General features: G+C 65.3%; 51 protein-coding genes and 1 pseudogene (1 of these 52 cut by a window edge). 22 read left to right on the top strand and 30 right to left on the bottom strand.

The features are described from left to right. Nucleotides 1-87: 87 nt before the first annotated feature. From BGO82_RS00690 to BGO82_RS00655, 8 genes are all read left to right on the top strand, one after another. Nucleotides 88-453 (top strand): VOC family protein, encoded by a 366-nt coding sequence (locus BGO82_RS00690; RefSeq protein WP_291303610.1) that lies wholly within the window; start codon nucleotides 88-90, stop codon nucleotides 451-453. Beyond that, nucleotides 440-916 (top strand): GFA family protein, encoded by a 477-nt coding sequence (locus tag BGO82_RS00685; RefSeq protein ID WP_291303609.1) that lies wholly within the window; start codon nucleotides 440-442, stop codon nucleotides 914-916. Before BGO82_RS00690 ends, BGO82_RS00685 begins: the two co-directional genes overlap by 14 nt. After that, nucleotides 913-1392 carry a GFA family protein gene (locus BGO82_RS00680; RefSeq protein WP_291303608.1) on the top strand — a complete coding sequence of 160 codons (480 nt, stop codon included), beginning with the start codon at nucleotides 913-915 and terminating at the stop codon, nucleotides 1390-1392. Before BGO82_RS00685 ends, BGO82_RS00680 begins: the two co-directional genes overlap by 4 nt. Then, a complete protein-coding gene (locus tag BGO82_RS00675) occupies nucleotides 1389-1904 on the top strand; it encodes a GFA family protein (RefSeq protein ID WP_291303607.1) in 516 nt (171 codons plus the stop codon). Before BGO82_RS00680 ends, BGO82_RS00675 begins: the two co-directional genes overlap by 4 nt. An 11-nt stretch (nucleotides 1905-1915) precedes the next feature. Next, nucleotides 1916-3508: a citramalate synthase gene (cimA, locus tag BGO82_RS00670; RefSeq protein ID WP_291303606.1), complete on the top strand. Its 1593-nt coding sequence runs from the start codon at nucleotides 1916-1918 to the stop codon at nucleotides 3506-3508. A gap of 524 nt (nucleotides 3509-4032) precedes the next feature. Beyond that, a complete protein-coding gene (locus tag BGO82_RS00665) occupies nucleotides 4033-5067 on the top strand; it encodes a hypothetical protein (protein ID WP_291303605.1) in 1035 nt (344 codons plus the stop codon). Nucleotides 5068-5111: 44 nt separating this feature from the next. Beyond that, nucleotides 5112-5456 (top strand): metalloregulator ArsR/SmtB family transcription factor, encoded by a 345-nt coding sequence (locus tag BGO82_RS00660; protein WP_291303604.1) that lies wholly within the window; start codon nucleotides 5112-5114, stop codon nucleotides 5454-5456. Next, on the top strand, nucleotides 5456-7354 hold the full coding sequence (locus BGO82_RS00655; RefSeq protein ID WP_291303603.1) for an ABC transporter ATP-binding protein/permease: 1899 nt from the start codon (nucleotides 5456-5458) through the stop codon (nucleotides 7352-7354). Before BGO82_RS00660 ends, BGO82_RS00655 begins: the two co-directional genes overlap by 1 nt. Here BGO82_RS00655 and BGO82_RS00650 read toward each other — a convergent pair whose 3' ends face one another. The 6 genes from BGO82_RS00650 to cysQ form a co-directional block, all read right to left on the bottom strand. Continuing rightward, nucleotides 7355-7738 carry a type II toxin-antitoxin system death-on-curing family toxin gene (locus BGO82_RS00650; protein ID WP_291303602.1) on the bottom strand — a complete coding sequence of 128 codons (384 nt, stop codon included), beginning with the start codon at nucleotides 7736-7738 and terminating at the stop codon, nucleotides 7355-7357. Continuing rightward, complete coding sequence (locus BGO82_RS00645; RefSeq protein ID WP_291303601.1) at nucleotides 7739-7972, bottom strand: type II toxin-antitoxin system Phd/YefM family antitoxin; 234 nt, start codon at nucleotides 7970-7972, stop codon at nucleotides 7739-7741. It lies immediately after the preceding gene. 110 nt (nucleotides 7973-8082) lie between these two features. Further along, nucleotides 8083-11394 (bottom strand): efflux RND transporter permease subunit, encoded by a 3312-nt coding sequence (locus BGO82_RS00640; RefSeq protein ID WP_291303600.1) that lies wholly within the window; start codon nucleotides 11392-11394, stop codon nucleotides 8083-8085. Next, nucleotides 11391-12650: an efflux RND transporter periplasmic adaptor subunit gene (locus BGO82_RS00635; protein ID WP_291303599.1), complete on the bottom strand. Its 1260-nt coding sequence runs from the start codon at nucleotides 12648-12650 to the stop codon at nucleotides 11391-11393. The genes BGO82_RS00640 and BGO82_RS00635 overlap by 4 nt, the downstream gene beginning before the upstream one ends. A 14-nt stretch (nucleotides 12651-12664) precedes the next feature. Next, entirely contained in the window at nucleotides 12665-13207 is a 543-nt protein-coding gene (locus tag BGO82_RS00630; RefSeq protein ID WP_291303598.1) for a PadR family transcriptional regulator, read from the bottom strand. A gap of 169 nt (nucleotides 13208-13376) precedes the next feature. Then, complete coding sequence (cysQ, locus tag BGO82_RS00625; RefSeq protein ID WP_291303597.1) at nucleotides 13377-14174, bottom strand: 3'(2'),5'-bisphosphate nucleotidase CysQ; 798 nt, start codon at nucleotides 14172-14174, stop codon at nucleotides 13377-13379. A 68-nt stretch (nucleotides 14175-14242) separates the two neighbouring features. On the opposite strand from cysQ, the gene kynU reads away from it, so the two are divergent. Beyond that, nucleotides 14243-15451, top strand: coding sequence for a kynureninase (kynU, locus tag BGO82_RS00620; RefSeq protein WP_291303596.1), 1209 nt, complete (start codon nucleotides 14243-14245; stop codon nucleotides 15449-15451). On the opposite strand, the gene BGO82_RS00615 is transcribed toward kynU, so the two are convergent. From BGO82_RS00615 to BGO82_RS00590, 6 genes are all read right to left on the bottom strand, one after another. Further along, nucleotides 15448-16050: an NAD(P)H-dependent oxidoreductase gene (locus tag BGO82_RS00615; RefSeq protein ID WP_291303595.1), complete on the bottom strand. Its 603-nt coding sequence runs from the start codon at nucleotides 16048-16050 to the stop codon at nucleotides 15448-15450. The genes kynU and BGO82_RS00615 overlap by 4 nt on opposite strands. Beyond that, entirely contained in the window at nucleotides 16050-17465 is a 1416-nt protein-coding gene (locus BGO82_RS00610) for an FAD-binding oxidoreductase (protein WP_291303594.1), read from the bottom strand. Before BGO82_RS00610 ends, BGO82_RS00615 begins: the two co-directional genes overlap by 1 nt. Nucleotide 17466: 1 nt before the next feature. Further along, on the bottom strand, nucleotides 17467-18735 hold the full coding sequence (locus tag BGO82_RS00605; RefSeq protein WP_291303593.1) for a cytosine deaminase: 1269 nt from the start codon (nucleotides 18733-18735) through the stop codon (nucleotides 17467-17469). After that, the gene (locus BGO82_RS00600; protein WP_291303592.1) at nucleotides 18735-19589 is read right to left on the bottom strand and encodes an ABC transporter permease; all 855 of its coding nucleotides are present in this window, start codon (nucleotides 19587-19589) and stop codon (nucleotides 18735-18737) included. The genes BGO82_RS00605 and BGO82_RS00600 overlap by 1 nt, the downstream gene beginning before the upstream one ends. After that, on the bottom strand, nucleotides 19589-20398 hold the full coding sequence (locus tag BGO82_RS00595) for an ABC transporter ATP-binding protein (protein ID WP_291303591.1): 810 nt from the start codon (nucleotides 20396-20398) through the stop codon (nucleotides 19589-19591). The genes BGO82_RS00600 and BGO82_RS00595 overlap by 1 nt, the downstream gene beginning before the upstream one ends. Before the next feature lie 106 nt (nucleotides 20399-20504). Further along, the gene (locus BGO82_RS00590; protein ID WP_291303590.1) at nucleotides 20505-21512 is read right to left on the bottom strand and encodes an ABC transporter substrate-binding protein; all 1008 of its coding nucleotides are present in this window, start codon (nucleotides 21510-21512) and stop codon (nucleotides 20505-20507) included. A 241-nt stretch (nucleotides 21513-21753) separates the two neighbouring features. On the opposite strand from BGO82_RS00590, the gene BGO82_RS00585 reads away from it, so the two are divergent. From BGO82_RS00585 to BGO82_RS00575, 3 genes are all read left to right on the top strand, one after another. Continuing rightward, complete coding sequence (locus BGO82_RS00585) at nucleotides 21754-22152, top strand: RidA family protein (protein ID WP_291303617.1); 399 nt, start codon at nucleotides 21754-21756, stop codon at nucleotides 22150-22152. 1 nt (nucleotide 22153) lies between these two features. Beyond that, nucleotides 22154-22966: a creatininase family protein gene (locus BGO82_RS00580; protein WP_291303589.1), complete on the top strand. Its 813-nt coding sequence runs from the start codon at nucleotides 22154-22156 to the stop codon at nucleotides 22964-22966. 67 nt (nucleotides 22967-23033) lie between these two features. Further along, nucleotides 23034-23264: a DUF2934 domain-containing protein gene (locus BGO82_RS00575; protein ID WP_291303588.1), complete on the top strand. Its 231-nt coding sequence runs from the start codon at nucleotides 23034-23036 to the stop codon at nucleotides 23262-23264. Here the strand turns inward: BGO82_RS00575 and BGO82_RS00570 are convergent. Then, entirely contained in the window at nucleotides 23261-24229 is a 969-nt protein-coding gene (locus tag BGO82_RS00570; protein ID WP_291303587.1) for an NAD-dependent epimerase/dehydratase family protein, read from the bottom strand. The two genes, BGO82_RS00575 and BGO82_RS00570, sit on opposite strands and share 4 nt — an antisense overlap. Before the next feature lie 139 nt (nucleotides 24230-24368). Here BGO82_RS00570 and BGO82_RS00565 point away from each other — a divergent pair, with 139 nt between their 5' ends. After that, a complete protein-coding gene (locus BGO82_RS00565) occupies nucleotides 24369-26240 on the top strand; it encodes a nucleoside-diphosphate sugar epimerase/dehydratase (protein WP_291303586.1) in 1872 nt (623 codons plus the stop codon). Here BGO82_RS00565 and BGO82_RS00560 read toward each other — a convergent pair. From BGO82_RS00560 to BGO82_RS00515, 10 genes and pseudogenes are all read right to left on the bottom strand, one after another. Continuing rightward, nucleotides 26237-27262, bottom strand: a complete 1026-nt coding sequence (locus BGO82_RS00560) for a hypothetical protein (RefSeq protein ID WP_291303585.1) — start codon at nucleotides 27260-27262, stop codon at nucleotides 26237-26239. The genes BGO82_RS00565 and BGO82_RS00560 overlap by 4 nt on opposite strands. Before the next feature lie 42 nt (nucleotides 27263-27304). Further along, nucleotides 27305-29143 carry an extracellular solute-binding protein gene (locus BGO82_RS00555; protein ID WP_291303584.1) on the bottom strand — a complete coding sequence of 613 codons (1839 nt, stop codon included), beginning with the start codon at nucleotides 29141-29143 and terminating at the stop codon, nucleotides 27305-27307. Next, entirely contained in the window at nucleotides 29140-30777 is a 1638-nt protein-coding gene (locus BGO82_RS00550) for an ABC transporter ATP-binding protein (protein ID WP_291303583.1), read from the bottom strand. The genes BGO82_RS00555 and BGO82_RS00550 overlap by 4 nt, the downstream gene beginning before the upstream one ends. After that, entirely contained in the window at nucleotides 30774-31892 is a 1119-nt protein-coding gene (locus tag BGO82_RS00545) for an ABC transporter permease (protein WP_291303616.1), read from the bottom strand. The genes BGO82_RS00550 and BGO82_RS00545 overlap by 4 nt, the downstream gene beginning before the upstream one ends. A gap of 53 nt (nucleotides 31893-31945) precedes the next feature. Beyond that, entirely contained in the window at nucleotides 31946-33085 is a 1140-nt protein-coding gene (locus BGO82_RS00540) for a microcin C ABC transporter permease YejB (RefSeq protein ID WP_291303582.1), read from the bottom strand. Between the two features lie 170 nt (nucleotides 33086-33255). Continuing rightward, nucleotides 33256-34746, bottom strand: a complete 1491-nt coding sequence (locus BGO82_RS00535; RefSeq protein WP_291303581.1) for a DUF6600 domain-containing protein — start codon at nucleotides 34744-34746, stop codon at nucleotides 33256-33258. A gap of 266 nt (nucleotides 34747-35012) precedes the next feature. Further along, on the bottom strand, nucleotides 35013-36197 hold the full coding sequence (locus BGO82_RS00530; protein ID WP_291303580.1) for a hypothetical protein: 1185 nt from the start codon (nucleotides 36195-36197) through the stop codon (nucleotides 35013-35015). 228 nt (nucleotides 36198-36425) lie between these two features. Further along, nucleotides 36426-36530 (bottom strand): annotated as a pseudogene (locus tag BGO82_RS21030) (hypothetical protein); the annotation flags it as partial. 86 nt (nucleotides 36531-36616) lie between these two features. Further along, a complete protein-coding gene (locus BGO82_RS00520) occupies nucleotides 36617-38008 on the bottom strand; it encodes a hypothetical protein (protein ID WP_291303578.1) in 1392 nt (463 codons plus the stop codon). Nucleotides 38009-38058: 50 nt separating this feature from the next. Beyond that, nucleotides 38059-39552, bottom strand: coding sequence for a hypothetical protein (locus tag BGO82_RS00515; protein ID WP_291303577.1), 1494 nt, complete (start codon nucleotides 39550-39552; stop codon nucleotides 38059-38061). Between the two features lie 732 nt (nucleotides 39553-40284). Between BGO82_RS00515 and BGO82_RS00510 the strand changes: the two genes are divergently transcribed. The 5 genes from BGO82_RS00510 to BGO82_RS00490 all read left to right on the top strand — a co-directional run bounded on the left by BGO82_RS00510 (nucleotide 40285) and on the right by BGO82_RS00490 (nucleotide 43899). Beyond that, nucleotides 40285-40731: a curli assembly protein CsgF gene (locus tag BGO82_RS00510; RefSeq protein ID WP_291303576.1), complete on the top strand. Its 447-nt coding sequence runs from the start codon at nucleotides 40285-40287 to the stop codon at nucleotides 40729-40731. Nucleotides 40732-40739: 8 nt separating this feature from the next. After that, nucleotides 40740-41813: a CsgG/HfaB family protein gene (locus BGO82_RS00505; RefSeq protein ID WP_291303575.1), complete on the top strand. Its 1074-nt coding sequence runs from the start codon at nucleotides 40740-40742 to the stop codon at nucleotides 41811-41813. A gap of 115 nt (nucleotides 41814-41928) precedes the next feature. After that, on the top strand, nucleotides 41929-42429 hold the full coding sequence (locus BGO82_RS00500) for a hypothetical protein (protein WP_291303574.1): 501 nt from the start codon (nucleotides 41929-41931) through the stop codon (nucleotides 42427-42429). 25 nt (nucleotides 42430-42454) lie between these two features. Then, entirely contained in the window at nucleotides 42455-43159 is a 705-nt protein-coding gene (locus BGO82_RS00495) for a hypothetical protein (protein WP_291303573.1), read from the top strand. Nucleotides 43160-43173: 14 nt separating this feature from the next. Next, the gene (locus BGO82_RS00490) at nucleotides 43174-43899 is read left to right on the top strand and encodes an AprI/Inh family metalloprotease inhibitor (RefSeq protein WP_291303572.1); all 726 of its coding nucleotides are present in this window, start codon (nucleotides 43174-43176) and stop codon (nucleotides 43897-43899) included. 18 nt (nucleotides 43900-43917) lie between these two features. Here BGO82_RS00490 and rfbD read toward each other — a convergent pair whose 3' ends face one another. The 3 genes from rfbD to BGO82_RS00475 all read right to left on the bottom strand — a co-directional run bounded on the left by rfbD (nucleotide 43918) and on the right by BGO82_RS00475 (nucleotide 46638). Further along, the gene (gene rfbD / locus BGO82_RS00485; RefSeq protein ID WP_291303571.1) at nucleotides 43918-44811 is read right to left on the bottom strand and encodes a dTDP-4-dehydrorhamnose reductase; all 894 of its coding nucleotides are present in this window, start codon (nucleotides 44809-44811) and stop codon (nucleotides 43918-43920) included. After that, entirely contained in the window at nucleotides 44808-46277 is a 1470-nt protein-coding gene (locus tag BGO82_RS00480) for a hypothetical protein (RefSeq protein ID WP_291303570.1), read from the bottom strand. Before BGO82_RS00480 ends, rfbD begins: the two co-directional genes overlap by 4 nt. A gap of 100 nt (nucleotides 46278-46377) precedes the next feature. After that, nucleotides 46378-46638, bottom strand: coding sequence for a hypothetical protein (locus BGO82_RS00475; RefSeq protein ID WP_291303569.1), 261 nt, complete (start codon nucleotides 46636-46638; stop codon nucleotides 46378-46380). A gap of 369 nt (nucleotides 46639-47007) precedes the next feature. Between BGO82_RS00475 and BGO82_RS00470 the strand changes: the two genes are divergently transcribed. From BGO82_RS00470 to BGO82_RS00455, 4 genes are read left to right on the top strand one after another with little or no spacing between them, the layout of a single operon-like run. Continuing rightward, nucleotides 47008-47886, top strand: a complete 879-nt coding sequence (locus tag BGO82_RS00470) for an ABC transporter permease (RefSeq protein ID WP_291303568.1) — start codon at nucleotides 47008-47010, stop codon at nucleotides 47884-47886. Between the two features lie 5 nt (nucleotides 47887-47891). Next, nucleotides 47892-48638, top strand: coding sequence for an ABC transporter ATP-binding protein (locus BGO82_RS00465; protein WP_291303567.1), 747 nt, complete (start codon nucleotides 47892-47894; stop codon nucleotides 48636-48638). Further along, nucleotides 48635-49501, top strand: a complete 867-nt coding sequence (locus BGO82_RS00460; RefSeq protein ID WP_291303566.1) for a glycosyltransferase family A protein — start codon at nucleotides 48635-48637, stop codon at nucleotides 49499-49501. Before BGO82_RS00465 ends, BGO82_RS00460 begins: the two co-directional genes overlap by 4 nt. A 28-nt stretch (nucleotides 49502-49529) precedes the next feature. Beyond that, entirely contained in the window at nucleotides 49530-50426 is an 897-nt protein-coding gene (locus BGO82_RS00455; protein WP_366246919.1) for a glycosyltransferase family A protein, read from the top strand. Here the strand turns inward: BGO82_RS00455 and BGO82_RS00450 are convergent. The 4 genes in view from BGO82_RS00450 to BGO82_RS00435 are tightly spaced (at most 57 nt apart) and all read right to left on the bottom strand, a layout consistent with a single transcriptional unit that may run on beyond the window. Beyond that, nucleotides 50369-52762 carry a glycosyltransferase gene (locus tag BGO82_RS00450; protein WP_291303564.1) on the bottom strand — a complete coding sequence of 798 codons (2394 nt, stop codon included), beginning with the start codon at nucleotides 52760-52762 and terminating at the stop codon, nucleotides 50369-50371. The genes BGO82_RS00455 and BGO82_RS00450 overlap by 58 nt on opposite strands. Further along, complete coding sequence (gene rfbA, locus BGO82_RS00445) at nucleotides 52750-53676, bottom strand: glucose-1-phosphate thymidylyltransferase RfbA (RefSeq protein ID WP_291303563.1); 927 nt, start codon at nucleotides 53674-53676, stop codon at nucleotides 52750-52752. The genes BGO82_RS00450 and rfbA overlap by 13 nt, the downstream gene beginning before the upstream one ends. Beyond that, nucleotides 53673-54755, bottom strand: coding sequence for a dTDP-glucose 4,6-dehydratase (rfbB, locus tag BGO82_RS00440; RefSeq protein WP_291303562.1), 1083 nt, complete (start codon nucleotides 54753-54755; stop codon nucleotides 53673-53675). The genes rfbA and rfbB overlap by 4 nt, the downstream gene beginning before the upstream one ends. 57 nt (nucleotides 54756-54812) lie before the next feature. After that, nucleotides 54813-55790, bottom strand: the 3' portion of a protein-coding gene (locus BGO82_RS00435) for a glycosyltransferase (protein ID WP_291303561.1). 57 nt of this gene lie beyond the right edge of the window; only the last 978 of its 1035 coding nucleotides appear in the window; its start codon lies beyond the right edge, outside the window — the gene reads right to left on this strand; the stop codon is at nucleotides 54813-54815.

Genomic DNA, 55790 nt, shown 5'->3' with positions numbered 1-55790 from the left:
TGAGTCCAGTGTAAACACTGCCCCCTTGCGGGGAGGGGCCGGGGGTGGGGGCCGCATCCACCGCCGTCTAGCCAAGGAGATCAAGCCATGACCACCACCGTCGACCACATCGGCCTCAACGCCGGCGATTTCGCCAAATCGAAAGCCTTCTACGCCGCCGCGCTCGCGCCGCTCGGCCTGAAAATCCTCAACGATTTCGGCGACGTCGTCGGCATGGGCGCCGACTTCCCGTTCCTGTGGATTTCGGCCGGCAACCCGGGCCACGTGCACCTGGCGTTCCGCGCCGACAGCCGCAAGCTGGTGGATGAGTTCTACGCCGCCGCCATCGCCGCCGGCGGCAAGGACAACGGCAAGCCCGGCCTGCGCCCGGAATACCACCAGAACTACTACGGCGCCTTCGTCCTCGATCCGGATGGCCACAACATCGAAGCGGTCTGCCATGCCCCAGCCTGAGTTGACCGGCGGCTGCCAGTGCGGCGCGGTGCGCTTTCGCGCCGGGCGGCTCGGCCGCTCCGCCATCTGCCATTGCCGCATGTGCCAGAAGGCGTTCGGCTCGTTCTTCGGCCCGCTGGTGACGGCCTACGAGGTCGAGTGGACGCGTGGCGCGCCGAAATATTTCCGCTCGTCCAACAAATGGCGGCGCGGCTTCTGCGGCGCGTGTGGAACGCCGCTCGGCGGCGTCGACGACGATGGCGGGATCGAGCTCGCGGTCGGCGCCTTCGACGATCCGATGCTGGCGGCGCCGGTCGTCCAGTTCAACCGGCGCGACCGGCTGCCGCTGTTCGACACCCTCGCCGCGCTGCCGCCGCAGCCCGATGCCGACAAGGAGCTCGCGCACAACGCCACGATCGTCAGCCACCAGCATCCCGACCACGACACCGACACCTGGCCGCCCCGGGAGGGCTTTGCCGCGTGAGCGATTTCTACACCGGCGGCTGCCAGTGCGGCGCGGTGCGCTACCGCGTCGCCGGCCCGTTGCGCCACGCCTCCATCTGCAATTGCCGCATGTGCCAGAAGGCGCTGGGCAACGTCTTCGGCGCCTGGGCGGAGTTCGACGCCCCGGTGCAATGGACGCGCGGCCGGCCGAGCCTGTTCCGCTCGTCGCTGAAGGTGCAGCGCGGCTTCTGCAACCAGTGCGGCACGCCGCTGACCTACCAATGGGGCGACAACACCCCCGCCATCACCATCGGCTCGTTCGACCGGCCGAACCGGATCGTGCCCACCGGCGAGCTGGCGCGCGACAACCGCCACCCCGTCGTCGGCCACGCCGACGAGCTGACCGCGGAGCCGCTGGGCACCACCGACGAGGAACGCGACATCCTCGCCATCCTGCGCTCCTTCCAGCATCCCGACCAGGATACCGAAACCTGGCCCCCCGGAGGTGAAAGATGACCGAACGCCAGATGCCCGCGGGCCCGTTCAGTGGCGGCTGCCAGTGCGGCGCCATCCGCTTCCACGCGCTGGCGCTGCGCGACAACCCGCACGTGTGCTATTGTCGCATGTGCCAGAAGGCGACCGGCAACCTCTTCGCCGCCCTCGTCGGCGTCCGCCACGAACACCTCACCTGGACCCGCGGCAAGCCCGCCGAGTTCAACAGCTCCGACCAGGCGGCACGCGGCTTCTGCGCCAATTGCGGAACCTCGCTCTACTACCGCGCGCTCGGCGGCCCGCACGTCTCCATGTCGATCGGCGCCTTCGACGAGCCGCACCGCATCGCGCTGTGGTACCAGATGGGCAATGAGGGCAAGCACCCCTCGCTGTTCCACCTCGGCGAAGTCGAGCAGACCGGCACCACCGAGGAAGCGATGACCGACGAGGCCGTCGCCATCCGCGCCGGCAACCACCAGCACCCCGACCACGACACCGACCGCTGGACGCCCCGCCCGGGCGGCCAGCGCCCATAGAGTATCGCGTGATGCGCAAGGACCGCCTGTATCTGTTCGACACCACCCTCAGGGACGGCGCGCAGACCGCCGGCATCGAGTTCTCGCTCGAGGACAAGATCCGCATCGCCGGCCTGCTCGAGGAGATCGGGGTCGACTACATCGAGGGCGGCTATCCCGGCGCCAACGTCGTCGACGACGCGTTCTTCGCCGAGCCGCGCACCCGCCGCGCCACCTTCACCGCCTTCGGCATGACCAGGCGGTCCGGCCGCTCGGTCGGCAACGACCCCGGCGTTCAGGCGACCATCCACTCCGCCGCGTCCGCCGTCTGCTTCGTCGGCAAATCGTCCGAATATCAGGTGAAGCTGACGCTGGGCGGCACCACGCCCGAGGAAAACCTCCGGAACCTGCGCGAGACCGTGCAGGCCGCCGTCGCCGCCGGCAAGGAAACGCTGGTCGATTGCGAGCATTTCTTCGACGGCTACAAGGCCAACCCGGCCTACACGCTGAGCTTCGTTGAGACGGCGCTCGCCGCCGGGGCGCGCTGGGTGGTGCTGTGCGACACCAATGGCGGCACCATGCCGTCCGAGGTCGAGGCCATCGTCGCCGCCCTGCCGGTCGACAAATCCCGCCTCGGCATCCACGCCCATGACGACACCGGCCAGGCCGTCGCCAATTCGCTGGCCGCGGTGCGCGCCGGCGTGCGCCAGATCCAGGGCACGCTCAACGGCATCGGCGAGCGCTGCGGCAACGCCAATCTCGTGACCCTCATCCCCACGCTGCTCCTGAAGCCGGTGTTCGCCGACACGCTCGAAACCGGCGTGACGCCCGAGCAATTGCGCGAGCTCACCCGCGTCAGCCGCGCCTTCGACGACCTGCTCAACCGCGCTTCCGACCGGCAGGCGCCCTATGTCGGCGCCTCGGCCTTCGCCACCAAGGCCGGCATCCACGCTTCCGCCATCGCCAAGGACCCCGCGACCTACGAGCACGTGCCGCCCGAAAGCGTCGGCAACGAGCGCAATGTCATGGTCAGCCAGCAGGCCGGCAAGTCCAACCTGCTGACGGCGCTGAGGCGCAACGGCATCGTGCTGGAGAAGGACGATCCGCAGCTCGAAAAGCTGCTGCGCACCGTCAAGGAGCGCGAGGCGAGGGGCTATTCCTACGACGGCGCCGAGGCCTCCTTCGTCATCCTGGCACGCGACGTGCTGGGCACGCTGCCGACCTTCTTCGACGTCGAGAGCTACCGCGCCTCGGTAGAACGCCGTCACAATGCCCGCGGCCAGCAGGTCAACGTCACCGAGGCGGTGGTCAAGATCGTCGTCGACGGCGAGCGGCTGATGTCGGTGGCCGAAGGCAACGGCCCGGTCAACGCCCTCGATCTGGCGCTGCGCAAGGACCTCGGCAAGTTCTCGGCCGAGATCGCCGATCTCGAGTTGGTCGACTTCAAGGTGCGTATCCTCGACGGCGGCACGGGCGCGGTCACCCGTGTGCTGGTCGAAAGCCGCGACAGCACCGGCGAGCGCTGGAGCACCATCGGGGTCAGCGCCAACATCATCGACGCCTCCTTCGCCGCCCTCTACGAATCCATCACCTACAAGCTGCTCAAGGCCGGCGTGCCGGCATAGAGCGGGGCAGGGGACCGCCCGCTCTCCCACATGCATCGCGGCGAAAGCTGGGACCCAACTCTCCCATCGCGCCTGCGTCGGGGAGGCGAGCCCGACTGCATCGCTTGCGCCAACGGCTCCATCGCCCCCCTCCCCCTTGCGGGGAGGGGCCGGGGGTGGGGGCCTCAGCCACCAGCCCCGGCCTCACCTCTCCCCCTCGGGGGAGAGGTCGCGCGCCTGGCAAGCGGGCGGGGGGCTAGCGGCTCCATCGCCCCCCTCCCCCTTGCGGGGAGGGGCCGGGGGTGGGGGCCGCATCCATCAGCCCGGCCTCACCTCTCCCCCTCGGGGGAGAGGTCGCGCGCCTGGCAAGCGGGCGGGGCGCTAGCGGCTCCATCGCCCCCCTCCCCCTTGCGGGGAGGGGCCGGGGGTGGGGGCCGCAGTCACCGCCGGTCCGTGTCACCCCGCCTCACCCCCCGGCCCTCAAAACGCCGCTGTTTGCATAAAACTCCAGATATTCTACGCTGGCCCGCAGGGGGAAACAGGCTTTGGCCGGATCGCGCGCTGCCGCATCGGTATCGCTGACCATCGGGGTTGCGTGCGCGACCCTGCTGGTCGCCGGCGGGATTCTGGCGGGGCCGTCGATCCTCGATTGCAGCCGCCAGGCCGACGGCTTCGGCGCCTGCCTCAGGGCGAAATTCGAGCAGAGCGGGCTACGCCAGCGCGTGCCCGCGCCGCCGCCGGCGCCCGTCGCCGCCCCGGAACTGCCCGCCCCCGCCGCGCCGCCGACGCTGGCCGACGCCCGCCCGCAGGGCTGGCTCGAGGCCAATGCCACCGAATACGAGCCGCCGGCCTCGATGGGTGCGGCCGCGCTCGTCGCGCCCATGGGCACCGTCGGCGCCACCGGCGGGCTCGGCGCGCCACCGACGGTGCAGGGGGATGTTGCCGTCGCCCGCCCCGGCGGCAGCCTCACGGCCAATGGCCGCACTTCGTCCGCCGCCGCCGACCCGGCGGCCGAAATTGCGCTGGTCGAACCGGCCGGGCGGCTTGCCGCGACCGGCGCCGTCACCGCTCGCGCCGACACTGGCCTTGCGAGCCTCAGCGCCGCGCCGCGCGGCGTCGAGGCGGGCGGCCGGGCAGGCCCCGGCCTCGCCGACAGCTCCGCCGCCGTGGCCCTTGCCGCGCCGCAGGGCGCCATCGCCCTCGGCGGTCTCGGCACGCCCGGCACCGGCGCCGGCGCGGCCGCCGCGCCTGTCGTCGTCCCCGGCGTCGCGCTGCTCACCGGCAGCATCGGCGGCGCGCCCGCCCGCCACGGCGCCGCCGCCCTCGAGGCGGCGCTCGAGCCTCCGGCAGCCGTGCCGCCGCCGCCCGTGCCGGCGCCATCGGCGCTGCCCGCATCCCCCTCGCCGATCGTCCCGAGGCCGGTGGCGAAGCCGCGTCCGCCGCATGCCGCCGCCGCCGCGCCGCCGCGCGTCGGGCCCCGGCGCGTGCTCAGGGCCGATCCGCGCTATCCCAACGTCATCGTGCTGCCGCCGCCCAACACCGGCGAGAATTCGTCATTCGCCACGCTTGAGGTGCGTTGATCAGCCTTGCGCGCGGCGCGAGCTTCTTCTATCGGTAAATGGCGATGAACAACATGCAGGACGAGGAATTCGCCGATGTGATGCGCGCGCTGGGCCACCCGGTGCGCCTGTCGATCCTGCGCATCCTCGCCGAAAAGGCGCAGCACGATTGCTGCTGCACCGACGTCACCGAGTGCCTGCCGCTGGCGCAGTCGACCGTCAGCCAGCACATCAAGGTGTTGCTCGACGCCGGGCTGGTCGAGCGCAGCCCCAAGGGCACGCGCAACTGCTATTCGCTGAATGCGGCGCGGCTGGAGGCGCTGAACGGCGCCTTCTCCGGCCTGTTCTCCGGCCTTTCGGGCGAGCGTCCCCCCGCTGTGCCGCGCAGCACGGAAGTCGAGCCGGCCTGATGGCCTCTCCCGCTCCTGAGAAAAAGGCCGCGGCGCTTTCCGCGGAGGGCTCGCTGCTCTCCACGGCGATGCATCTGTGGACCTATATGTGGCCGCCCGGCCGCCCCGATCTGAAGCTGCGCGTCATCCTCGCCATCGCCGCGCTGCTGGTCAGCAAGGTTGCGACCACCCTCATCCCCTTCGCCTACAAGGGCATCATCGACGGCCTCGGCAAGGCGGCGCAGGGCAACGAGGCGCTGGTGATGGGCATCGCCGTGCCGGTGGTGCTCGTGGTGGCCTATGGCGTCGGCAACGTCGTCGACGCCGGCTTCCAGCAGGTGCGCGACATCATGTTCGCCAGCGTCGGCCAGCACGCCGTGCGCCGGCTGGCCTTCCAGACCTTCGAGCATCTGCACCGGCTGTCGCTGCGCTTCCATCTGGCGCGCCGCACCGGCGGGCTGAGCCGCATCATCGAGCGCGGCACCAAGGGCATCGAGACCATCGTGCGCTTCATGGTGCTCAACATCGCCCCGACGCTGGTCGAGTTCGCCGTCACCTCGGTGATCTTCGTGGTGATGTTCGGTGTCAGCTATCTCGGCGTGATGATCGTCACCATCTGGCTCTATCTGTGGTTCACCATCAGGGCGAGCAACTGGCGCATCTCCATCCGCCGCGACATGAACGAGAGCGACACCGACGCCAATTCCAAGGCCGTCGACAGCCTGCTCAATTTCGAGACGGTGAAGTATTTCGCCAACGAGAAGATGGAAGCCGAGCGCTTCGACCGCTCGATGGAAAAGTACGAGCGCTCCGCCATCCGCATCTGGACCTCGCTGGGCTTCCTCAATTTCGGCCAGGCGGTGATCTTCTACGCCGGCGTCATCGTCATCGGCGTGCTGGCGGTGCTGGGCGTGCTCAACAAGACGCTGACCATCGGCGATTTCGTGCTGCTCAACACCTTCCTGATGCAGATCTACCGGCCGCTCAACTTCATCGGCTTCGTCTATCGCGAGATCCGCCAGGGGCTGACCGACATCGAGGAGATGTTCAAGCTGTTGGGCCAGGACCCCGAGATCACCGACCGGCCCGGCGCGCCCGACCTTACGATCAGCGGCCCGGTGATCCGCTTCGAGGACGTGCATTTCCACTACGACCCCGACCGCGAGATCCTCAAGGGCATCAGCTTCGAGGTGCCGGCCGGCAAGACCACCGCCATCGTCGGCCCCACCGGCGCCGGCAAGTCCACCATCTCGCGGCTGCTCTACCGCTTCTACGACGTCACCGCCGGTCGCATCACCATCGACGGCCAGGACATCCGCGACGTGACGCAGGCGAGTCTGCGCGCCCAGATCGGCATGGTGCCGCAGGACACCGTGCTGTTCAACGACACCATCGCCTACAACATCCAGTACGGCCGCCCCGCCGCCTCGATGGACGAGGTGAAGGCCGCCGCCGACGCCGCCCAGATCGGCCACTTCGTCGCCTCGCTCCCCAAGGGCTACGACACCCCGGTGGGCGAGCGCGGCCTGAAACTCTCGGGCGGCGAGAAGCAGCGCGTCGCCATCGCCCGCACCATCCTCAAGGGCCCGCCCATCCTCATCCTCGACGAGGCGACCTCGGCGCTCGACACCAAGACCGAGCAGGACATCAAGCAGGCGCTCGACGTCGTCAGCCGCGACCGCACCACGCTGGTGATCGCCCACCGCCTCTCCACCGTCATCAACGCCGACGAGATCATCGTCCTGCGCGACGGCCTCATCGCCGAGCGCGGCACGCACCAGATGCTGCTGCTGCGCGACGGCCTCTACGCCCAGATGTGGGCCCGCCAGCGCGAAGCCACCGAAGCCGAAGAGCGCGCCCGCACCGCCGCCAACGACCCCGAAGGCTTCGTCAAACGCGGCCTGCCGGCAGCGGAGTAGTCAACGTGCCGGCGAAACGTGCTGATTCAGCCAGTGCTCGAGGACCGGCTTGCGGAAGGTGCCGCCTTCGAGATTGGAGTAGATGAACTCGATCCATTCGTCCTCGCTGCCCACTGGCGTGACACCGTTGGCCTCGAGAAACAGGATCGTGCTGGCAAACGCGACGCGCTTGTTGCCGTCGACGAAGCCGTGGTTCATCGCGAGACTTTCCCACAGCGCCGCCGCCTCCTCGATCAGGTCGGCGTAGTACCCCGTCTGGGGGCGAAGCAAGGCGGAGAGGATCAGGCCCTGGTCGCGCACGCCGGCCGCGCCGCCGTAGAGGCTGAGTTGCTGATCATGGATCCAGACCACATCCTCGAGGGTCAAATAGACGCGGCCGGCCATCTACTTGGCCAGGGCTTCATAAACCTTGCCCCAGCGTTTCACGCTCTCGGCATGAAGCTTGACGATGAGCGGATTGACGCCGGACGCGCCTTCGGTCAGGCGCCGGTAGTCTTCCGCCGAGACCATCACGGCCACGTCACGCCCGTTCTTCTGGATGCGCACCGGCTCTTTGCGAGCCATCTCCAGCACTTCCCCAAACTTGTTCTTGGCGTCCGTTGCGGAAATCTCGGCCATCATCTGACTCCATAGCTAAGTTAGCTAATGTAGCTACTTCGCCCGACTGTCACAACCACAAACGAAAAGGCCCGGATCGCTCCGGGCCTTCCTCATTCCATATCCACCGTTCACTCGGCGGCGTGGCGCTGCGCGTCCTCGTCGTTGGCGGGGCTGGGGAGCTCCGCGGCGGCGGGCGCCTCGGGCACGTCCACCACCTCGCCCTCGGGCGTCGTCGCCTTGGCCGGCCGGCGGAACAGGCCGACGAGCAGGCCCAGCAGCCGGCCGGGCAGGTGCCACAGCCCGACGAAGAAGCCGCCGACCTGCTGCTTGGCCACCTTCGGCGCCACGATCATCACCGGCACCAGCACCAGCGTCAGGCTGGTCGACACGAACAGGCCCGACACCAGCGCCTCGCTGAGCGCCACGAACCACGTGCCGGCGAGCCCGCCCACCGTGATCTCGCGTCCGATGAAATCGAACTCGACGTTCAGCGCCATGGGGATCACACCCAGCGCCGTCACCGTGGCGGTCAGCAGCACCGGCCGCACGCGCTGGCTGATGGTCAGCAGCATCGCCTTGATCGGCTCCACGCCGTCGTCGCGATTGTAGTGGTTGTAGGTGTCGGTCAGCACGATGCCGTTCTTCACCACGATGCCGGCGAGGGCGACGATGCCCAGGCCCGTCATGATCATCGAGAACGGCGTGTGCGTGATCGACAGCCCCAGCATCACGCCGGCCAGCGACATGCCCACCGTCGAGATGGTCACGAACACCTGCCAGAAGCTGTTGTACTCGAGCAGCAGGATCAGCGCGATCAGCGCCAGGGCGATGACGAACGCCTTGGAGATGAAGGCGAAGGTCTCCGCCTGCTGCTCGTCGGCGCCGCCATAGACGATGTGCGTGCCGGCCGGGATCACCCCGTCCTTCACCTGCTGCTGCTCCCACGCCTTGATCGCCTCGATCTTCTTGTTGGAGTCGACACCGGCGTCGACGTTGGCCGCCACCGTCATCGAATAGAGCCCGTCATAGCGGCTGATGGTCGCCACCTTCTGCACCGGCGTGCGCTTGATGAAATTGCTCACCGGCACCTGGCCCTGCGCCGTCGCGATCTTCAGCGAGTCGAGCGCATCGAACGTCCGCTGGTCCTGCGGCAGGCGCACCCGGATATCGAGTTCGTCGGACGTATCCTCCGGCCGGTACGAGCCGATCTTCACGCCCGAGGTGACGAGCTGCACATAGGGGCTGAGCTCGCGCACGCCGATGCCGTATTTGGCCGCGGCGACCCGGTCGATGGTGATCTCCCAGTCGATGCCGGGGGAGGGCCGTCCGTCCTCGACGTCCTTGGTGTCGCCGAGGTCGTTCTCGATGAAGCTGCGCAGCTTGCCCACCACCGGCGCGAGGTCGGCGTAGTTGGTGCTCTCGACGCGCAGATTGATGGCCTTGCCCGCCGGCGGGCCGTTCTCCTGCGCCGCGATGTCGATCTGCAGGCCGGGGATGTCCTTCACCTTGTCGCGGATCTGCTGGAAGATCTGCTCGGCCGGCACGCGCTCGGCCCACGGCTGCAGCTGCAGCTGGAACGAGCCGATGGTGTCCGGCGGCGAGCCGCCGCCGAAGCCGTTGCCGCCGCCGAACGACATCACCGAATCCTGGATGCCCTGCACCGTCAGGATGCGGGTCTCCACCTCGGCCAGCAGGTCGCGGACCTCGATCGGCGAATAATTGCCGCGCGCGATCACGTTCACCGTGCCCTGCTCGGGCTCCGACACCGGGAAGGCGACGAACCCCGAGGGATGCGCGAACATGAAGATCGCCACGATGATGGCGAAGCCGACCGGCAGCGTCACCAGCGGGTAGTGCAGCAGCCGGCTCATCATCCGCACATAGACGCCGGTCAGCCCGCCCACCTTCTTGGTGTCGAACTTGTCCGGATACATCACGATGTCGGCCTTGGCCTTTTCCTCGGGGTCGACATGCGAGCTGGCGATCAGCGAGCCGATGATCGGCATGAACACCAGCGCCGACAGCAGCGAGGCGCACATCACCACGATCACGATGATCGGCAGATAGCTCATGAACTTGCCGATGATGCCAGGCCAGAACAGCAGCACCACGAAGGCGCTGAGCGTGGTGAAGGTGGCCGACACCACCGGCACGAACATCTTCTTGGCCGCAAGGATGAAGGCTTCGCGCTTGGGCACGCCCTCCTGCAGCTTTCGTTCGGCGTACTCCACCACCACGATCGGGTCGTCGACGAGCACGCCCACCGCCAGCACCAGGCCGAACATGATCATCATGTTGAGCGTCATGCCCAGGATGCCGGTCACCAGGAACGCGATCATGAACGAGATCGGGATCGAGGCGCCGATCATCAGGGCAGGGCGCACGCCCAGCGTCGCCACGCAGGTGATCAGCACCAGCGCCACCGCGGTCAGCACCGCGGCCTGCAGCGAGTTGAACAGGCTCTTGGCCGATTCCGACTGGTCGAGCAGGAACGAATGCTGGATGCCGGCCGGCCAGTCCTTGGTCACCTCGGCGGTGGTCGCCTTCACCTTGTCGACGACGCCGATGACGTTGGTGCCGAGCTTCTTGACCACGCTGAGCGTGATCGCCGGCTTGCCGTTCACATGCGCGTAGCTGGTCGCGTCCTTGAAGGTGCGCGTGATCTGCGCCACGTCGCCGAACGTCACCACGGTGTCGCCCGAGGTCTTGAGCGGCAGCGAATAGACGTCGGCGGCGCTGGTGATCAGGCCCGGCACCTGCACGTTGAACGAGCCGTTGCCGGTATCGAGCGTGCCGCCCGGCACCACCAGATTGTTCTTGGCGAGCGCGTCGAGCAGTTGCGAGGCCGTGAGGTTGTAGGCCTCGAGCTTGTCCATGTCGATGGTGACGGCCAGCATCTCGTCGCGCGAGCCGGCGAGGTCGGCCGACTGCACTTCCGGCAGCTTCTTCAGCGCCTCCTGCAGGTCCTTGGCCTTCTGCACCAGCGCCCGCTCCGGCACGTCGCCATAGACGGCCACCGAGATCGAGGGGAAGCTCGCCGTCGACACCGTGTTCACCGTCGGCGTGGTGGCGTCGCTTGGCAGTTCGGAGGTCACGCCGTCGAGCTTGGCGCGCACGTCCGACAGCGCCTTGTCCTTGTTGGCGTTGACGTCGAATTCGAGCAGCACCGAGGCATGCCCCTGCGACGCCGTCGTGGTGTAGTGGCTGAGCCCGTCGACGTCTTTGATGCGGTCTTCGATGGGCTTGGCCAGCAGCCGCTCGGCGTCGCTCGGCGACACGCCGGTCTGGCTCACCGAGATGTAGAAATACGGAATGTCGATGGCCGGGAAGCTTTCCCGCGGCAGCGACATGTAGCTGAAGAATCCGGCCGTGAGCAGCGCGACCATGATGGTCATCACCACTCGCGGCATGCGCAGGATGCGCTCGAGGAAGTTCATCATGAATGCTGCTCCGAGCTGGCGCTGGCGGCACTGTCCGCGGTGGCCCCGATCGGCGTGTCGTCGGTCTGGGCGTCTACGACCTGGCCGGGCTCGACATATTCCTGTCCGACCGTAATCACCTTGATGGTCTCGGGCAGGCCCACGACCCACACCCCCTCGCGCGTGTCCTTGACGATGGTCACCGCGTGGAACGCCACTTTATTGCCGTCCTCGACCGTACGGATGCCGAGCACGCCATTGTCGTCCAGCGTCAGCACCGATTGCGGCAGCACCTGCGCCGGGGCGGTGCCCACGTTCACCGTGGCGCTGGCGGTCACCCCGTCCTGGATCTTGTCGTCCGGGTTGGGGATCGAGATTTCGATCGGGAACGAGCGCGTCGCATCGTCCGCCGTCGGCGCGATGTAGGTCACCTTGCCGCTGGCCTTGGCGCCGGTCACCGTGGTCACGTCGGCGGGGAGGCCGAGCCGCGCATAGCCGATCTTGGCCTCGGGCACCGTGGCGACGAACAGCATCGGGTCGAGCTGCACCACCGTGGCGCAGGGCGTGCCCACCGTCAGCATCGAGCCCACCGTGGCGAGCGGCGTGCTGACGGTGCCGGCCACGTCGGTCTTGATGGTGGCGCGGTCGAGCTCGAGCTGCGCCTGCTCCAGCGCCGTCTTGGCGCCGGCCAGCGCCGACTGCGCCGCGAGCGCGGTGTTCTGCGCCGCGAGGCCCTTCTTCACCAGCGCCTGGTTGGAATCGTAGGCGGTCTGCGCCTGGTCCACCGCCGCCTTGGCCTGGTCCACCGCCAGCTGGCGGGCGCCCTTGTCGAGCGTGCACAGCGTGTCGCCGGCCTTCACCACCTGGCCCTTCTGCACATTGACCTCGGTGACGATGCCGGCGGTCTGCGCCACCACGCTCACCTGCGCGCTGGCCTTGGTGCGGCCGCGCAGATCGACGTCGATCGGCATGGGCTGGGCATGCACGATGGCGATCCGCACCGAACGCGGCTTGGCGTTGGCGCCGTTGCCGCCGGCGTCGTTGCGCTCGGCGATGGTCTGCGCCGGATCGATGCCCTCGGACGACACGCCCTTGTTGATGCCGGACTTGTCGACGGCGTCGGTCAGCGGCCCGCCGTTCTTTTCGATCAGCGAGACAACCGGCTTTTCGCCGTTGCCGGGGCCGTGGCCGCCATCCACCAGGGTGCCGGTGGCCATCCACACGGCCAGCACGAGCACGATGACCAGCGCGACGCCGTAAGAGTAAATCGCACGCATTGAGAAAAAGCCCTCTATTCAGCGGCTTGGGCGGCATCGGGCCGCGCCAGCGCAATCAGTTCGCCCATGTGGGCGTCGATGTAGTCACGCGCAAAGGCCATACAAGTGCGGCCGTAGTCGATAATCCAGCGATCCGCCGGTTGCGAATGGTTGGATTTGAGACGGTCGAGCTCGGCGATGGCGGCGTCGAGGGAGGCGAGTCGCTCCCTCAGCCGGACCTGGACGAGAGACTGCGGAAGTTCGGATGCAAACCGCGCGAACAGCAGGAATTCGCTGCGGTATTCGTCTTCCCCGAGCTGCTCGAACAGCGAGTTGATGAACTCGCGCCGCCCCAGCGGGGTGATCGAATAGATCTTCTTGGCCGGCTTGCCGTCCTGCTGTTCGACCTTGGAGGTCACCAGCCTGTCGGCTTCCAGCTTCTGCAGCGCCGGATAGATGGCGCCGTAGCTGGCGTCGACGAAATAGCAATACTCGCCCTCCGTCGACAGCTTGCGGATTTCGTATCCGGTCGCGTCGGCGTCGTAGAGGATGGCGAGACAGATGGTACGGACGTTCATGCACTATACTCGTCGGGCATATGCTGGGCCAGAATATGACGGCCCTATATACGCACACGCGAGTGCCTGCAATCCGCTCCCCATGCATGTAAGCCATGCGCAGTTAACGGAGGTTTGCGCCGCTACCAGCGATAACCGGACAGACTGTCAGGCTGGCTTCAACAGACTGTCAGGTCGGTTTCAGCAGCCGGCGCATCTCCGCCGCGCCGCGTTGCGCCAGATCCGGGGACGCGGCGGCGATGAAGAAGGGGTTCAGGTTGTCGCCGCCCTTGCCGTAAGCGAGGGGGGTTCCGTCGAGGCAAAGCACTGATCCGCCAGCAGCTTCCAGGATCGCCTGGCCGGCCGCCGTGTCCCATTCCGAGGTCGGCGTGAAGCGGGGATAGAGCTGCGCCTCGCCCTTCGCCACGAGGCAGAACTTCAGCGACGATCCGACCGAGACATCCTCGACCACCTGGAACGTCTGGCAGAAGCCCTCCAGCGCCCCGTGTCCGTGCGAGCGCGACGCCACCACCTTCATCGGTCCGTCGGTGCTGGTGCGCAGCTTTTCGCGCTCGTCGCGCCCGGTGATTTCGTAGGCGCCATCGGGACTTGCGACGAATGTCGCGCCGGTCGCCGGGGCCACCACCACCCCATGTGTCGGCCGCCCGCCTTCGCACAGCGCGATGTTGACCGTGAACTCGCCGTTGCGCTTCAGGAACTCCTTGGTGCCGTCGAGCGGATCGACCACGAAGAAGCGGTTTCCCAGTCTCGGCACGATGCCCGCCGCGACGCTCTCTTCGGCCAGTATCGGCAGGTCCGTGGACATCAGGTGCTCGAGGATGATGTTTTCGGCGCGCTGGTCGGCGACTGTCACCGGCGATCCATCGGCCTTCGAAACATGTTCGAAATCAGATAGATAGACCTCCATGATGGCGGTCGAGGCGGCGCGCGCGGCGGTGAGCATCAGCTCGAGCATGGGCGTGGACATGCGTGCCGTTTAGGAGCCCGCCGCGGTCGTGTCTATGGACATTCGCGCGCCGGCCGTATTGATGTCCCATGACCCTCGCCGACGCCGCCCTCCTCGATCGCAACGACCCGCTGGCGCCCTGCCGTGAGCGCTTTTCCCTGCCGGAAAACGCCCTTTATCTCGACGGCAATTCCCTCGGGGCGCTGCCCAGGGCGGTGCCGGCGCGGATGGCGCAGATGGTCGCCGAGGAGTGGGGCCGCGACCTCATCACCAGCTGGAACGTCCACGACTGGATCGACCTGCCGCGGCGGACCGGGGACAAGCTGGCGCCGCTGATCGGCGCCGAGCCCGGCAGCGTGATCGTCGCCGATTCCACGTCCGTCAATCTTTTCAAGCTGTTGGCCGTCGCTCTTGAGAAGCGGCCGGAACGGCGCGTGATCCTCACCGAGCGGGGAAATTTCCCCACCGACCTCTATATCGCCGAGGGTGTCGCCCGTTTCACCAGCTGCGACGTGGTGGCGGGCGATCCGAACCAGGTCGACGAGCGCACCGCGGTCGTCCTCGTCACCGAGGTCAACTACCGCACCGGCGCCCGCCACGACATGGCGGCCCTGACCCGCCGCGCCCACGCCGCCGGCGCCCTAACCCTCTGGGATCTCTGCCATTCCGCCGGCGCCGTGCCGGTCGATCTGGCGGCCGCCGGCGCCGATTTCGCCGTCGGCTGCGGCTACAAATTCCTCAATGGCGGCCCCGGCGCCCCCGCCTTCGCCTACGTCGCCCCCCGCCACCAGGACGGCCTGCGGCAGCCGCTACAAGGCTGGCTCGGCCACGCCGCGCCGTTCGAGTTTTCCCCGGACTACCGGCCGGGCAAGGGCGTCGACGCGCTGCGCGCCGGCACGCCGCCAATCCTGTCGATGGCGGCCCTCGATGCGGCGCTCGACGCCTTTGCCGGCGTCGACATGGCCGCCGTCAAACGCAAGGCCGACGCACTGTTCGACCTGTTCGCCGACGAGATCGGCCGCCGCGCCCCGGAGCTCGAGATCCTCACCCCGCGCGACGCCGCGCAACGCGGCTCGCAGATCAGCCTCCGCCACCCGGAGGCCTATGCGGTGATGCAGGCGCTGATCGCCCGCGGCGTCATCGGCGATTTCCGCCAGCCCGACATCATCCGCCTCGGCCTGACGCCGCTCTACCTGCGCTACCAGGACGTTTATCGCGCCGCCGAAGTGCTGGGCGATGTGATCGCCACGCGGGCCTGGGACCGGCCGGAGTTCAAGCGCAGGGCGAAGGTCGTCTAGAACCGCCCGATCACCCGCTTCACCTTGTCGATAAAGGCCTTGAGGCCGTCCGGGCTGACATTGTTCATGTCGTAGAGCGCGAGGTAGGTCGGGGGAAGCCAGCCGCCGAACGTGACCCAGCCCCAGCGTTTCGCCATGCGGCGCGGCGGATCGCCCATGATCCAGGTGCGGAAGCGGTCGCCGCCATAGGAGGTGACGAACGCCACTTTCCTGATGTGCTTGAGGTTGGGCTTCAGCCGGCCCTTGTCCGGCCCGTCGCCGCCTTCGAGCACGAACGACACGCCCGGCATGAACACACGGTCGAAATAACCCTTGAGGATCGCCGGAAAGCCGTAGTTCCACACCGGATGAACGATGACCAGGCCCTCGGCCGCCATCAGCCGGTCGACATAGGGCTTGAGCTCGGGCGTCACATTGTCCGGCACATCATGATAGTTGAGGCGCCCTTCGCGGCTCATCACGGGGTCGAAACCCTCGGCGTACAGGTCGACCGGATCGACCTCGTGACCCTTGGCCCGCAGCGTTTCGAGAACGGCGTCATAGAGCGCGTGGTTGAAGCTCTCCTCGACCGGATGGGCGTGCAGCACCATGACCCGCATCAGGCGGCTCCGAGCGTCTTCAGGCCCTCGAACAGCCAGGCGCGGCCGGAGTCGAAATCGAAATTCGGATCGTCCCAGGCGATCATCTTGCCGGGGTTGAGGATGCCCTTGGGGTCGGCCTGCTTCTTGAACTCGAGCTGGTTACGGTCGGTCTTTTTCATGCCGCCTTCCTCGAGGGTGTAGCGGTGCGGGTTGAACACGAGGCAGCCATTGGCCTCGTGCAGCCGGATGATCTCCTCCAGCCGCGCCTCGGTGGTGTAGCGCACGATCGGCAGCCCGGCGAAGACGATGTTGCCGTCGAAGCGGTTCATCTCGAGATGCATCGGCATCTCGTCGCCGAACAGCTCGACCGCCCAGCGCACATGCTCGAGGTCGGGGTATTGCGTCTGCAGATAGGTGATGCCGGGGTCGAGCTTCAGCCCGCGCAGCGTGGTGTGGTTCCAGGCAAGCTCATAGATCGGCGGCAGCTTCTTTTTTTCGTCCTCGGGCAGGGTATCGGTGCGCACCAGCAGGTCGCCCTTGTGGAAGGCGATGAGGTCCATCAGCGCCGGCACCGAAGCGGGCGCCACCATCAGCAGCACCACCGACTGGTCGCGGTGCTTGATGTAGGGGCGGTGGCGGTTGAACCAGTCGTAGGGGACCGGTGCCGCGACCGGCGAGATTTCCTTGAGCAGCAGCCCGTCCTGGCGGGCGCATTGCTCGCCGAAGGCGCAGGCCGCCATGATCGAGTCGAAGCCGACCATGACGTCGACCCAGTCATAGGCGGCCGCCAGCGGGATCTCGGCTTCGACGATGATGCCGTTGGTGCCGTAGGCGTGCGCCACCTTGAGGATGTCAGGACCGACGAGGTCGAGCACGCGCGGCTCGGCCTCGCAGGTGATGACCTTGAGCCCGAGGATATTGCCGAAATTCCTGAGCCCGCCCCAGCGGATGGAGCCGACGCCGCCCGAACCGCCGGCGATGAAGCCGCCCAGCGTCGCCATGCGATAGGTCGAGGGGTGGAAGCGCATCTCGCCGCCGACCGCGGCGCGCGTTTCGTCGTCGAGCTTTTCGAGGATGATGCCGGCCTCGGCGCGCACCCGGTCGCGGTCGATGCGGACGATGCGGGTGAGGCCCGACAGGTCGAGGATCACCCCGCCCGACAGCGGCATGGCCTGGCCGTAATTGCCGGTGCCGGCGCCGCGCGGTGTCACCGGCACGCCGGTGCGGAACGCTGCCGCGAGGACGGTCTTCACCTCGTCCTGCGTGCGTGGCGCCACCACGAGCTGCGCGGTGACATGTTCGAGCTCGGCCTTGAGGCGCGGCGAATACCAGTAATGGTCGCGGCTCTTCTGCAGCACGATCTTGGGATGGTCCTGCACGGGGATGTCGCCGAGCGCGGCGCGGAAGGCGGTCAGGTCCGAAGCGCTAGACAAATCAGGCCTCCATCAAATCGTCGAGTTCGCGATAGTCGGGCAGGGTGGTGTCGATCAGCTCGCCGCGACGCATCACCTGCCGGTCGGCCTGCGGCCGCGACAGCAGCTCGGTCCAGGTGCGGGCGCGGAACATCACGAGGTCGGCCGAGGCACCGGCTGCGAGTTGCGCCGTATAGTCGAAGCCGGCAATTGCCGCCGCATCGTACGCCACCGTGCCGGCCCAGCTCCAGGCTGCGTCCCGCGGGTGGTCGAAATGCAGGATGCGGGCGCCTTCGCGCAGCACCTCCAGCGCATCGAGGTCGCCATAGGCATAGAACGGATCGCGCGTATTGTCGGAGGCGATGGCGACCCTGACGCCGGCGGCGCGTAACTCCTTGAGCAGCGTCACGCCACGGCGCACCGGGGTCGTGCGGCCGTCGGCGTCGCGATCCTGCAGGTACATGTTGCACATCGGCAGCGACACGATGGCGATGCCGGCGCGCGCGACCTTGTCGATGGTGCGCTGCTGCGTCGCCTCGTCCTGCGCGGTCAGCGCGCAGCAATGGCCGGCGGTGACGCGGCCGGTGTAGCCGGTTTCGAGCACCGCCTCGGCGAGGCGTTCGAGCGTGTCGGAGCCTGGATCGCCCGTCTCGTCGGCATGCACGTCGATGTCGAGGCCGGACTCTCCGGCCTTTTCCACCAGCTTCAGCATCGCCTGCTTCGCGCGCGGATCGGACATCACGGCGCCGCCGAGCAGGCCGCCGAACTCCTTCGCCTTGCGCGCCACGGCGTCGAGCTGGGCGGGATCGAGGATGCAGTCGGCATGGATCAGCGCCACTGCCTGCAGCTCGATGCGGCCGCGCCAGGCATCGCGCACCTCGGCGAACAGGTCCCACGAGATCAGTTGCTGTGGCGGGATGGAGTCGAGATGCGTGCGGATCGCCGCGGTGCCGTGGGCGTAGGCGGTGCGCAGCGCGAAATCCATGCGGCGGCCGACATCGGCCTTCGACCACAGGCCGTCGCGGTCGGTCTGCACCGCCAGCAACGCGCCGATCCAGGTGCCGTCGGGATTGGGCTTGCGCGGCCAGATCTGGCCCTTGTCGAGATGCGTGTGCATATCGACGAAGGCGGGCAGCACGAGGCCGCCCTCGAGGTCGCGGCCCGGACCGGGCTGGTGGGGAGTGATGGCGTTGATCAGGCCGTCGGCAACGGCGATGTCGACCCGCTCGAGGCCGCTGCCGGGGCGGCCCAGCATCGCCGATGGTACCGAGGCATTGCGCAGGATTGGCATCAGTTCTCGCGGCGCACGGCGCTCTCGTGCCAGCGATGCAGCACCAGCCAGGAGATGAAGGAGGTGACGCCGAAGATGGCGACGCCCGTGAGCGTCATCAGGATCAGCGCGGCGTAGAGGCGCGGCATGTTGAGCCGGTAGCCCGATTCGAGCAGGCGGAAGGCGAGGCCCGAGCCGGCACCGGCGCTGCCGGCCGCGAATTCGGCGACCACGGCGGCGATCAGCGACAGCCCGCCGCCGATCCTGAGGCCGGTCATGAAATACGGCATCGAGGCGGGAATCTTGAGATAGACGAGCTGTTGCCAGCGGCCGGCGCCGTAGAGGTCGAACAGGTTGAGCAAATTGTGGTCGACGCTCTTCAACCCCTGCACCATGTTGCTGAGGATCGGGAAGAAGGCCACGAGGAAGGCGACGATCAGCAGCGCCGTCTGCGTGTTCGGCGCGTAGATCAGCAGCAGCGGGGCGATGGCGACGATCGGCGTCACCTGCAGGATCACCGCGAACGGAAACAGCGCCAGCTCGATCCATTTCGACTGCACCAGCACGATGGCGAGGCCGACGCCGCCGATCAGGGCCAGGATCAGCGCCTCGAAGGTGATCGACAGAGTGACCCAGAGCGAGGGCAGCAGCGTCGGCCAGTCGGTCAGCAGTGCTCCGCCGACGTCGACCGGGCTGGGCAGGATGTATTTCGGCGTGCCGCTCAGCACCACATAGAGCTGCCAGATCGCGATCGCGATCAGCAGCATGCCGACGGGGACGAGCACGCGGGCGACCTGTTCACCCACCGGCGTCGAGGGCGGCGCGATCACCGTATTGGCGTCGGTGCCCAGATTGGTGTCGACGGCTTCGGCCATCAGTGGCTCCCTCCGCCGGCGTGGATGGCGTCCTGCAACGCCTTGCTGACCAGCGCGGTGGTGGCGCGGTACTCCTCGGAGGTGCGGTACGCCTCGCTGCGCGCCGTGGAGGTAGCAAGCGGCAGATCGGCATAGACCTGACCGGGCCGCGAGCGCATCACCACGATGCGGCTGCTGAGATAGGCGCTCTCGAACACCGAATGGGTGACGAAGATCACCGTGACGCCCGACTGGCGCCAGAGTTTCAGCACGTCGTCGTTGAGCTTCTGCCGGGTGATCTCGTCGAGCGCGGCAAACGGCTCGTCCATCAGCAGCAGCTTCGGCTTGGTGACAAGGGCGCGGGCGATGGAGACGCGCATCTTCATGCCGCCCGACAATTCGCGCGGATAGGCCTCGGCGAAATCGGCGAGGCCGACGGTCGCCAGCGTCTCCATGATGCGCGGGCGCGCCACGTCCTTGCCGACGCCCTGCAGCTTGAGCGGCAGGTAGACATTGCCGAACACCGTGGCCCACGGCATCAGCGTCGGATCCTGGAAGACGAAGCCGATGTCGCCCTGCGGCAGCCCCTTGGCATTGATGGTCGAGGACGGCCAGTCGATGCGGCCGGAGGAGGGAGCGCCCAGCCCCGCGATGATCCGGAGCGCCGTCGACTTGCCGCAGCCCGACGGGCCGAGCAGGCTGAGGAACTCGCCACGCTCGACGGTCAGCGACATGTCGGACAGCGCCAGCGTGCCGTTGGAGAACACCTTCGATACGCCATGCATGGCGACGACAGGACGGTTGGGTGCCGCTGCCGTCCGGGCTGCCATGGAAGGGGAGCTGTCGGTCAGGGTCAAGTCGCTGTTTCCGGAACAAGGGGAAGCGCGCCATACGCGCGCCTCCCGGGTCAAACGCAGGTCTGCCTTAGCGGCAGCCTTACTTCTTGACGAGGTCCATGCCCACGCCTTTGCACACGAACTGCGTGGTGTAGGCCTTCTTGTAGTCGATCGAGCCGTCGACCAGCTTGAGCCCGACCAGCATGTCGAAGAACGATTTCTGCCGGTCGTCGGTCATGCAGCCGATGCCCTTGGTCTCGGCGTCGCCGGAGACGAGGATGCCGTGGTCCTTCATCTGCTTGAGCGTGAAGGCGAGCTGCTCGTCCGTCATCTCGGGATTGTCTTTCTTGATCAGGTCGTTGGCGGCCTTGTTGTCGCCGTAGAGGTAATTGTACCAGCCGATGATCGAGGCATCGACGAAGCGCTGCACCAGATCGGCCTTCTCGGCGACGTTCTTGGTGGTGGTCTCGATGGTGGTCGAGTAGGGCGCATAGCCGTTGTCGGCGAACAGGAAGACGTTGGGCGCCTCGCCCATCGCCTTTTCCACCGCCAGCGGCTCGGAGGTGACGTAGCCCTGCTGCGCCGACATCTTGTCGGCGATGAACGGCGCCGGGTTGAAGGTGTAGGGCTTGTACTGCTCGTCCTTGAAGCCGGGGAAGTTTGCTTTCATCCACACGAAGTCGGTGACGAAGATGTCCTTGCCCATGAAGATGGTGTCGGCCTTGGCGATGTCGGCGAAGGTATCCATGCCGACGCCCTTGTGCGTCATCAGGATCTGCGGGTCCTTCTGGAACATGGCGGCGACGTTGATCACCGGGATGCCCTGCTTGATGTCGTCGTAGAGGCTGAACTGGCCGCCCATGTAGAAGTCGATCTTGCCCGAGATCAGCAGCGCCTCGTTGGCCGCCTGCGGGCCGCCCTGGACGATCGTCACGTCGAGGCCGTACTTCTGGTAGGTGCCGTCGGCCACCGCCTGGTAGAAGCCGCCATGCTCGCCTTCGGCCAGCCAGTTGGTACCGAAGCTGACCTTGTCGAGCGCCAGCGCCGGCGCGGCTCCGGCGAGCGCGAGCAGCGCGCTGGCCACGAGCAGTCTGGATGTGAGTTGCATTCGGTGGTCTCCCTGTTTCCCCTGAGATTCCCGGTATCCGGCCGCATCATCGCTGACGCTCGAGGCCCCGGAGGATGCTGTGGACGGCATCTTGGGATCGATTAAGATCGCGCGCCTGCCAAAAAGAAAAGCCCAAAATGGCGTCACTTCGCCGGTTGCTCAGAAACTGGGCGGGCTGGTTCGCTTTGGGGCTGGCAAACGCCCGGCTTTGCCGGTTAGCTGGGCATCACTGAGGTTCGATATGCACACCCCGCTTTCTCCCACCACCATCCATCCGCCCTTCTCGGCCTACAGCAACGGCGTCGAGGTGCCCGCCGGCCAGAGGCTGGTGTTGTGTTCGGGCCAGCTCGGCATCGCCAAGGACGGCAGCGTTCCCGCGGGCACCGCCGAACAGACTGAGCTCTGCTTCGACAACATCGCCGCGATCCTCGCCGAATCGGGGCTCGGGCTCGAGCACGTGGTGCGCATCAACGCGTTCGTCACCGCCCGCGAGCATCTGCGGCCCTATATGGACGTGCGCAACAGGCGCTTCAGCCCGCCCTTTCCGGCCTCGACGCTGATGATCGTCTCCGGCTTCGCCCGGCCCGAATTCGCGGTGGAAGTCGAAGTCGTGGCCGCCGGCCCCGCGGGAGCAGCCTGACATGGCGCGCAGGATCTGGTGGACCGACTACGCGGCGCGCGAATACGCCGACATCGACCCCCAAAAGACCATCGCCGTCCTGCCCATCGCCGCGGTGGAGCAGCACGGCCCGCATCTGCCGGTGGGCGTCGATTCCATCCTCAATCGCGGCTGCCTCGACCTGCTGATCGAGCGCGCCCCCGCCGACCTCGACCTCCGCATCCTGCCGGTGCAGCAGGTGGGCAAATCCAACGAGCACATCTGGGCCACCGGCACCGCGACCCATACGGCGCACACGCTGATCGACGCCTGGTACGAGCTCGGCGCCGCGGTGGCACGCGCCGGCGTCCGCAAGCTCGTCTTCATCAATTCGCACGGCGGCAACGAGGAGATCATGGGCATCGTCGCCCGCGAATTGCGGGTGCGCGAGGCCATGCTGGTGGTCAAGACCGGCTGGACCCGCTTCCAGCCGCCCGACGGCATGCTGACCGATGTGGAGAAACGCCACGGCATCCATGCCGGCGATCTCGAAACCTCGCTGATGCTGCATTTCCGGCCCGACCTCGTGCATATGGACCGGCTCGAGGATTTCCGCTCGATCGCCGCCCGCGACGAGCAGCAGTTCAAATATCTGCGGCCGACCGGCACGCACGCTTATGCCTGGATTGCCTCCGACCTCAACCCGGCGGGAGCGGTGGGCAACGCCGCCAACGCCACCGCCGAGCGCGGCCGGATTTTCGCCGACGCCGAGGTGGCGGGGATGCTCGAATTGCTGCGCGAGGTGGAGGCGTTCCCGCTGCCCGCGCCGTTCCGGCCGCCCAACCCCGCGCCGTAAGGTCGCGGAACCAACGCTCGGGGCGCAAGTTTCCCGGAGGCGTCCAGCAGGACTCCCGGAAAGCAAAGTGAAGCGAAACCCAGAACTGGCCCAGGCGGTGCGGGCCACGGCGTATTTCCTGTGGGAACAGGACGGCCGGCCCGAAGGCCGTAGTTTCGACTATTGGCTGCGCGCCAAGGAAATCCACCTGCGCCAGCTCGCCTATGACCGCTGGCTGGCCGAGGGCAGCCCGCAGGGACGCGATTTCGACATCTGGGTCGAAGCATCGAAGGAAATCGACGAGGAGAACGGCGGCTAGCGCTTGAGGCCGCTGGCCTCGACCATGCGCGCGATCTCGCTCTCGATCGGCACGCTCGGTCGCCAGCCGGTGGCCTCGGTGAAGGCGCTGCTGTCGATGCGCAGCGATCCCGCCAGCCGCTCGACCTCGGCGCTGCGCCCGGTGATCCTGCCGGCGGCAAACAGCAGCGATGGCGGGAACGGCCAGAGATTGGGCACCCGGCCCAGCGCCCGCGCGATCAGCCGGATCAGCTCGGGCGTCGACAGATCGTGCTGGTCGGAGACGAGGAAGGTGCGGCCCCTGGCGCGCGGATGTTCCGCCGCGGTGACGATGGCCGACACCAGATTGCCCAGTCCGATCATGCTGCGCTGGTTGTCGACCGAGGCGAGCGGCAGCGGAATGCCACGGGCGATGATTCGCATCAGCCGCGCGACATTGCCCTTGACGTAAGGGCCATAGACCAGCGGCGGCCTGAGGATCACCAGCTCCAGGTCGCTGCTGCGGGCAAAGCCCTGCAGCTTCTGCTCGGCCTCCCATTTGGTGCGGCCGTAATCGTCGACCGGCGCCGGCTCGTCCGCTTCGGTGAAGCGCTGCTCGAAATTGCGCTTGCCGTTGACCCCGATCGACGAGATGTAGACGAAGCGCCGGACGCCGGCGGCGATGGCCGCACGCGCGATGCGCTCGGTGCCCGCGACATTGATGTGCCGATAGGCCTCGAGCGGGTTGGTCTCGGCGTCGTTGAGCACGTGCGCCCGCGCCGCCGCATGCACCAGCACGTCGACGCCGCGCAGGGCCTCCTTGAGGTCGGTGGCGATGGCGAGGTCGCCCACCACCCGCGCGTCGACCAGCGGGCTGATCGAGGCCGGTTGCAGCCTAAACAGCGCCCGGCACACATGGCTGGCGCTGCCGGCAAGCTCGTCCACCAGGGCGCTGCCGACGAAGCCGCTGGCGCCGCTTACCGCAATCAGGTTTGGATTGCTGGCCAAGGCCGTTCCTCCGGCGGCCGAACTTCGCATGGCCGCAAACTGCTATATTCCCTTGTCAATCCGGTATGGAATAGGGTGCGCCGCGCTGGCGCAACCCGCGCGCTATACAAGTGATGTCCTGGGGCGGTCGGCACCTTCAATGCTTGAGCAGTTTCGAGATCGCCTCAACCGCGTGCCGCGGCGCTGGAAAAGCCTGATCCTCGTGGCCTTCGACGCGGTGGCGCTGATTGCCGTGCTGTGGCTCAGCTACCAGTTGCGCCTCGGCGGCACCTTCCAGCCGACGCCAGCGCAATGGGTGCTGATCCTGCTGGCGCCGGCGGTGGCGCTGCCGATCTTCCTGCGGCTTGGCCTGTATCGCGCCGTGATCCGCTACCTGCCCGAGCGGGCGATCTGGACCATGGTCGGCGCCATGCTGCTCGCCACCATCGCCTGGGTGTTCGTGCTGTTCATCGCCGAGGTGACGCGCATGGCAGTACTGCCGCGCACCGTGCCGATCTTCTATTTCCTGCTCGGCACCATCGTCGTTTCCGGCTCGCGCTTTGCCGCCAAATACATCCTCTATCCGGCGCGCGGCGGCCCGGCCGGCCGCCCGATCGTGGTCTATGGCGCCGGCGATGCCGGCCGGCAATTGGCGGCGACGCTCAGCGGGCAGGGCGACGCCTATGTCGTCGCCTTCCTCGACGACGACCGCAATCTGCAGGGCCGCGACGTCTCGGGCATCCGCGTGCACGCGCCGGCCAGCCTGCCGACGCTGATCACCGATTTCGGCGTCAAGGAGATCGTGCTTTCGATGGCCTCGCTCGAGCCGGCGCGGCGGCAGGCCATCTACACCGAGCTGAGCCGCTTCCCGGTGAAGGTGCGCACGCTGCCCTCGCTGCGCGAGATCGCCTCGGGCAAATACCAGGTCAACCAGCTTCGCGAGATCGACATCGACGACCTGCTCGGCCGCTCTTCGGTGCCGGCCGATCCCGAGCTGTTGCAGCAGATGATCGCCGGCCGCACCATCCTGGTCTCGGGCGGCGGCGGCTCGATCGGCTCCGAGCTCTGCCGCATCATCGCCCGGCTCGAGCCCAAGGCGCTGGTGATCCTCGAAGCCAACGAGTTCGCGCTGTACCAGATCGAGCGGGCGTTGAGCCGCGACCCGGCGCTCAGGGTGGTGCCGGTCCTGGGCTCGGTGACCGACGAGGCGCTGGTGCGGCGCACCCTGCGCGAGCAGGGCGTCGAGGTGGTGTTTCATGCCGCCGCGCACAAGCATGTGCCGCTGCTCGAGGCCAACGTGCTCGAGGGGGTGCGCAACAATGTGTTCGGCACGCGCACTTTGGTGCGCTGCGCCTTCGAGGCCGGCGTGCGCGATTTCGTGCTGATCTCGAGCGACAAGGCGGTGCGGCCGACCAACGTGATGGGCGCCACCAAGCGCTGGGCCGAGCTCGTCACCCGGCAGTTCGGCGACCGCGCCGCGGCCGAGCGCGACGGGCAGCGCTTTTCCGCGGTGCGCTTCGGCAACGTGCTCGGCTCCAACGGTTCGGTGGTTCCGCTGTTCCGCGAGCAGATCGCCAATGGCGGGCCGGTGACGCTGACCGACGAGCGCATGACGCGCTATTTCATGTCCATCCACGAGGCGGCCGAACTGATCGTGCAGGCCGGCGCGCTGTCGGAGGGCGGCGACATCTTCCTGCTGGAGATGGGCCAGCCGGTGAAGATCCGCGACCTCGCCGAGAATATGATCCGGCTGGCGGGGCTGTCGCTGCGCACGCCGCAGGAGCCGGCCGGCGACGTCGAGATCAGCGTCACCGGCATCCGGCCGGGCGAGAAGCTTTATGAAGAGCTGTTCTACGACGAGACGCAGGCGACGCGTACCAAACAGCCGAAAATCCTGCGCGCCAAGATGGCGCGGCGCAGCAATTTCGATCTCGACGCCGCGCTGGCCCAGTTGCAGGCCGCGATGGACGCCGCGGATGAAGCCGAGGTCCGCCGCATCCTGTTCGACGTGATCGAGCAGAGCGCCAGCTAGGCCTGCCGTTCGGGCGCCCCGGCGCCGGCGGCAAGAGCGATGGCGCCGAGCGGCAGGTAGGCCAGAGCGACAGCCGGCCACATCCAGCCGGGCTGCGCGCTGAGCCAGGCGAGGGGCAGCAGCCAGACGACATTGACGCCGATGAAGGCCAGGGTGACGCGGCGATGCGATTGCCAGCGCCGCGACAGCGCCTGATAGGCGTGACGCCGATGCGCCTCGAACACCCGCTCGCGCCGCAGCAGCCGGCGGAACAGCGTGACCGTCGCATCGGTGACGAAGGCGGCGGCAAGGATCGACCATTGCGCCAGCGACAGCGTGCCTTCGGCGATGCTGACGAGCCCGCAAAGCACCAGCATGAAGCCGAGCCAGGTGCTGCCGGCGTCGCCCATGAAGATCTTCGCCGGCGGCCAGTTGAGGACGAGGAAGCCGGCGGTGGCGGCGGCGACGGCCAGCAGCATCCAGAACGGAGCAGCGACCGCCGCGTCCGGATCGGCGAGCAGCATCAGCAGCGCCGCGGCGCAACTCATGAAGATCGCCTCGGACCCAGCGATGCCGTCGATGCCGTCCATGAAGTTGAAGAGATTGATCCAGTACACGGCGACCACCAGCGCCATCGCGCCGACGAGCAGCGCCGGGAGCGGCAGTCCCGTCGCGCGGGCGAGGCCATCGAGCGGCACCGCCAGCACCAGGGTGAGCGCGACGAGCAGCAGTTGCGCGGTGAGGCGGAGACGCGCCGGCAGCGGCGTGCGGTCGTCGAGAAAGCCGATGGCGGCAACGGCGAGGGCGCAGGCGACGCCAAGCCCCAGCGGCCAGCGATCCGGCAGCACCAGCACCAGGGTGGCGAGTGTGCCGCCGGCCACGATGCCGACGCCGCCGCCGCTGGGGGTCGGCACCGTGTGCGACGACCGCTCGTTCGGCGCCTGGATGGTGCCGAGACGGCGCGCATTGGCGCGGATCAGCGCCGTCACCGCAAAGGCGGTGACGGCAGCGAGCAGCAGGAGCGCAAGGCGCAGGAGGAGCATGTCCCGCCTTTTACGGGCGGCGCCCCGCCTTCACAACTGAGGCTATCGCGCCTTGCCCGTCTTTTCCGCCCGGGCCTCGTCGTACCACCAGATATCGGGGAAGCCGATCGAGTATTTCGGCAGATTGTCCGGGTGGCCGAAGCGGTCCCAATGGGCGATGCGGTCGTCGCGGTTGGTGTAGGAGGGCACGATGTAGGCGTTGGCGAGCAGCACCCGGTCGAGCGCATGCGTCGCGGCCAGCAGCGCGTCGCGGTCCTTGGCGAACACCACGTCGTTGATCAGCGCGTCGATGCCGGGATCGGCGATGCCGGCATAGTTGGACGATCCCGGATCGGTCGCCGCCTTCGAGCCGAAGAAGAAATTCTGCTCGTTGCCGGGGCTGAGGCTCTGCGTCCAGCCATTGTAGGTGACCTCGAAGTCGCGGCTGCGCATGCGGTTGATGTATTCGGCGGAATCCACCAAGCGGATGGTCGTGGCGATGCCGATCGAGGTGAGGTTGGTCTGCCAGGCAGTGGCCACCGGCTCGATGGTCGGGCCGTTGAGCAGGATCTCGAAGCTGAGCTGGGTGCCCTTGGCATCGACCAGCCGATTGCCGTCGAGGTGGTAGCCGGCCTGGGTGAGCAGGTCGAGCGCCTGCCGCAGATTGGCGCGCAGCTTCTGCGGATCGCCGGCGACAGGGTTGGTGTAGGGCGCGGTGAATACCTCGGGCGGTACCTTGTCCTTGACCGCTTCGAGATCGGCGAGCTCGGCCCCCTGCGGCAGTCCGGAGGAGGCCAGGGGCGTGCCGTAGAAATACGAATCGATGCGCTGGTACTGCCCGTAGAACAGCGTTTTGTTGAGGCTCTCGAAGTCGAAGGCGTAGTTGAGCGCCTTGCGCACCCGCACATCCTTGAACTTGTCGAGCCTGAGATTGGGGATGAAGCCCACCATCACACCGGCATCGGCATAGGTCTGCGGATAGAGCTCCTTGACCACCTTGCCCTGCTGCACGGCGGGAAAATCGTAGGCGGTGGCCCAGCGCTTGGCGCGGTTCTCGCTCCACCAGTCGAACTGGTCGCCCTTGAAGCCCTCGAAGGCGACGTCGGGGTCGCGGAAATACTCGTAGCGGATGGTGTCGAAATTGTTCATTCCGACCTGCGTCGGCTCGCTGGCGCCCCAATAGCCCGGATCGCGCTGATAGGTGATCGACGAGCCGGCGCTGAACGAGGCCATCTTGTAGGGCCCCGAGCCCATCGGCGGCTCCAGCGTCGAGGCGCCGATGTCGCGCTGCTTGCCGTTGGCGTCCTTGCCTTCCCACCAATGCTGCGGCAGCACCATGACCTGGCCAAGGATGATCGGCAGCTCGCGGTTGTTCTTGGTCGAAAAGAAGAAGGTGACTTGGTCCGGCGCGGTGACGTCGACCTTGCTCACGTCCTGCCAGTATTGCTGCAAATTCGGGTTGAGCTTGACCTCCTGCTCGAACGACCATTTGACGTCGGCGGGGGTCACCGGCGTGCCGTCCTGCCACTTCGCCTTGGGGTTGATACGGAAGGTCGCCGACGAGATGTCGGGCGGGAAGGCGAAGGCGTCGGCGATCAGCGGATAGGACGAATTGGAGTCGCTCATCGACCCCGTCATCAGCGTTTCGTAGACGAGGCCGAGGCCGTAGGCGGACTCCCCTTCCGGCAGGATCGGGTTGAAGGTGTCGAAGCCGCCCAGCGCGCTCAGCCGCACCAATCCACCCTTTGGCGCGTTGGGGTTCACGTAGTCCCAGTGCTCGGCCAGCGGTTTGGCGTCGCCGCTGAGCGACAGCGCGGTGAGCCACGGCCCGTTCTGCGCCGGGTCGGCGATAGCGGGGAACGCGGCCAGCGACAGGGCGGCGGCGAGCAGCACAGCTTTCATGGCGGGGCCTCCAGAGTCTCGGTAAAGTCTAGCACGCCCGGCCGCTGCGTATGCAACGCCGCGGCCAGCAGCGTGCGCGTGTAGTCGGTCTGCGGCGCCTCGAAGATGGCGTCGGCCGGTCCGCGCTCGACGATCCTGCCCTCCTTCATCACCAGCACCTCGTTCGCCAGCGCCCGGATGACGCGCAGATCGTGCGAAATGAACAGATAGGTGAGCGTGTGCCGCCGCTGCAGCTCGCGCAGCAGGTCGATCACCTGCGCCTGCACGCTCATGTCGAGCGCCGAGGTGGGCTCGTCGAGCACCAGCAGTTTCGGCTCGAGCACCAGCGCGCGGGCGATGGCGATGCGCTGGCGCTGGCCGCCCGAAAACTCGTGCGGGTAGCGGTCGGCGAGGGCCGGGTCGAGACCGACCTCCGCGAGCGCGCGCTCGACCCGAACCTGCCGCTCGCGATCGCTGAGGTCCGGCATGTGCACGGCGAGGCCTTCGGCGACGATGGCGGCGATGGTCAGCCGTGGCGACAGCGACCCGTACGGGTCCTGGAAGACGATCTGCAGGTCGCGCCGCAACGCCCGCATCTGCGCCCAGGAGCGCGACTGCAGGTCGGTGCCGAGGAACACGATCCGCCCCTCCGACGACACGAGGCGGAGCAGGGCGCGCCCGAGCGTGGTCTTGCCCGAGCCGGACTCGCCCACGATGCCGAGCGTCTGCCCTTCGCGCAGCGCGATGTCGACGCCATCCACCGCCTTGATGTGCCCGACGGTGCGGCGGAACAGGCCGCGCTTGATGGGGAACCACACGCGCAACCCGTCGGCCGCGAGCACGATCGGCGCGTCGGGATTGCGCGCCGGCGGCGATCCCCTGGGCTCGGCCTCGAGCAGCTTGCGCGTATAGGCGTGCTGCGGCGCCGCAAAGATCCGCGCGGTCGGCCCACGCTCGACGATCTGCCCCTCGGTCATCACGCAGATGTCGCTGGCCATCTCGCGCACGATGCCGAGGTCGTGGGTGATGAACAGCATGGCCATGCCGAGCCGCGCCTGCAGCGATTTGAGCAGATCGAGAATCTGCGCCTGCACCGTGACGTCGAGCGCCGTGGTCGGCTCGTCGGCGATCAGCAGGTCCGGCTCGTTGGCGAGCGCCATGGCGATCATCACCCGCTGCCGCTGCCCGCCGGAAAGCTGGTGCGGATAGGCGTCGAGCCGCTGCTCGGCGTCGGCAAGGCCGACGTCCCGCAGCAATTGCAGCGTGCGGGCGCGTGCCGCGGCGCGGCCCAGCCCGCGATGCACGCTGAGGACCTCGCTCACCTGCCGCTCGATCGTATGCAGCGGATTGAGCGAGCTCATCGGCTCCTGAAAGATCATCGAAATCTTGTCGCCCCGGATGCCGCGCATCTGCCGGTCGGAGGCGCGCGCCAAATCCTGGCCCTTGAAGGCGATGCGCCCCGCGACCTCGGCCGACGGTGGCAGCAGCCGCAGGATCGACGCGGCGGTGACCGATTTGCCCGAGCCGGACTCGCCGACCAGCGCCAGCGTCTGCCCCGGCTCTATCGTGAACGAGATGCCGCGCACGGCATGGACCAGCCGCCCGTCGAGCCGGAAGTCGATGGTGAGATCGTCGATCTCGAGCAGCGCGCTCATGCGAGGCTCTTGCGCGGATCGAACGCGTCGCGCACCGCTTCGCCGATGAAGATCAGCAGCGCCAGCATCAGCGAGATGGTGATGAGGCCCGAAAGCGACAGCCACGGCGCGCCGAGATTGTCCTTGGCCTGGTTGAGCATCTCGCCCAGTGAGGGCGAGCCCGGCGGCAGGCCGAAGCCGAGGAAATCGAGCGCCGTCAGCGTCGTCACCGACCCCGACAGGATGAACGGCAGGAAGGTGAGCGTCGACACCATGGCGTTGGGAAACAGATGCCGTCGCATGATGGTGAAGTTGGAGACGCCCAGCGCCCGAGCCGCTTCGACATATTCGAAATTGCGCACGCGCAGGAATTCGGCGCGCACCAGCCCCACCAGCGTCACCCAGGAGAACAGCAGCAGGATGATCAGCAGCGACCAGAAGCTGGGCGCAATCACGCTGGAGATGATCAGCAGCACATAGAGCGACGGAACCGAGGTCCAGATGTCGATGAAGCGCTGGATCAGCAGGTCGGTCCAGCCGCCGAAATAGCCGGAAATGGCGCCGACCGCGATGCCCACGATGGACGAGAGCCCCGCCAGCGCGAAGCCGAACAGCACCGAGATGCGGAAGCCGTAGAGCAGGCGCGCCACCACGTCGCGCCCGACATCGTCGGTGCCCAGCCAATGCATGTTGCCGCTGCTGCAGTCGGGATCGTCGACACCCTGGGCGTAGCCCGAGCAGCGTTCGGCCGTGCTCATCGTCCAGCTCGGCGGCGCCGGCGTGGGCACCGGCAGGCTGTTGTCGACGGTATCGTAGGAATAGTGGATCGGCGGCCACAGCATCCAGCCATTGGCTTCGATCTCCTCGCGGTTCACCGGGTCGCGGAAATTGGTGGTGGCGAGGAAGCCGCCGAACTTGCTCTCGGGATAGTCGACGGCGAAGGGGAACAGCAGCTCGCCCTTGTAGGAGGCAAGGATCGGCCGGTCGTTGGCGATGAACTCGGAGAACAGCGACACCACCAGGAGCAGCAGGAACAGCCACAGCGACCAGCTTCCGCGCTTGTTGCTGAGAAAGATGCGCAACCGCCGCCGTGTGATCGGCGACAGCGCCGGCTTGGCCGGAGCGGGGGCCGACATCGCGGCATCGGCCGGGGCCCAGACCGGCCGGGTGAAGCTCAGCGCCGCCGCCATCATACGGCGCGGCTCTCGAAATCGATGCGCGGATCGACCCAGGCATAGGTGAGGTCGGAAATGAGCGCGATGAACAGGCCGGCGAGCGAGAAGATGTAGAGCGTGGCAAACACCACCGGGTAGTCGCGGTTGATCACCGAATTGAGCCCGAGCAGGCCCAGCCCATCCAGCGAGAAGGTGGTTTCGATCAGCAGCGAGCCGGTGAAGAAGGCGGAGACGAACGCCGCCGGAAAGGTAGCGATGACGATCAGCATGGCGTTGCGGAACACGTGGCCGTAGAGGATGCGGCCTTCGCTCAGCCCCTTGGCGCGGGCGGTCACCACATATTGCTTGCGGATTTCGTCGAGGAACGAGTTCTTGGTGAGGAAGGTGGCGGTGGCGAACGCCCCGAGGCCCATCGCGATGATCGGCAGCGTGATGTGCCAGAGATAGTCGAGGATCTTCTGCGGCCAGCTCAGGCTGTCGAAATTGGACGACACCAGCCCTTTGATCGGAAAGATGTTCCAGAACGAGCCGCCGGCGAACAGCACGATCAGCAGGATGCCGATCAGAAAGCCGGGCAGGGCGTAGCCGACGAGGACGATCGAGCTCGTCCACAAATCGAAGCGCGAACCGTCGCGCACCGCCTTGGCGATGCCGAGCGGGATGGAGATGCCGTAGCTCAACAGCGTCATCCACAGCCCCAGCGTGATCGACACCGGCAGCTTTTCCTTGATCAGGTCGATGACCGAGATGTCGCGGAAGAAGCTGCGGCCGAAATCGAAGCGCAGATAGTCCCACAGCATCTTGCCGAAACGTTCGAGCGGCGGCCGGTCGAAGCCGAATTTGGCGCGGATCTGGGCGATGTACTTTTCGCTGAGCCCGCGCGAGCCGCGATAGCCGGACGTGGAGACCTGCTCGCCCCCGGGCCCTCCGGCAGTAGAGGTAACGACGCTCTTGGGGCTGCCGCCGGGCAGTCCGGTTTCGTTGCGATTGTCGGTGATGCGGGCGGTGGCGGCGACGCTGTTGCCCGTCATCCGGGCGATGAGCTCTTCCACCGGGCCGCCGGGCGCGAACTGCGTGATGGCGAACGAAATGGCCATGATCCCGAACAGGGTGGGGATCATCAGCAGCAGGCGGCGGACGATGTAGGCGCCCATTCAGGCTCCGCGGGTCGACAAAAGCGGGCGTAGCCGGCGCCCGTGGTCGATTTGTGACAGAGAAATGACGGCCGCGCATGTGGTGTTTCGGCACGGACCTGCCGGACCGGGCGCTTTCAACGCAAAATGGGCGGCCGGAACCGCCCATTTTCGGATCGATCAACCGATTGTTATTGCGCCGCCGACGACGGCTCGGTCTCCGCCGGGGCGCTTTCTTCGCCCCCCTTCTTGGCCGACGAGTCGATCGGCACGCACTTGCCGTCGACGATCTCGAAGCCCTTCGGGCATTCGAGCGAGCTCGCCGGCTTTTCCGGAGCCGAGGACGGGGCGGCCTCTTCGCTGGACGGCGCGGCTTTCGGCTTCGAGCTGGCCGGGGGCTGCTCGGAGGTGGGCGGCGGCGCCGCCACGGACGACGGTTCCGCGCTCACCGGCGAGGACGCTGCCGGCTTGCTCGAGGCCGGCGGCTTCGAGGGCTCTGCCGAGGAAGCCGGCGCGCTCGAGGCCTCGCTGGGAGGCAGCGACGAGGACGCGCTGGACGCCGGTGCGCTGGAGGCGGCCGAGCTCGGTTCGCTGCTCGACGCGGCGGAGCTGGCTGCGCTGGACGCCGCCGAACTGCTGGCCGGGGCGCTGGAGCTCATCTCGCTGGCCGACGATGATGCGGGCGCGCTGGAACTCGCCTCGCTGGCCGGCATCGAGGACGAGGCAGCGCTGGATTCCGGCGCGCTCGAGGCCGCCGAGGACGACGCCTCGCCGGACGAGGCCGGGGCGCTCGACGCCGCGGACGACGGCTCCTCGCTGGACGCGGCCGAGGAGGGCTGGCCGAGCTCCTGCGCCGCCTGGTCTTCGTCGACGGCCTGCTGCGGCGCCGCGTTCTGGTCCGGTTCGGCGATCTGCGGTGCGAACACCGCCACGGCGTTGCCGCTGGCGTCGGCCGCCGCCTGCGACGGATCATCCACCGGCTTGGGCTCGACCACCGTCACCTTCTGATTGGTCTGCTGCTGGATGAAGTTGATATTGATGACATTGTTGACCACGATGTTGTTCTGCACCACCACCGGGCCGACGAAATTGGTCTGCTGAAACACGTCGGGCTCCCGGTCACCGAACACCACCACGCTCGACAGCTTCGGCTGCAGGAACTGCTTGGTCGGCACGAACACCCAGTCGTCCTTGGGCGGCTCGCCGGTCGAGATGTCGACATTGACCGAGAAGCCGTCGCGCGTCGGCGGCAGCGGCGCCCAGCCGAGATAGCTGTCGCTCTTGCGCCAGGCGACCCAGGCGCCTGCCCAGGCATTGCCCGGCACCCAGCACCAGCCGAGCCGCGCCTGGTGGAACCAGCGGCCGTAGTGGTAGACGGCCCAGGCGAACGGCTCGTCCGATGCGAAATACCAGCCGTAATTCTTCATGTAGATCCAGTGGCCGTGGCTGTACGGGCGCCATCCGGCGTCGACCCTGGGGCAGAAGACGTAGCGGTATTTCGGATGCTTGACCCACACGCCATACTTGGCGAGCGGCGAAAAGAAGATGTCGATCTTCACCGTCGCCGCTGCCTGCGCCACGCCGACGCCGACGGGGATCGGCAGCGGGCCGAAGCTCAGCGGTGACAACGACAGGGCGGTGGCGGCGGCAAGGCCGACGAGCAGGGGTTTGGCGGACAGCATGGACAATCCTTTCGACTGGCCCGTCGCGCCGGCGGGCGGCGAGGGCGATGACGGGAGAGAGCGGAGGCTCGGCCCGCTCTGCGGAGCAACGGGGACACGGGCCCGGACCGCGGGCGACGCGGCAGCCGGGCCGGCACGCGCGGATCACCTCCGCCTGCCGATGCTCCATATGCGGTGGAAAATGTCGCTCTGCCGGGATGGTTGCGGCAGAGGCGCGAAATCAGCGCGAACTGCCGGCGGGCTAGCAGCCCGCCTGGCCGCCGGCGCTACTGGCTGATCGCCACGAGATTGGAGTTGCCCTCGATATAGGCCGCCGCGACGTTATCGTCGCCTACCTGCAGAGCAATCGCCTGGTTGAAATTGCCATTGATGGTGAAGCTGGTGCTGTTGCGATCGCCCCTTTGCAGCACCGCGAAGAGATTGTTGTTCGAGGTGGTGATGCCGCCGACGTCGATATCGATGCTGTTGCTGGCTCCCACCTGGATCAACGCGCCGGGGATCAGCATGAAGTTCGATGGCCGCGACCCGATGACCCCGAACAGGTCCGGCGCGAGAACGAGGCTGGAGGCGAGGCTGGGCGCGAGGGACGCGAACTGCAGCGCGTCGCCGGTGAAGCTGCGGAGCGCCCCGCCGCTGAGCCCATTATTGCCGTCGCCCAGAATGGAGACGGTCAGCACATTGCCCAGATTGGCGGTGACGACGTCGTTCGCCTGGATCGCGTAGATCAGATTGTTGGCGCCGGTGGCGTTGATCGTCGCCTGATGGTTCCAGCCGGTCTGGCTGACGCCGAACATGTTGCCGGTGCCCAGCAGCTCGATGCGAGTATGGTTGCTGTCGCCGTCCTGGCCGACCGCGATTTCGTTGTGCGTGCTGTGATTGTTGAGCACAACCGAGGCGATGTTGCTTTCGCCTACCTGGCGCAGACCGATGTCGTTCGCGTCCGCGGCGATGCCGCCGGTGGTGATCTGGTTATGCCGGCCGAGCTGGTAGCTGCCGAACGAATTGCTCAGTCCCGAGATGGTGACGCCGGCGCTGTTGTCGCTGCCGAGCTGCGTCATGCCGTACTGGTTGTAATTGCCGACCAGCGAGAGCTGGATGAAATTGCCGGCGCCACCGGACGAATCGAGCCCCTGCATCAGGGTCGCCGATGCCGCGCCGCTGTCGCGCGCCAGCGTTCCGAGATCGCCGCGGCCCGTGCCGTCGGTCCGGACGCCGTTGTGGTCGCCCTTGGCCTCGAACACGATGGTGTTGTTGCCTTCGTTGAGCGTCGCGACCTGCGACAGCAGTTCGAGCCAGTTGCCGGTCCCGGTCTGCGTCACCGTGGCGATGTTTGAGCCGGCATGCGCGCCCTGCACCTGCTCGAGCGACACGATGGTGTTGAGCCCATGCAGGTCCTGCGTCACCGTCGCCGTGTTGCCGGTGGTCGCATGCGCGCCCTCGGTGGTCTGCACCAACTCGCCGATGCTGTTGCCGTTGGAGTTCTGGATGATTTCGGTGTGGTTGGAGTCGGCCCGATCGTCGGACCGGATGCCCCGCTGCAACAGCCCTTGGCCCGAAATGCCGACCTTGTTGTCGTCGCCAGACTGTATCAGGCGAAGAAAATTGTCATCGCCACGTTGCTCGATGTCATTACTGGCGTTGCCGGCGCTGTTTCCAACTCCGGTCTGTTCGATCGTGGCTTTGTTGGTCCCTCCGTCCTGGACAATATTGCCCAGATTATTGTCGGCCAGAGCGGCCGTTGGCACTAGCGCGACGGCCGCGGCGAAGAAAATGCGTGCTGTCATCGGGAGGCCTTTAGAAGGACGTCAAGAAAAGCGGCTGCGCTAACGATAGATATCGAGAGGCCGCCGCGGCGGCCTCTCGACTTGGATTACTGGCTAATTGCGACAGCGTTTCCGCCAGCGCCGGCCTGGTTGAAATTGGCAGTATTTCCATTGCCAACCTGCAGTACGGCTGCGGCGTTGTTGCCGGACGGAGAACCCGACGAACCGACGGTGCCGGTGATATGATTCTGATCACCGATCTGGGCGAGCGCAAAGTCGTTGCTGTCGCCAAAAACGGTGTACGAGGCGTGGTTGCCAAGCGACGAACTCGAGGAGGAGTTATCCTGCCACAGCGATCCGTTTGACAGATGCGTATTAGTCAGAACCAAGGCTCCGGCGACATTGCTGCCAAAGCTGCCTGCACCATTGTTAGAGCCGGTAATGTCGACAGAAGCGTCGTTGTTATAGCCGCTCTGGCCGATGCTCAGCTGGTTGTAGTCATTGCCGAAGGCCAGGACAGAGACGTGAGCCGTGTTGGCGCCGCCGCTCTGCCAGATGCCGATGTCGTTACCGCTGCCAGCGATAGCGCCAGCAGAAATGACGTTCGAATATCCTTCCTGATAGCTACCGAACATATTGTTGCTGCCGGTGATCGTGAGAGTGCCGGCCGAATTCGAGTATCCCTTCTGGGTCAGGCCGAATTTGTTGTCGGCACCGGACACCTGAAGGTTGATGTAGTTGTCGGAGATGTTGCCGGCGTATGCGGCACCGTAGAGCGTGCCGCCATAGTTGTTCTGGATGAGGGCGCTCGGCGTAGCACCTGCCGCGAAGCCACGGGATGCGTAGAATCCACCGACACCGGTGAGGTCGTCCTTACCGTTGTTGGTGCCGGAGATGTTGGCGATGATCTGGTTAGCCGATCCAGTGCCCTGCGCCTTCTGATCAACGCGATCGATCACGTTGCCGGTACCCGACTCGGTGATGTTGGCCACGTTGGTCGCGGCGGCGCCGGCAACCTGCTCCTGCCACAGATGAGTGATGTAGTTGCCCGACCCAGACTGCACGGTAGTTGCCTGGTTACCGCCGGCAGTCGACAGAGCCGTCTGCTGCAGATCGCCAATGGTGTTGCTCATGCCGTGCTGGGTCAGATCGGCGCTATTGCTTCCCGAACCGGAACTGTTCTGGTCCACGCCTTGAAAAGTAATTGTGTATTGCGGGGAATGACCAGGGGTGTTGTACGGATCGGTCCGGTTAATAACACCAATCGAGCCGCTATCGCCGTCCTGCACGATCTTCAGGACGTTGTTGCTGCCGTTCTGGCTCATATAGTCGCCGGTGCGGCCGGCGTCGTTGTTGTTGCCCGCACTCTGCGTCACCGACGCGGAATTCGAACCACCGCTCTGGGTGATGTAGCTTTCGTTATTGCTGCCGGCGAGAGCGCCTGACGCGGTGAGCACGGTCAGCGCGGTGGCGCCGAGAAGAGCAATTCTGAGGTTCATTTCTATTTCTCCCTAGTAAACTGTTGATTGCCTGAAGTGGAGTTCCTCGATTACTGCATAACACCCATGACGTTTCCGCCACCAAATTGCGAGAAATTGGCAGTATTGTTTGGACCGGTCTGGTTGACGACCGTCTGGCTATTGTTGCCGACAGTCGATCCAACAATCGTATTGTTCGTGCTCGTTTGATAGAACGCGAACTGATTGTAGCTTCCGGTCAGGTCGTAGGTGAGTTGGTTGCCGGATCCACCCTGCTGGATTTGCCCCGATCCGGCGAGCCGGTGCGAAGAGTTTCCAAGCGCCTGGTAGGCGGCGTTGCCGGTGGTGAACAACTTGACCGAGTTGTTGAAGTCACCATCGATAGACACGTCGATCAGAGAATTTCGGCCATTGCCGATCTGTCCTTGGACGACGTTGAGGCTGTTGTTCGAGCCATCGACGTCAATCGTGGCGACTGCGAGCTTTGTGCCACCTCCGATTGACTGCCCCACAGCGATATCATTGTAGTCGCCGCCAGAGATATTGACGGTTGCTTCGCTGTGCCCGGTTCCGCCAGTAGCGGTCTGTGAGATAGTCAACTGGTTGCGGGAGCTGCCGATGCTGCCGCCGACAATATTGTTCGAGGAGGTCTGCGAGAACCCGAACAGATTGTTGTTGCCGGTTATGACGTAATCCAGTTGGTTGTTGCTGCCGTTCTGGATAACGGAGCCTTGCGTGACGGCAGATGCGGCGGTGAAGCCGCGCGACAGCGTCGCAAACGAGCCGATGACCTGCTCGTTCAGCGCGTCCACACCGTCGCTGCCATTGTAGTTGCCGGTGATCGACAGGCTGATATGGTTACCCGTGGTCTGCTGCGAGACCGTTCCCAGGGCATTGCGCTTGCCGGTCTGAGTCAACTGCACGTCGTTGCCGGACCCCGACTGAACGAGGGAACCGATTTTGTTCATCACGCCAGCATCAGCAACGCCCTGCTGAATGATCGTCGCTTGGTTCTGGGCGCCGCCGGTGTTCGTTTGCTTGATGCTGTTTATACGGTTATAGGCATAGTTACTCAGATAGCCGCTGCCAGCTCGCCCCTGTGTCACTGAGAGCTTGTTTCCATCCGACTGGAGTACCTCGAGCGCGAGGTTGCGCGACCCATATTGAAGTATGGTCGCGTCATTGTTGTTGCCGGTCTGCTCGAATCCCTGGCCCGACGTGCCAACCTCGTTGCCATTGTTTCCGACGAAGCTTTGCGTCAGCACCAGCGTGTTCGAAGACCCTTGCTGGAGCGCATAGTCACCAGCACGGCCAAATCGGTTGCCTTGGGGCGTGAAATACGGGGAGTTGGAATTCGATATCTGCGTAACCGTGGCACTGTTCGGGCCGATGTTCTGCTTCAGGTAGGTCTGGTGCCGCACGCCGACGTCCTGATCGACGCTAGCACTATTCGAACCCCCGTCCTGCTGCACATCCGCAAAGTTATTGTCGCCGCCCAAGGCGGTGCCTGCGGCTAGAAGTCCGCTGAGCGCGACGGTCGTTGCAACTACGTGACGTGTTCTCATGTATTCCTCGAGCGGCCCTTGGCCGCGACTTTAGGGGCGCATGCCCGCTCAAGAGCGAAACCTGCGTTGCTGGGTGCCTTGACTGTTGACTGAGATTCTGCCGACCGCTTCGGCAGTGCGGCGCAAACTGCCGCTCGTCCCTCCACTATGCCTGCCGTCGTCCCGCAATCGGCGAGCGGACCAGGCTGACCCTTCCTGTTCTCTGCGCAGCCGTTTGCCGGCCTTGCGTCGATTCGCACGACAGCGGCGGGACAGGCCCGGAGCCGTCGAACACCGCCACAGTATCAACAGACTGCTAACCGGCAAGGTGAATGCTTTATTAATAGTAAATCATCGTCAAGTAGATTCGCAAAATGAGCATCGTTGTCATCAGTGACAATTCAGGCCCTGCCGAATGCAACCGGTCGAACGCTGGATTTATCAGGAGTCGGAAGAATTAAGGGTGTGACGTAGCTGCTACATATCTTGAACATAAAGTGTCGCCGAGCGCGGCAGGCGGACGAATGCTTGATGCGGCGCTTGCATGGCGGCACGCTTCCCAACTAACGTGGCCGTCGGAATATTGAGTCCGGGAAAGAACAATTGAGGCTGGCCACCGGCAGGAGCGGGCCAGTCGATCGGGGAGCAGGCGGCGGCTGTTCTTGAGTTGTGTTGTGGTCGGGGCATGGATGCACCGGACCGTGGTGGCCAGGGCGCCGTCGTCAGGGGGATGTTTTGAATCGAGCTTTGATCGTGCTTTTCGTGGGAACGCTGCTGGCGTCTCCGGCGATGGGGTCGGACCTGGTCTACACACCGATCAACCCGACCTTCGGCGGCAACCCGCTGAATTCCTCGCATCTGCTCGCGATCGCCAGCGCGCAGCGCACCGCGACGGCTTCGGATGCTCCCAAGACCGACACCAGCAGCGGCACCGGCGGCACCGGATCCAGCACGTCGCAGAGCAATGTCGACCTGTTCATCTCGCAGCTCGAGGGGCGGCTGCTGTCGTCGCTGGCCAGCCAGGTGACCGACGCGATCTTCGGCAGCAACCCGCAGAACCACGGCACCATCACCTTCGGCAGCACCATCGTGGTGTTCGATCGCAGTGACGTCACTCACTCGATCGACCTGACCATCACCGATACCACCACGGGCCAGGTCACGCTGATCTCGGTCCCGCAACTCGTCACCTCACCCTGAGCGCGCCGATGACCCTGACTTCACTCCCCGGCGTTCGCGTGCTGGCCACCGCCGTCACTGGATCGCTGCTCGCCCTTGCGCTGAGCGGCTGCGCCACCACCCTGCCGGCCGGCGAGGCCGCCTCGCTCGCCGCCAACACCTACTCGCCGGTGATGACGCCGCAGACAGACCTCAACAGCGAGCTGCAATCGCTGCCGCCGCCGGCCAAGCGCGTGCAGGTGGCGGTCTACGATTTCCCCGACCTCACGGGGCAGTACAAGGAACAGGACAACTTCCAGTCGCTGTCGCGCGCCGTGACGCAGGGCGGCTCGTCGATGCTGATCAAGGCGCTGCAGGACGCCGGCCACGGCTACTGGTTCACCGTGTTCGACCGCGCCGCGCTCAACGATCTGCTGAAGGAACGGCAGATCGTCACCGAGATGCGCAAGGTCTATCGCGGCGAGGAAACGATCGATCCGGCGGTGCTGCCGCCGCTCGACTATGCCAGCATCGTGCTCGAAGGCGGCATCGTCGGCTACGACACCAACACGCTGACCGGCGGCGCTGGCGCCAACTTCCTCGGCATCGGCGGCAACACCAAATGGACGCAGGACACCATCACGGTGACGCTGCGCGCCGTCTCGGCCAAGACCAGTGAAGTGCTGGCGACCATCACCGTCAACAAGGTGATCGCCTCGGTGGCGCTCGACGGCAACGTCTTCCGCTACGTGCAGATGGACAAGCTGCTGCAGGCCGAGGCCGGCATCACCCACAACGAGCCCAAGCAGATTGCGGTGCAGGCCGCCATCGACAAGGCCGTGATGGCGCTGATCATGGAAGGCAGCCGTCTGCACATCTGGTCGTTCAAGGACAAGGACGCCGGCGCTACCCTGGTCGCCAATTATGTCGGCGAGAAATACGGCAAGGACGTTGCCGACGCGGCCGTGCCGCCGGCGCTGCCGGCGACCCGGAACGCCGCCGCCGTGGTGAAGACCACGCCGCTGGCGCGGCCCAAGACGCCGCCGGCCGCCCCCCCGACCACCGGCGCGCCGGATGCGAACCTGCCGCCGTCCCAGGGCAACAATGGCGAAGTGCTGAACTAGGACCTGGATGAGGAGGAGAACGGCCGCTCGAATTTGCTTCAAATTTTAGGCAATTCTCGAGCAAGTCCTTCAAGTGACGACTTCAGGATACGTCCCATAGCAGGGAGTATCCAAAATGAAGTCGCTTCTGGGGATTTCGGTGATTGCCGCGGCCGCGCTGATGTCGAGCGCTGCGCTGGCCAGCAACAATCCGCTCTATATCGTCAGCAACAACGATGCGCTGAATTTCGCTGCGATCGACTTTGTCGGCAACGACAATTCGCTGAGCATCGAGCAAGACTTCAACGGTCAGGGCGGGAGTAACACGGTCAAGGGCAAGATCACCGGCGACCAGAATGGCTTGATCGGAAGCAGCTTCGGCGGGTCGCTGAGCCTGGCGACGGGGCTGGTTCCGGGCAAGATCACCCAGTCCGGGCACGATAACATGATTTCGCTGCAGGTCTCGGGCAACCAAAACCTGTTTGCCATGTCTCAAACTGGCAGCTTCAATACATTGACCGCTTCGATGATCGGCAATAACAATCAGGCGGCTATTCTGCAGATGGGCACGGGGAACTACGCCTCGTTTTCGCAGAACGGCAACGGCAACATGCTGAGCATTGTTCAGCGCAATTAACTGTCCCGCACCAAAGGGGATTGATTTGCAGACCAAACTGATCCCCGCATTGCTCGCTCCAGCCATGCTGCTGGCGCTCGCGGCGCCGGCGCTCGCCGGCAACGGCAATACCCTGTACCTCGTGCAGGACTCGCCCCCGGGCACCACCGACGGCAACAACTTCCTGTCCGATCAGACGCTGGCGAATTATTCGTCGATCGGGTCGGCTTGGTTCCCCGCAAGGCAATCGGGAACCGGCAACAGTGCAGACATCACCATAAAGAGTGACTGCTCGAGCCTGTTGGCTCCCGAACAATGCGGGCAGTTGACGCTTGTTCAGGACAACACTGGGCATGGGCTATCGGGCCTGGTTCTGCATGCATTCAATCTTTCTTCGCACAACCCAAATACCGCAACGGTAACGATCAACGGCTTAGGTCATGCAGACTTGCAGCAGCTCGGCGGTGGAAACGTAGCGACGCTGAACGTCGACGATGGCTATGGCGACATTAGCCAAGCCGGGCTGAACAACAGCGCAACGCTGACGTTGGCGAGCGCCTCGACTGGAAGCATCGTGCAGACCGGTTCCAGCAACATCGCATCGATGACTGTCAATTCAGTCGGATCGGGCGGTGCTAATCTTACCCAGATCGGGAGCAACCTGCGATCTGGACCCATTGTCGTGAATACTACCAGCAGCGTAGGGATCTCGATCGTCGGAAACGGCTCGCTTCTCGCGGTCTACAACTAGCTAGGACGGCGATCGTGCTCAAAGAACTCAGTCGGTGGAGCGCGGTTCTTGTCGCCGCGCTGGTCTCATCGCCAGCGCTGGCGCAGTCGCAGGCCGATTTTGTAACGGCGTTCTCGGGCAAGTGGCAGGTCTACGACAAGGGCATGGCGGCGGGTGCGACGCCCTGTCAGCTCGATTTGTCCAATCTGGGCACCGACGGTAAGCTCGGCGTCGTGGCCGACGGCTGCAAGGCGCCGCTGGCGGCGGCCCATAGCTGGGCCATCGAGGGCAGCCAGCTCGTGCTGTACGACGAGCAGGCGGCTGCGGTGGTGAAGCTCGGCGGCAACCAGAAGCGCATCACCGGCACCGCCGGCGACGGCCTGCCGGTCATCCTCGAGCGGCTCGGTGGCGATGGCACGGCCGGGCTGCTGCTCGCGGCGGTCAACGCGTCGCACTGCTACTATCTGGGCTATACGCAGAAATGCGCCGCCAAGAACGAAGCGATGTCGGTGCCGGCCGAAGGGCCGCAGAGCCAGGTCAAGCTGCTCGTCAATCTCAATGCGCATAGCGAGCCGCGCAACGACGCGGACACGGTCGGGACAGTCAAGCTCGGCACCTGCGTTGCGGTGCAGCGCTGCGTGACGGCGTCCGATGGCCCGTGGTGCCGGGTCACGCTCGGTGCCAATACCGGCTGGCTGCGCAAGCTGACCATCCGGCAGAACCGCTGGCCGGTCGTCACCTTCGCCAACAGCTGCGGCTGACGCGGAGCCGGGCCTCGGCTAGAGGCGATCCGCCAGCAATTCTTGCACCGACCGCGCCGCCGGCACGCGCCAATCCGGCAGGCTGATGCCGAGCGCCGTGCGCAGCTTGCTGGTGTCGAGTCGCGAATTTGCCGGCCGCCTGGCGGGCGTGGGGTATTGGCTGGTCGGGATCGCGACGATCCGCTCCGGCGCCGTCGTCAATGTCGCGCCGCGGCGCAGCGCCTCGTCGACGACGAAGCAGGCGAGGCCATGCCAGCTCGTTTCACCCGCCGCCGCCAGATGATAGAGGCCCGGCGCCGGCGGCTCGCCTCGTGCAACGGCCGCAATGGCGTGGGCGGTGACGTCGGCGATGAGCGCGGCCGAGGTCGGCGCGCCGATCTGGTCGTCGACCACCCGCAGGCTGTCGCGCTCGCGCGCGAGGCGCAGCATGGTGCGGATGAAATTGTGGCCGCGGCCGGCATGCACCCAGCTCGTGCGCAGCACTAGCGCCCGGGCGCCCGAGGCCGCGACCGCACGCTCGCCGTCGAGCTTGCTGCGGCCATAGACGCCGGCCGGGCCGACGGCGTCGGTCTCGACATAGGGCAGGGGTTTGCGCCCGTCGAAGACATAGTCGGTGGAGTAGTGGATCAGCCAGGCGTCCCGCGCCGCGGCGAGCTCGGCCAGTTCGCCGACGGCCCGGTGGTTGATGCGGTCGGCACGGTCCGGCTCGCTTTCGGCCTTGTCGACCGCGGTGTAGGCGGAGGCATTGACGATGATGTCGGGCGCCGCGTCTTGCACGGCGCGCCGCAACTGCGCAGCATCCTCGAAATCCGCCTCGGTGTGGCCGAGGGCGACGACGTCGCCGAGCGGCAACAGGGCGCGCTGCAGTTCCCAGCCGACCTGGCCGGACTTACCCAGGACGAGCAGCCTCACTTGTCGAGCTCCATCTCCCAGCCGGGCGGCGAAATGGGAACGATCAGCGGCTCGCCCGCGGGCGCCGCGGCGATGCGCGCGGCCTCCGGCGCGAAGGGCGGGCCGGCGACGGGCGGCAGCGGAAAGTCGAAGAGGATCAGCAGACCCGCGACCAGCACCAGCGCCGCCAGCGCTTCGTTGGACAGGCGCGGCAGGTAGATGGTCGAGAAATAGACCAGCGTCACCGCCCAGGCGATGCCGGTGACCACGAAATAGCCGTCGCCCGCGACGCCGAACAGCGGCGCCCATTGCGTTTCGCTGAGCCGGAACATCGGCGTGTAGATGGCCGCCGCCACCACCAGCACGGGGATCACCGTGACACCGCGCGCCCGCCAATCGCCACGCACCAGCACCGCGATCATCACGGCAAGGCCGAGGACCAGCGCCGGCACTGCGATCACCAGCACCGACAGCGCACCGATCCAGCGGTTGGGCGTGATGAAGCCGAGAATGACGTGCGACACCAGCGTCACCGGAATGGCGAAGAAGCCGGTATCGTAAGTTGGATGGGTCTCGCGTCCGAGCGCCGTGACGACGATGAGCACCAGTTGCAGCGCCGCGAGGGCGGCGGCAACGCCGAGATAGGCCCTGCGGGCGGCCGTCGTGTGGCGCTGCGCCAGGCTGCGCCACAGCAGGGCCGGCAGCACGAACAGGATCATCGGCCCGGAAAGGCCCGCGACCAGCAGCACTGCCCAGTCGTGGATCTGCCAGCGCCGGGTGCGCGGCGCGTCGGCCAGCACCACAGCCAGCAGGTAGAGGCCGAGATACCAGTGCGTGTTGGCGGGGTTGACGTGCACCTCGGCGAGGTTCGGCATCAGCAGGAAATACGCGGCGACCGCCACCTTGGCCCGCCAGTCGATCCAGGGAAAACGCGAGGAAAACAGGAAGGCGGGGATCGCCGCCCGCACCAGCAGCGCCGCCCACACGCCGAACAGCGGCACGAACTGCACCGGCAGCAGCGTGGCCAATCCATAGACCCCGCGCGGGAAGAGCTGCAGCGTGCCGGCGAAGGGCAGGAACAAGGCCGCGAGCGCGCCCCTGTTCCAGGCGTCGGCAAAATATACCGCGCCGTCCTCGGCCCACAACATGGCGTTGGACAAAATGTCGGGGCGCCGGGCGATCATCACCAGCAGCGAGATGGCGAAGGCCAGCGCCGAGGCGCCCTCGCGGGTCGGCCAGGGCGGCGCCTGCAGGCGCTGGTGGCCGGAGTCGTCCTCGCCGGTGTCGACCACCACGATGTCGCTCTTGGCGAGGTCGTGCTCGAGCCAGTCGGCGATGATGCGGGCGCGCTTCTCGGGCGCTTCGAATTCGAGCGTCGGCGCGATCATGGCGGCAAAGGCCTGCGCCTGACGCTGCGTCAGGCGGTCCTGCACCGGCAAATTGCGCCACAGTCGGATCGCTTCTCGTTCGGCTGCCGCCCTGTCCATGGCCCCATCCTTAACCTGAGCCGGGGGCGTTGGCCCACTAGATTTCTCGCCTGTCCGCCAGGCGGAGCAAGGACTTGACGAACGGTGAGGAGTCGCGCCGCTAGGCCGCTGTGGTGGGCAGCAGGATCGAGGTCTTGTGCTCGGCACCGCCCGGCCCGCGCCGCCAGGACAGCTCGATCACCCGCGTCACGCCGCGCGGCTTTTCCCCGAGGCCGAGGATTTCGAGCCCGCCGTCGAGGGCGGCGAGCCCGCTCCGCAGTGCGCTCTCGGCCTCGACCATGTCCATCTGGGACAGCTGCCTCGCCAGCTCGTCGGAGCCCAGCCAGTCGCTGGCTTTCTGTTCGATTTCGTCAAGCGGCATCTGATCCTCGCTGCGTGTCCGGAGACAACGCGCGAGCCCGGGGCAGGTTCTGCTCATACGCCGACATATGAAAGCGGCACGACCGCGCCCGGTCGTGCCGCCAAGTTCATAGTCGGCCTGACTGAAAGAGCCGCTATGACCGGACCCTACGCAACCACCCGGGCACGTGCATCACCCAGCAGGGTGAGGCCAAAGCCGGGTGACCACAAGACTTTGTGTCGTTGGGCGGGTGGGGCGTTTTGCCGGCATGGACGGGGGGCGGGGAGGGTGGTAAAGGCGCGGGCGCCAGCGCGAACAAGGGCTTGGCGGAGAACCTACGGCCCCCGCGGCCGCCTCGGGCGCCGCCCGCGCACACCGGAGAACAACCACTTGGCCGAGAACGTGCATGCGCCGGAGCAGACCCTGGCCCGCGATGTCCGCCCCGGAACCGCCGCCGTCCCGGTGAAGCTGATCACCGCCGACCATCTCGCCGACGAGGCCATCGCCGACCTGGTCGAGGGCTTCCGCAAATACCCGATCTGGACGCGCTTCGCCTTCCACGAGATCCGCCAGCGCTTCCGCCGCTCGGTGCTCGGCCCGTTCTGGCTGACCCTCAGCATGGGCATCATGGTGGCGGCCATGGGGCTGGTGTTTTCGACGCTGTTCCACCAGGACATGAGCAGCACGCTGCCTTATATCGCTGTAGGCCTTATAAACTGGGGACTTTTGACCAGCTGCATCAACGAGGGCACGGCCGTTTTCATCGGCAACGAGGCCTACATCAAGAACGTGCCGCTGCCGGTCTCCGTGCACTTCTTTCGCATGCTCGCGCGTAACGTCATCATCTGGGGCTTCAACATGGCGATCTACCTGGTCGTGCTGGTGTGGTTCCGCATCGTGCCCGACTGGCAGTTCCTGCTGTTCATCCCCGGCTTCGCGCTGTTCCTCGTCAACGCCGCCTGGATGGGGCTCGCCGCAGGCATCCTCAGCACCCGCTTCCGCGACATCCCGCAGGTGATCGCCAACGTCGTGCAGGTGATCTTCTTCGTGACCCCGGTGTTCTGGTCGCCGGCGACGCTGTCGAGCCGCCCCGCCTTCATCGAGTGGAACCCGCTCTACCACATCCTCGAGCTCACCCGCGCGCCGCTGCTCGGCCACGACATCGCCCCGCACAGCTGGCTGTTCGCGCTCGGCCTCGCCGCGATCGGCCTTGCCGGCACCGCGTATCTCTACCGCCGGGCCTATGCCCGCATCGCCTATTGGGTGTAACCCGGATGGCCCATATCTCGATCAAGGACCTGTCGGTCGAATTCGCCATCTTCGGCGCCAACGCCCGCTCGCTGAAGAACACCGTGCTGGCGCAGGCGACAGGCGGCCGCGTCATGGCCGGCGCCCGGGACATCGTCGCTGTGCGCGCCATCGACAAGCTGAACCTCGAGATCAGCGACGGCGACCGCATCGGGCTGGTCGGCCACAACGGCTCGGGCAAGACTACGCTGCTGCGCGTGCTGGCCGGCATCTACAAGCCGGTGTCGGGCAGTGTGTGCATCGAAGGCCGGGTGGGCACGCTGCTGGACCCCTCGGCCGGCATGGACCCCGAGGCGACCGGCATCGAGAACATTTACCTCCGGGGCTACATCCTCGGCATGAGCAAGCGCGAGATCGCAGCCCAGATTCCCGACATCGCCGCCTTCACCGACCTCGGCGATTTCCTTGAGCTGCCGATGAAGATCTATTCGGCCGGCATGCAGGCCCGCCTGACCTTCGCCATCTCCACCGCCCTGCAGCACGATATCCTGCTCATCGACGAAGGCATCGGCGCCGGCGACGCCGCCTTCCAGGAGAAGGCGCAAAAGCGCATCGAGGGGCTGTTCGCCCGCTCATCCATCGTGCTGCTGGCGAGCCATTCAGATGCGCTGATTGGACGATTTTGCAATCGCAAGGTGCAAATGGAGCAAGGCAGACCAATAGCAGATCTGCCGTTGATACCGGAACCAGAGACCATGAACGGACCTGCATGAGACCAGCATCAATTTACTTACGGCTAGTGGCGCGGCTCAAATCATTGCAAGACAAGATACTTGCTCCGCTTTCCAGCCGCTTGTTGGAGGTTGAAGGTAGGCTTTTGCTACTAGATCAAGCCGAGCAACGTCTCGTTGAACGCGCGTTGCGGCTTGAAAAGTTGCTCACTGGAACAGCTGCAGCGAGGCTACCGGGGGCGGCGAAAGCCGTTGAGGCCTTAGGCAGTCCAGTAGTATCGGTGGTCATGCCTACTCATAACCGCGCATCGTTCGTAGGCGAAGCTATTCGGAGCGTTATTGAACAACGTTTCACTGACTGGGAACTGGTCGTCGTGGACGACGGTAGCGTTGATGACACTAGAACGGCAGTAGCGCCCTATCTCGCAGATCCTCGTATCCGATATGTCTGGCAAGAAAACGCGGGTGCGGGCGCCGCACGCAATGTTGGTGTAGCGGCCACGAGAGCGCCGCTACTGGCATATTTGGATGATGACAACCTCTGGTATCCCGACTTCCTTCTAAGGGCGACCGACCTTTTTGCTGTCTCTCCAGAAGTCGACTTTGCCTACGCCGCGCTGGTTAGCGATTTATTCGAGCATGGGAGGCGCATTATGTGGGAGCCGTTCAATCGCCAAGCTCTCACGGTCGCGAATTTTATCGATACGAATGTGATTGTTCATCGACGAGAGCTATTTGAAAAATATGGATATTGGCGGGAGGATCCAAATGTGGCCGCGTCTGATTGGGACTTGGCTTTGCGTATGACACGAGACAAGGATGGGTATCCCCTTGATGTACTCGGTGCTTACTATCGCCAATGTGACGAGCATCGACTATCTAGGCGATTCTTGAATGTAGAATGAGTCGCCGATAACGTTTAGCGAGTAGTTGATGGTCAATCTTCGCAATTTAAGCCGTCGCCTTCGCAGATCACGACTTGCCCCTCCATTGCGCTGGATCAAAAGGCGGCTATGGGGTTCAGAATATGCAATACGAGCCCAGATGGACACGCTCCAGAGTCGAATATATCGACTGGAGCAGCTACTTCAGTCCGCGCCTGAGCGCCCCCCGGGGGCCAGCGCTGCGGTAGCCACTTTGGAATCTCCGGCCGTCTCCGTAGTAATGCCAACGCACAATCGAGCGCGATACGTGGGCGAAGCAATTGAGAGTGTGTTGGCCCAGAGCTTTCGCGACTGGGAATTGTTGGTCGTTGACGACGGTAGTGAGGACGACACCCGTTCCGTCGTCGCAAGGTTCTTGGTCGATCCGCGGATAAGGTATTTGCACCAGAGCAACCGCGGGGCGTCTGCGGCGAGGAATGCAGGCATACGCGCCAGTCGCGGTTCATTCATCGCCTATCTTGACGATGATAACGTCTGGTATCCAGATTTTCTAAAGAAAGCCGTAGATGTGCTCGCAACGCGGCCTGAGATTAGCTTAGCCTATGGGGCTTTGGTCACGGACATTCACAATTTTCATCAGGAGCGAATTTTGTGGAAGAACTTCGACAGAGCCCTACTGGAAACCGGGAATTATATCGACACGAATGTTATGGTCCATCGACGCTCCCTGGTTGATGCCGCCGGCGGTTGGGATGAATCGCTAAAGTCGCTTGAGGACTGGGAGTTGGTGCTACGGTACACGCGGACTGAGCCAGCGGCCGCGATAAACGTGTTGGCTGCTTACTACCGCCACTGCGATGACACGCGGATTACAAAGCTCCAAGACTATCAAAGAGACGAGGGAGCAGTGCTTGCCAAGAATGGTGACCGACCACCAGCAAGCTGATCTTCGGCGAAAGGTTGAAGGCCAACTTGGCCGCTGAACGCTGCCAAGAACTTTTGTAGCCCGAGCGTTGGAGCTTTGACTACCGTTGCGCAGCCTAGAGCTTGATAAGCGCCGTGATAGGTACCCAAAGGGATTCCATCCAGCTCATCTTGGGGTACCCAAAGTTCAGAGCGAATGAAGGAACTGGTCCGGCAAAGCAACTGAGCAGCCCGCAGCGTCCCAAACAGCACAGTTTCAAATGCCTGAACAAATTCAGCGGTTAAGCGGTAATCAACCAAAGCCATTTGATCCACAATGACGGACAAGCCGTTGCAAAGCATCTCAGCTCGCATTGGCCCATCAACTGGGGAGGCAAGTACCACAAGACTTCCGGTTCGCGCTTTCTCGGCTAGGTAGCGAGCTATAGCCCCGTTGTGTGAGGTGCGCTCGAGATCACTCACTATCGCCATTAGCGTTTCCTTGGGAAAGCCCGATTCGAATTTCCCCGGAAAGATCTCGAAAGGCTCAGGCGAGTCAGTGTATAGGACCTTCGCCATCGCCGGGGTAAAGTAGGGATCATATGAAGTGTACCCAGGCCAACGAGCGATCATTAACGCATCCGCTGGGTCTTTCACTCCGCTTGGTACGAAGCCTCCCGTTTCAAAGGAAGCGTGACCTATGTGTGTCAGAGTGGACGCAGGGTTGTACACACACCTAAGGCCGGCCGCTCTTACCTTGAATGAAAGATCGATGTCGGAATGGGCAATAGGGAAGTGCGTTTCGTCGAACCCCCCCAACCTATCATAGATTGACTTGTAGATCGCTAAGCATGCGCCAGACAAAATAGAGACTTCGCGCATATGCTGGGCCATGTCCAAGTTTAGCGAGGTCGCAACTGGAAGCCCGTGCAAAGCACTGCCAACTAGGCTACGCACGCCCGTAACCATTCCTGCAAACTGGAGTCTTTCGTCAGAATATATCAAACGGGGCGACACAGCACCGACGTTAGGTATTGCCAAAGTTCCAACAAATGCATCAAGCCAGTTATTACGATTTGGGCTTACATCGTCGTTCAAAAATAGAAGAATATTGCCATTAGCATGTTTGGCGCCTAGATTACATTTTGCTGAAAAATTGAATTTCGCGTCAAATGGAATAAAACGTACGCTATCATAGCGAGGGGGCAGCTTCTTGCAGAGAGAAGAATTTGTGACAACGATTATCTCTGTCGATGTGTCATTATGAAAGCCAAGCAACGCGTTGATGGTATTTGATATATGATTGTAGTTATCAGATGGAATGATAATAGATACCAGATCTCCGGGCTTGGGTTCAAATTGAATTCTATTTACATATCCATCCTCAACGATAGTTCCTGTTATTCCTCGACGGCTCAAGGCTGCTTGAAGTGCGGCCTTATTGCTATCTCTTGCTTGAGGCTTGCCACCAACCGAAGCCGAGCCTTCAGATGCTCGCCACCCGTAAAGTATCTGCGGAATATGAAATATATTTTCGGTACTTTCAGAAGCACGCAGTGCAAGATCGTAGTCCTGCGATAGGTCATATTCACTTCTGAATGAGCCTATATTTTCTACAAAGCTTCTACGATAACAACTTAGATGACCGGTGTACATACTTGAAAGTAAGAAGCACGGAGACCAGTCGGGTTTAAGGAAAAACTTAATGGGATCATCGTTGGAGTCAATGATAACTTCGTCGGAATATAGAAAATCGGCATCGGGATGCGCCTGTATCGTGTCGTTTATTATTTCGATGGCGTCAGCGCTTAGTAGGTCGTCTTGATCCATAAGCAGGACAAATGATCCCGTCGACATCCTGAACGCACGATTTGTGGCGGCGGAAATTCCCTCATTTGCGTCGCTTATCAAATAGCGAACTCGGCTGTCTTTAGCTGCGCTGGCGTTGAGAAGATTTGACAGTGAAGAAGTTGCGCCGCCGTCGACTACGATACACAATTCCCACCATGGCGCTGTTTGCCGAAGCACCGAGTCAATAGCTGCTCGTAACTCGTCAATGCGGGGTCGATACACGGGCATGAGGATCGAGAACGTCCTGTCCGTTGTTTTCACGTCTACCGGCGCCATATCTCCTGTAAGGCGCATCTTCACCGCAACCCTGAGTTCCTGGGGGCCCTCCTCGGAAGGCTGGTTGGAGACCAATGGTTGCCGCATGCTAGCTTTCAGCACGGTGGCAACGCCGCTTTCTCTTATGCGGCCAATAATATTGGCTGCAGTAGCGGACCAGCTTCCACAACGCTGCCGCAATCTCCACAGCTTGCCAAGCGGTCGTCGCACGGCGGTCGGGAGAAATAATTTAACAAAGGTTAGTGAAGGCAATTAGATTGTCCAGAGTCCTTGAGTGCGTCGCTTAATTTGCGGGTCTCTATTTGCATGCTGATCAGATATTTTCCATACCCGCTCTTCGCCATCGGCTCGGCCAGCTTGAGCAGCTGCTCGTCGCTCACCCAGCCCATGCGCCAGGCCACCTCTTCGGGGCAGGCGACCTTGAACCCCTGCCGGTGCTCCAGAGTCGCAATAAACTGACTCGCCTCCAGCAGGGAGTCGTGCGTGCCGGTGTCGAGCCAGGCGTAGCCGCGGCCCATCAGCTCGACCTTCAGCGTGCCGCGCGTCAGGTACAGCCGGTTGAGGTCGGTGATCTCGAGCTCGCCGCGCGGCGACGGCTTCAGCCCGCGCGCCAGCTCCACCACGTCGCTGTCGTAATAGTAGAGCCCGGTGACGGCGTAGCTGGATTTGGGCGCGGCCGGCTTTTCCTCGAGGCCGACCACCGTGCCGTCGGCGTCGAACTCGGCCACGCCGTACCGCTCGGGGTCGTTGACGTGATAGGCGAACACCGTGGCGCCGGCGGCGCGGGCATCGGCGCGCGCCAACAACTCGGTGATCGAGTGGCCGTAAAAGATGTTGTCGCCCAGGATCAGCGCGCTGGGATCGCTGCCGATGAAGCCGGCGCCGATCAGGAACGCCTGCGCCAGGCCGTCGGGGCTGGGCTGCACGGCATAGCTGAGGCTGATCCCCCACTGGCTGCCGTCGCCGAGGAGCTGGCGGAAGCGCGGCGTGTCGTCGGGGGTGGAGATGATGAGGATGTCGCGGATGCCGCCCTGCATCAGCGTGCACAGCGGATAGTAGATCATCGGCTTGTCGTAGACCGGCAGCAATTGCTTGCTCACCACCAGCGTTGCCGGGTGCAGCCGCGTGCCGGCGCCGCCGGCGAGGATGATGCCCTTGCGGCTCATGCGCCGGCCTCGGCGGGGGCGGCCGCGTACTGCGCGGCAATCCAGTCGCGATAGGCGCCCGAGGTCACGCTGGCGACCCAGCCGGGATTGTCGAGGTACCAGCGCACGGTCTTGGCGATGCCGGTCTCGAACGTCTCGGCCGGGCTCCAGCCAAGCTCGCGGCGGATCTTGGAGGCGTCGATCGCATAGCGGCGGTCATGGCCGGGGCGGTCCTTCACGAAGGCGATCTGGCTGGCATAGGAAACGCCGTCGGGCCGCGGCCGTTCCACATCGAGAAGGCCGCAGATAGCGCGCACCACCTCGATGTTGGGCTTCTCGTTGTTGCCGCCGACATTGTAGGTGGCGCCGGGCGCGCCCGCCTCGAGCACGCGGCGGATGGCGCTGCAATGGTCCCCGACATAGAGCCAGTCGCGCACCTGCCGGCCGTCGCCATAGATCGGCAGATCCTTGCCGCCCAGCGCATTGTGGATGATCAGCGGGATCAGCTTTTCGGGGAAGTGCAGCGGCCCGTAATTGTTCGAGCAATTGGTGGTGAGGGTGGGCAGGCCGTAGGTCTCGTGCCAGGCGCGCACCAGATGGTCCGAGCTCGCCTTGCTCGCGGCGTAGGGGCTGTTGGGCTGAAACGGCGTCGCCTCGGTGAACGGCGGATCGTCCGGCCCGAGCGTGCCGTAGACCTCGTCGGTCGAGACGTGGAGAAAGCGGAAGCCGGCGCGGGCGTCGGGGCTCAGCCCCGCCCAATGGCCGCGCACCGCCTCGAGCAGCCGGAGCGTGCCCACCACATTGGTCTGGATGAAGGCCTCGGGCCCGTGGATGGAGCGGTCGACATGGCTCTCGGCGGCGAAATTCACCACCGCGCGGATGTCGTGCCGGGCCAGCAGCGCCGCCACGGTGTCGTAATCCTCGATGCCCGCCTGCACGAAGCTGTAGCGGTTGCTGCCCACCAGCGGCGCGAGGTTGGCCGGGTTGCCGGCATAGGTCAGCTTGTCGAGGTTGACCACGGGCTCGCTGGTCGCCGCCATCCAGTCGAGGATGAAATTGGACCCGATAAATCCACAGCCGCCGGTGACCAGAATTGTCATCTGCAAATATCCGCAACAAACGCGACCAGGGTCGCGACACTATTCGACAGATAGTCGCTAGAGGCGATGCAGCAGTGCCGCAAGCCCGAGCGCCACATTGCCTTTTACCGTCTGTCGATAGATGCCTGACTGCAACAATTTCCCGGGAACGGCAAGGGCGTGTGTTGCGCGCAATTGCTCGAATTGCGCCAGCACCTCGCGCGACTCGGCATTGAGCAGGTCGCGGCAGGCGTGGAGCGAGGCGACGTTTTCGTCGCTCCAGCGCGAGAATTTGCCATCCAGCAGCTCCATCATCCGCTTCGGCCGGTCGAGGAGCCCGATGCCGCCGCCGATGGCGTTGCCGCGGTGCTGCCGGTAGCCGATATGCGGCGTGCGGTCGTAATGGACGACGCCGCCGGCGCCCGAGACGATCAGGTAGCTCCACCAATCGTGCATCAGAAAGCCGGTGCGGCGCGCCGACTCCTGCAGCAGCGCGAAGCCGGCGCCGTTGAAGACCATGGTGTTGCCGCCCGCCAGGCTCTGCACGATGGCGTTGCGGAAGCTCGGGCGGCGGGGGAACAGCGGCGAGTGCCCGAACGGCCGCCCGTCCTCATCGACCAGCCGCGAGCGGCTGCCATAGAGCGCCGGCTCGCCGGCCGGTCGCGCCGCAAGCACCGCGACGGCGGCGGCCAGCTTGTCTCTGTCCCACACATCGTCCTGGTCGCTGAAGGCGACGAAGGTCGGCCCCGCCGGCGCCGCCCGCACGATCAGGCTGCGGAAGTTCTCGGCAAAGCCCTGTTTCGGCCCGGAAAGCACGGTGAAGGTGCCGCGCGTCCATCTCGCGCGCCACGCCTCGAGCTGCGCCAGCGTGTCGTCGGACGACCCGTCGTCGCTGACCAGCATGTCGACATGCGCGATCGACTGCGCCGCGATCGAGGCGAGCTGGTCCTCGAGGAACCGGCCGCCATTGTAGGTGGCGAGCAGGACGAGGACGCGGGCTCCGTCGGGGCTCGTATGCGAAGGCGTCAGTTGCTCTCGGGCTCCGATTGTCCGTCC

The sequence above is a fragment of the Devosia sp. 67-54 genome, from assembly GCF_001899075.1.
Taxonomy (GTDB): Bacteria; Pseudomonadota; Alphaproteobacteria; order Rhizobiales; family Devosiaceae; genus Devosia_A.
Note: the sequence above shows the minus strand (reverse complement) of the source record. Positions and strands in the feature narration are given on the sequence as shown.

Coding starts and splice junctions, on each gene's coding strand:
- BGO82_RS00580 (WP_291303589.1), top strand. CDS start 22,154: ATGGCGCGCAGGATCTGGTGGACCGACTACGCGGCGCGCGAATACGCC.
- rfbA (WP_291303563.1), bottom strand. CDS start 53,676: ATGAGCCGCAAGGGCATCATCCTCGCCGGCGGCGCCGGCACGCGGCTG.
- cimA (WP_291303606.1), top strand. CDS start 1,916: ATGCGCAAGGACCGCCTGTATCTGTTCGACACCACCCTCAGGGACGGC.
- BGO82_RS00660 (WP_291303604.1), top strand. CDS start 5,112: ATGAACAACATGCAGGACGAGGAATTCGCCGATGTGATGCGCGCGCTG.
- BGO82_RS00505 (WP_291303575.1), top strand. CDS start 40,740: ATGACCCTGACTTCACTCCCCGGCGTTCGCGTGCTGGCCACCGCCGTC.
- BGO82_RS00465 (WP_291303567.1), top strand. CDS start 47,892: ATGGCCCATATCTCGATCAAGGACCTGTCGGTCGAATTCGCCATCTTC.
- BGO82_RS00550 (WP_291303583.1), bottom strand. CDS start 30,777: ATGAGCGCGCTGCTCGAGATCGACGATCTCACCATCGACTTCCGGCTC.
- BGO82_RS00535 (WP_291303581.1), bottom strand. CDS start 34,746: ATGCTGTCCGCCAAACCCCTGCTCGTCGGCCTTGCCGCCGCCACCGCC.
- BGO82_RS00475 (WP_291303569.1), bottom strand. CDS start 46,638: ATGCCGCTTGACGAAATCGAACAGAAAGCCAGCGACTGGCTGGGCTCC.
- BGO82_RS00480 (WP_291303570.1), bottom strand. CDS start 46,277: ATGGACAGGGCGGCAGCCGAACGAGAAGCGATCCGACTGTGGCGCAAT.
- BGO82_RS00635 (WP_291303599.1), bottom strand. CDS start 12,650: ATGCGTGCGATTTACTCTTACGGCGTCGCGCTGGTCATCGTGCTCGTG.
- BGO82_RS00515 (WP_291303577.1), bottom strand. CDS start 39,552: ATGAGAACACGTCACGTAGTTGCAACGACCGTCGCGCTCAGCGGACTT.
- BGO82_RS00455 (WP_366246919.1), top strand. CDS start 49,530: ATGGTCAATCTTCGCAATTTAAGCCGTCGCCTTCGCAGATCACGACTT.
- BGO82_RS00565 (WP_291303586.1), top strand. CDS start 24,369: ATGCTTGAGCAGTTTCGAGATCGCCTCAACCGCGTGCCGCGGCGCTGG.
- BGO82_RS00640 (WP_291303600.1), bottom strand. CDS start 11,394: ATGATGAACTTCCTCGAGCGCATCCTGCGCATGCCGCGAGTGGTGATG.
- BGO82_RS00655 (WP_291303603.1), top strand. CDS start 5,456: ATGGCCTCTCCCGCTCCTGAGAAAAAGGCCGCGGCGCTTTCCGCGGAG.
- BGO82_RS00540 (WP_291303582.1), bottom strand. CDS start 33,085: ATGGGCGCCTACATCGTCCGCCGCCTGCTGCTGATGATCCCCACCCTG.
- BGO82_RS00605 (WP_291303593.1), bottom strand. CDS start 18,735: ATGCCAATCCTGCGCAATGCCTCGGTACCATCGGCGATGCTGGGCCGC.
- BGO82_RS00675 (WP_291303607.1), top strand. CDS start 1,389: ATGACCGAACGCCAGATGCCCGCGGGCCCGTTCAGTGGCGGCTGCCAG.
- kynU (WP_291303596.1), top strand. CDS start 14,243: ATGACCCTCGCCGACGCCGCCCTCCTCGATCGCAACGACCCGCTGGCG.
- BGO82_RS00685 (WP_291303609.1), top strand. CDS start 440: ATGCCCCAGCCTGAGTTGACCGGCGGCTGCCAGTGCGGCGCGGTGCGC.
- BGO82_RS00690 (WP_291303610.1), top strand. CDS start 88: ATGACCACCACCGTCGACCACATCGGCCTCAACGCCGGCGATTTCGCC.
- BGO82_RS00630 (WP_291303598.1), bottom strand. CDS start 13,207: ATGAACGTCCGTACCATCTGTCTCGCCATCCTCTACGACGCCGACGCG.
- rfbB (WP_291303562.1), bottom strand. CDS start 54,755: ATGACAATTCTGGTCACCGGCGGCTGTGGATTTATCGGGTCCAATTTC.
- BGO82_RS00500 (WP_291303574.1), top strand. CDS start 41,929: ATGAAGTCGCTTCTGGGGATTTCGGTGATTGCCGCGGCCGCGCTGATG.
- BGO82_RS00545 (WP_291303616.1), bottom strand. CDS start 31,892: ATGTCGGCCCCCGCTCCGGCCAAGCCGGCGCTGTCGCCGATCACACGG.
- BGO82_RS00520 (WP_291303578.1), bottom strand. CDS start 38,008: ATGAACCTCAGAATTGCTCTTCTCGGCGCCACCGCGCTGACCGTGCTC.
- BGO82_RS00460 (WP_291303566.1), top strand. CDS start 48,635: ATGAGACCAGCATCAATTTACTTACGGCTAGTGGCGCGGCTCAAATCA.
- BGO82_RS00555 (WP_291303584.1), bottom strand. CDS start 29,143: ATGAAAGCTGTGCTGCTCGCCGCCGCCCTGTCGCTGGCCGCGTTCCCC.
- BGO82_RS00650 (WP_291303602.1), bottom strand. CDS start 7,738: ATGGCCGGCCGCGTCTATTTGACCCTCGAGGATGTGGTCTGGATCCAT.
- BGO82_RS00560 (WP_291303585.1), bottom strand. CDS start 27,262: ATGCTCCTCCTGCGCCTTGCGCTCCTGCTGCTCGCTGCCGTCACCGCC.
- BGO82_RS00615 (WP_291303595.1), bottom strand. CDS start 16,050: ATGCGGGTCATGGTGCTGCACGCCCATCCGGTCGAGGAGAGCTTCAAC.
- cysQ (WP_291303597.1), bottom strand. CDS start 14,174: ATGTCCACGCCCATGCTCGAGCTGATGCTCACCGCCGCGCGCGCCGCC.
- BGO82_RS00595 (WP_291303591.1), bottom strand. CDS start 20,398: ATGGCAGCCCGGACGGCAGCGGCACCCAACCGTCCTGTCGTCGCCATG.
- BGO82_RS00645 (WP_291303601.1), bottom strand. CDS start 7,972: ATGGCCGAGATTTCCGCAACGGACGCCAAGAACAAGTTTGGGGAAGTG.
- BGO82_RS00600 (WP_291303592.1), bottom strand. CDS start 19,589: ATGGCCGAAGCCGTCGACACCAATCTGGGCACCGACGCCAATACGGTG.
- BGO82_RS00585 (WP_291303617.1), top strand. CDS start 21,754: ATGCACACCCCGCTTTCTCCCACCACCATCCATCCGCCCTTCTCGGCC.
- BGO82_RS00590 (WP_291303590.1), bottom strand. CDS start 21,512: ATGCAACTCACATCCAGACTGCTCGTGGCCAGCGCGCTGCTCGCGCTC.